General features: G+C 37.4%; 65 protein-coding genes (1 of these 65 only partly in view). 16 read left to right on the top strand and 49 right to left on the bottom strand.

What is annotated here, in order from left to right:
* The 12 genes from murD to ACIQAA_RS21950 form a co-directional block, all read right to left on the bottom strand.
* A protein-coding gene (murD, locus tag ACIQAA_RS22005) for a UDP-N-acetylmuramoyl-L-alanine--D-glutamate ligase (RefSeq protein WP_402623715.1) crosses the window boundary here: on the bottom strand, positions 1 to 599 show its start. 754 nt of this gene lie to the left of the window's left edge; 599 of the gene's 1353 nt are visible here — the first part of the coding sequence; its start codon is at positions 597 to 599; its stop codon lies off the left edge, out of view.
* The gene (gene mraY, locus ACIQAA_RS22000; RefSeq protein ID WP_402623713.1) at positions 600 to 1574 is read right to left on the bottom strand and encodes a phospho-N-acetylmuramoyl-pentapeptide-transferase; all 975 of its coding nucleotides are present in this window, start codon (positions 1572 to 1574) and stop codon (positions 600 to 602) included.
* A gap of 1 nt (position 1575) precedes the next feature.
* Complete coding sequence (locus ACIQAA_RS21995) at positions 1576 to 2031, bottom strand: hypothetical protein (RefSeq protein WP_402623710.1); 456 nt, start codon at positions 2029 to 2031, stop codon at positions 1576 to 1578.
* Positions 2032 to 2033: 2 nt separating this feature from the next.
* Entirely contained in the window at positions 2034 to 3494 is a 1461-nt protein-coding gene (locus ACIQAA_RS21990; protein WP_402623708.1) for a UDP-N-acetylmuramoyl-L-alanyl-D-glutamate--2,6-diaminopimelate ligase, read from the bottom strand.
* 503 nt (positions 3495 to 3997) lie between these two features.
* Complete coding sequence (locus ACIQAA_RS21985) at positions 3998 to 5917, bottom strand: stage V sporulation protein D (RefSeq protein ID WP_402623706.1); 1920 nt, start codon at positions 5915 to 5917, stop codon at positions 3998 to 4000.
* A gap of 89 nt (positions 5918 to 6006) precedes the next feature.
* A complete protein-coding gene (locus tag ACIQAA_RS21980) occupies positions 6007 to 8241 on the bottom strand; it encodes a penicillin-binding protein (RefSeq protein WP_402623703.1) in 2235 nt (744 codons plus the stop codon).
* A complete protein-coding gene (gene ftsL / locus ACIQAA_RS21975) occupies positions 8238 to 8597 on the bottom strand; it encodes a cell division protein FtsL (RefSeq protein WP_402623700.1) in 360 nt (119 codons plus the stop codon). The genes ACIQAA_RS21980 and ftsL overlap by 4 nt, the downstream gene beginning before the upstream one ends.
* A gap of 34 nt (positions 8598 to 8631) precedes the next feature.
* A complete protein-coding gene (rsmH, locus tag ACIQAA_RS21970; protein ID WP_402623697.1) occupies positions 8632 to 9564 on the bottom strand; it encodes a 16S rRNA (cytosine(1402)-N(4))-methyltransferase RsmH in 933 nt (310 codons plus the stop codon).
* A gap of 60 nt (positions 9565 to 9624) precedes the next feature.
* Entirely contained in the window at positions 9625 to 10056 is a 432-nt protein-coding gene (gene mraZ / locus ACIQAA_RS21965) for a division/cell wall cluster transcriptional repressor MraZ (protein WP_306072615.1), read from the bottom strand.
* A gap of 187 nt (positions 10057 to 10243) precedes the next feature.
* Positions 10244 to 11878, bottom strand: coding sequence for a bacillithiol biosynthesis cysteine-adding enzyme BshC (gene bshC / locus ACIQAA_RS21960; protein WP_402623694.1), 1635 nt, complete (start codon positions 11876 to 11878; stop codon positions 10244 to 10246).
* A gap of 79 nt (positions 11879 to 11957) precedes the next feature.
* A complete protein-coding gene (locus tag ACIQAA_RS21955) occupies positions 11958 to 12350 on the bottom strand; it encodes a DUF3397 domain-containing protein (protein WP_402623692.1) in 393 nt (130 codons plus the stop codon).
* Entirely contained in the window at positions 12351 to 13253 is a 903-nt protein-coding gene (locus ACIQAA_RS21950; RefSeq protein WP_402623690.1) for a 2-dehydropantoate 2-reductase, read from the bottom strand.
* Positions 13254 to 13472: 219 nt separating this feature from the next.
* Here ACIQAA_RS21950 and ACIQAA_RS21945 point away from each other — a divergent pair, with 219 nt between their 5' ends.
* On the top strand, positions 13473 to 13946 hold the full coding sequence (locus ACIQAA_RS21945) for an N-acetyltransferase (protein ID WP_402623687.1): 474 nt from the start codon (positions 13473 to 13475) through the stop codon (positions 13944 to 13946).
* 157 nt (positions 13947 to 14103) lie between these two features.
* On the opposite strand, the gene ACIQAA_RS32425 is transcribed toward ACIQAA_RS21945, so the two are convergent.
* The 4 genes from ACIQAA_RS32425 to ACIQAA_RS21920 all read right to left on the bottom strand — a co-directional run bounded on the left by ACIQAA_RS32425 (position 14104) and on the right by ACIQAA_RS21920 (position 16465).
* A complete protein-coding gene (locus tag ACIQAA_RS32425) occupies positions 14104 to 14727 on the bottom strand; it encodes an RsfA family transcriptional regulator (protein ID WP_483874188.1) in 624 nt (207 codons plus the stop codon).
* Between the two features lie 80 nt (positions 14728 to 14807).
* Positions 14808 to 15572, bottom strand: coding sequence for an enoyl-CoA hydratase/isomerase family protein (locus tag ACIQAA_RS21930; protein WP_402623684.1), 765 nt, complete (start codon positions 15570 to 15572; stop codon positions 14808 to 14810).
* A gap of 109 nt (positions 15573 to 15681) precedes the next feature.
* Entirely contained in the window at positions 15682 to 15855 is a 174-nt protein-coding gene (gene rpmF, locus ACIQAA_RS21925; RefSeq protein ID WP_063251584.1) for a 50S ribosomal protein L32, read from the bottom strand.
* Positions 15856 to 15937: 82 nt separating this feature from the next.
* Entirely contained in the window at positions 15938 to 16465 is a 528-nt protein-coding gene (locus tag ACIQAA_RS21920; protein ID WP_402623681.1) for a YceD family protein, read from the bottom strand.
* 260 nt (positions 16466 to 16725) lie between these two features.
* Between ACIQAA_RS21920 and ACIQAA_RS21915 the strand changes: the two genes are divergently transcribed.
* The gene (locus ACIQAA_RS21915) at positions 16726 to 17943 is read left to right on the top strand and encodes a nucleotidyltransferase (protein WP_402623678.1); all 1218 of its coding nucleotides are present in this window, start codon (positions 16726 to 16728) and stop codon (positions 17941 to 17943) included.
* A 282-nt stretch (positions 17944 to 18225) separates the two neighbouring features.
* Here the strand turns inward: ACIQAA_RS21915 and ACIQAA_RS21910 are convergent, their stop codons facing one another.
* Together ACIQAA_RS21910 and ACIQAA_RS21905 are read right to left on the bottom strand one after the other, a co-directional pair.
* On the bottom strand, positions 18226 to 19245 hold the full coding sequence (locus ACIQAA_RS21910; RefSeq protein WP_402623675.1) for a SepM family pheromone-processing serine protease: 1020 nt from the start codon (positions 19243 to 19245) through the stop codon (positions 18226 to 18228).
* Positions 19242 to 20030 (bottom strand): patatin-like phospholipase family protein, encoded by a 789-nt coding sequence (locus ACIQAA_RS21905; protein WP_402623672.1) that lies wholly within the window; start codon positions 20028 to 20030, stop codon positions 19242 to 19244. The genes ACIQAA_RS21910 and ACIQAA_RS21905 overlap by 4 nt, the downstream gene beginning before the upstream one ends.
* Before the next feature lie 212 nt (positions 20031 to 20242).
* Between ACIQAA_RS21905 and ylbJ the strand changes: the two genes are divergently transcribed.
* A complete protein-coding gene (ylbJ, locus tag ACIQAA_RS21900; RefSeq protein ID WP_402623669.1) occupies positions 20243 to 21460 on the top strand; it encodes a sporulation integral membrane protein YlbJ in 1218 nt (405 codons plus the stop codon).
* A gap of 37 nt (positions 21461 to 21497) precedes the next feature.
* Here the strand turns inward: ylbJ and coaD are convergent, their stop codons facing one another.
* Together coaD and rsmD are read right to left on the bottom strand one after the other, a co-directional pair.
* The gene (gene coaD, locus ACIQAA_RS21895; RefSeq protein WP_402623666.1) at positions 21498 to 21980 is read right to left on the bottom strand and encodes a pantetheine-phosphate adenylyltransferase; all 483 of its coding nucleotides are present in this window, start codon (positions 21978 to 21980) and stop codon (positions 21498 to 21500) included.
* A 14-nt stretch (positions 21981 to 21994) separates the two neighbouring features.
* On the bottom strand, positions 21995 to 22555 hold the full coding sequence (gene rsmD, locus ACIQAA_RS21890) for a 16S rRNA (guanine(966)-N(2))-methyltransferase RsmD (protein WP_402623663.1): 561 nt from the start codon (positions 22553 to 22555) through the stop codon (positions 21995 to 21997).
* A gap of 366 nt (positions 22556 to 22921) precedes the next feature.
* Between rsmD and ACIQAA_RS21885 the strand changes: the two genes are divergently transcribed.
* Complete coding sequence (locus ACIQAA_RS21885) at positions 22922 to 23311, top strand: DUF7147 family protein (protein WP_402623660.1); 390 nt, start codon at positions 22922 to 22924, stop codon at positions 23309 to 23311.
* A gap of 38 nt (positions 23312 to 23349) precedes the next feature.
* Here the strand turns inward: ACIQAA_RS21885 and ACIQAA_RS21880 are convergent, their stop codons facing one another.
* The gene (locus ACIQAA_RS21880) at positions 23350 to 23625 is read right to left on the bottom strand and encodes a YlbG family protein (protein ID WP_045515404.1); all 276 of its coding nucleotides are present in this window, start codon (positions 23623 to 23625) and stop codon (positions 23350 to 23352) included.
* A 127-nt stretch (positions 23626 to 23752) separates the two neighbouring features.
* On the opposite strand from ACIQAA_RS21880, the gene ACIQAA_RS21875 reads away from it, so the two are divergent.
* Positions 23753 to 24073: a hypothetical protein gene (locus tag ACIQAA_RS21875; protein WP_402623657.1), complete on the top strand. Its 321-nt coding sequence runs from the start codon at positions 23753 to 23755 to the stop codon at positions 24071 to 24073.
* Between the two features lie 35 nt (positions 24074 to 24108).
* Here the strand turns inward: ACIQAA_RS21875 and ACIQAA_RS21870 are convergent, their stop codons facing one another.
* From ACIQAA_RS21870 to ylbD, 4 genes are all read right to left on the bottom strand, one after another.
* Positions 24109 to 24552 carry a YlbF/YmcA family competence regulator gene (locus ACIQAA_RS21870; RefSeq protein WP_402623654.1) on the bottom strand — a complete coding sequence of 148 codons (444 nt, stop codon included), beginning with the start codon at positions 24550 to 24552 and terminating at the stop codon, positions 24109 to 24111.
* A 60-nt stretch (positions 24553 to 24612) separates the two neighbouring features.
* Positions 24613 to 24999: a hypothetical protein gene (locus ACIQAA_RS21865; RefSeq protein ID WP_402623651.1), complete on the bottom strand. Its 387-nt coding sequence runs from the start codon at positions 24997 to 24999 to the stop codon at positions 24613 to 24615.
* Between the two features lie 101 nt (positions 25000 to 25100).
* Entirely contained in the window at positions 25101 to 25340 is a 240-nt protein-coding gene (locus tag ACIQAA_RS21860; protein WP_402623648.1) for a YlbE-like family protein, read from the bottom strand.
* Positions 25341 to 25357: 17 nt separating this feature from the next.
* Entirely contained in the window at positions 25358 to 25753 is a 396-nt protein-coding gene (gene ylbD / locus ACIQAA_RS21855; protein ID WP_402623645.1) for a YlbD family protein, read from the bottom strand.
* 139 nt (positions 25754 to 25892) lie between these two features.
* On the opposite strand from ylbD, the gene ACIQAA_RS21850 reads away from it, so the two are divergent.
* Entirely contained in the window at positions 25893 to 26381 is a 489-nt protein-coding gene (locus tag ACIQAA_RS21850) for a PaaI family thioesterase (RefSeq protein ID WP_402623643.1), read from the top strand.
* 17 nt (positions 26382 to 26398) lie between these two features.
* The gene (locus ACIQAA_RS21845; protein ID WP_402623640.1) at positions 26399 to 26767 is read left to right on the top strand and encodes a hypothetical protein; all 369 of its coding nucleotides are present in this window, start codon (positions 26399 to 26401) and stop codon (positions 26765 to 26767) included.
* A gap of 35 nt (positions 26768 to 26802) precedes the next feature.
* Here ACIQAA_RS21845 and ACIQAA_RS21840 read toward each other — a convergent pair whose 3' ends face one another.
* Positions 26803 to 27837 (bottom strand): CAP domain-containing protein, encoded by a 1035-nt coding sequence (locus tag ACIQAA_RS21840; RefSeq protein WP_402623637.1) that lies wholly within the window; start codon positions 27835 to 27837, stop codon positions 26803 to 26805.
* 389 nt (positions 27838 to 28226) lie between these two features.
* Positions 28227 to 28661, bottom strand: coding sequence for a CBS domain-containing protein (locus ACIQAA_RS21835; protein WP_402623634.1), 435 nt, complete (start codon positions 28659 to 28661; stop codon positions 28227 to 28229).
* A 188-nt stretch (positions 28662 to 28849) separates the two neighbouring features.
* On the opposite strand from ACIQAA_RS21835, the gene ACIQAA_RS21830 reads away from it, so the two are divergent.
* Positions 28850 to 29209, top strand: a complete 360-nt coding sequence (locus ACIQAA_RS21830) for a YugN family protein (RefSeq protein WP_306072575.1) — start codon at positions 28850 to 28852, stop codon at positions 29207 to 29209.
* Between the two features lie 39 nt (positions 29210 to 29248).
* On the opposite strand, the gene ACIQAA_RS21825 is transcribed toward ACIQAA_RS21830, so the two are convergent.
* The 8 genes from ACIQAA_RS21825 to cyoE form a co-directional block, all read right to left on the bottom strand.
* The gene (locus ACIQAA_RS21825; RefSeq protein WP_402623630.1) at positions 29249 to 30421 is read right to left on the bottom strand and encodes a GNAT family N-acetyltransferase; all 1173 of its coding nucleotides are present in this window, start codon (positions 30419 to 30421) and stop codon (positions 29249 to 29251) included.
* Positions 30422 to 30506: 85 nt separating this feature from the next.
* On the bottom strand, positions 30507 to 30971 hold the full coding sequence (locus tag ACIQAA_RS21820; protein WP_402623627.1) for a DUF420 domain-containing protein: 465 nt from the start codon (positions 30969 to 30971) through the stop codon (positions 30507 to 30509).
* 94 nt (positions 30972 to 31065) lie between these two features.
* A complete protein-coding gene (ctaG, locus tag ACIQAA_RS21815) occupies positions 31066 to 31971 on the bottom strand; it encodes a cytochrome c oxidase assembly factor CtaG (RefSeq protein ID WP_402623624.1) in 906 nt (301 codons plus the stop codon).
* A gap of 128 nt (positions 31972 to 32099) precedes the next feature.
* Positions 32100 to 32435, bottom strand: coding sequence for a cytochrome c oxidase subunit IVB (gene ctaF, locus ACIQAA_RS21810; RefSeq protein WP_402623621.1), 336 nt, complete (start codon positions 32433 to 32435; stop codon positions 32100 to 32102).
* Between the two features lie 4 nt (positions 32436 to 32439).
* Positions 32440 to 33069 (bottom strand): cytochrome (ubi)quinol oxidase subunit III, encoded by a 630-nt coding sequence (locus ACIQAA_RS21805; protein ID WP_402623619.1) that lies wholly within the window; start codon positions 33067 to 33069, stop codon positions 32440 to 32442.
* Positions 33069 to 34943 carry a cytochrome c oxidase subunit I gene (ctaD, locus tag ACIQAA_RS21800; protein ID WP_402623616.1) on the bottom strand — a complete coding sequence of 625 codons (1875 nt, stop codon included), beginning with the start codon at positions 34941 to 34943 and terminating at the stop codon, positions 33069 to 33071. Before ctaD ends, ACIQAA_RS21805 begins: the two co-directional genes overlap by 1 nt.
* A gap of 31 nt (positions 34944 to 34974) precedes the next feature.
* Entirely contained in the window at positions 34975 to 36033 is a 1059-nt protein-coding gene (coxB, locus tag ACIQAA_RS21795; RefSeq protein WP_402623613.1) for a cytochrome c oxidase subunit II, read from the bottom strand.
* A gap of 186 nt (positions 36034 to 36219) precedes the next feature.
* Complete coding sequence (gene cyoE / locus ACIQAA_RS21790) at positions 36220 to 37158, bottom strand: heme o synthase (RefSeq protein ID WP_402623611.1); 939 nt, start codon at positions 37156 to 37158, stop codon at positions 36220 to 36222.
* Between the two features lie 587 nt (positions 37159 to 37745).
* Here cyoE and ACIQAA_RS21785 point away from each other — a divergent pair.
* The gene (locus tag ACIQAA_RS21785) at positions 37746 to 38651 is read left to right on the top strand and encodes a COX15/CtaA family protein (RefSeq protein ID WP_402623609.1); all 906 of its coding nucleotides are present in this window, start codon (positions 37746 to 37748) and stop codon (positions 38649 to 38651) included.
* Between the two features lie 46 nt (positions 38652 to 38697).
* On the opposite strand, the gene pyc is transcribed toward ACIQAA_RS21785, so the two are convergent.
* The 3 genes from pyc to ACIQAA_RS21770 all read right to left on the bottom strand — a co-directional run bounded on the left by pyc (position 38698) and on the right by ACIQAA_RS21770 (position 43853).
* Entirely contained in the window at positions 38698 to 42138 is a 3441-nt protein-coding gene (gene pyc / locus ACIQAA_RS21780) for a pyruvate carboxylase (RefSeq protein WP_402623606.1), read from the bottom strand.
* Positions 42139 to 42199: 61 nt separating this feature from the next.
* A complete protein-coding gene (locus tag ACIQAA_RS21775) occupies positions 42200 to 43399 on the bottom strand; it encodes an FtsW/RodA/SpoVE family cell cycle protein (RefSeq protein ID WP_402623603.1) in 1200 nt (399 codons plus the stop codon).
* 172 nt (positions 43400 to 43571) lie between these two features.
* On the bottom strand, positions 43572 to 43853 hold the full coding sequence (locus ACIQAA_RS21770; protein ID WP_063251657.1) for an Fpa/YlaN family protein: 282 nt from the start codon (positions 43851 to 43853) through the stop codon (positions 43572 to 43574).
* A gap of 173 nt (positions 43854 to 44026) precedes the next feature.
* Here ACIQAA_RS21770 and ACIQAA_RS21765 point away from each other — a divergent pair, with 173 nt between their 5' ends.
* A complete protein-coding gene (locus ACIQAA_RS21765; RefSeq protein WP_402623600.1) occupies positions 44027 to 44524 on the top strand; it encodes a peptidyl-prolyl cis-trans isomerase in 498 nt (165 codons plus the stop codon).
* A 180-nt stretch (positions 44525 to 44704) separates the two neighbouring features.
* Here ACIQAA_RS21765 and ACIQAA_RS21760 read toward each other — a convergent pair whose 3' ends face one another.
* Complete coding sequence (locus ACIQAA_RS21760; protein ID WP_402623598.1) at positions 44705 to 46033, bottom strand: PhoH family protein; 1329 nt, start codon at positions 46031 to 46033, stop codon at positions 44705 to 44707.
* Between the two features lie 200 nt (positions 46034 to 46233).
* Here ACIQAA_RS21760 and ACIQAA_RS21755 point away from each other — a divergent pair, with 200 nt between their 5' ends.
* Complete coding sequence (locus ACIQAA_RS21755) at positions 46234 to 46821, top strand: YhcN/YlaJ family sporulation lipoprotein (protein ID WP_402623595.1); 588 nt, start codon at positions 46234 to 46236, stop codon at positions 46819 to 46821.
* Between the two features lie 18 nt (positions 46822 to 46839).
* Here ACIQAA_RS21755 and ACIQAA_RS21750 read toward each other — a convergent pair whose 3' ends face one another.
* A complete protein-coding gene (locus tag ACIQAA_RS21750) occupies positions 46840 to 47295 on the bottom strand; it encodes a pyridoxamine 5'-phosphate oxidase family protein (protein ID WP_402623592.1) in 456 nt (151 codons plus the stop codon).
* Positions 47296 to 47466: 171 nt separating this feature from the next.
* Between ACIQAA_RS21750 and ACIQAA_RS21745 the strand changes: the two genes are divergently transcribed.
* Positions 47467 to 47667 (top strand): YlaI family protein, encoded by a 201-nt coding sequence (locus ACIQAA_RS21745; protein WP_081954315.1) that lies wholly within the window; start codon positions 47467 to 47469, stop codon positions 47665 to 47667.
* Between the two features lie 34 nt (positions 47668 to 47701).
* On the opposite strand, the gene ACIQAA_RS21740 is transcribed toward ACIQAA_RS21745, so the two are convergent.
* The 3 genes from ACIQAA_RS21740 to typA are packed head-to-tail and all read right to left on the bottom strand — an operon-like array spanning position 47702 to position 50187.
* A complete protein-coding gene (locus tag ACIQAA_RS21740; RefSeq protein ID WP_402623588.1) occupies positions 47702 to 47995 on the bottom strand; it encodes a hypothetical protein in 294 nt (97 codons plus the stop codon).
* Between the two features lie 14 nt (positions 47996 to 48009).
* Positions 48010 to 48324 (bottom strand): YlaH-like family protein, encoded by a 315-nt coding sequence (locus ACIQAA_RS21735; RefSeq protein WP_402623585.1) that lies wholly within the window; start codon positions 48322 to 48324, stop codon positions 48010 to 48012.
* A gap of 24 nt (positions 48325 to 48348) precedes the next feature.
* Positions 48349 to 50187, bottom strand: coding sequence for a translational GTPase TypA (typA, locus tag ACIQAA_RS21730; protein WP_402623583.1), 1839 nt, complete (start codon positions 50185 to 50187; stop codon positions 48349 to 48351).
* A gap of 175 nt (positions 50188 to 50362) precedes the next feature.
* Between typA and ACIQAA_RS21725 the strand changes: the two genes are divergently transcribed.
* Complete coding sequence (locus ACIQAA_RS21725; protein ID WP_402623580.1) at positions 50363 to 50548, top strand: YlaF family protein; 186 nt, start codon at positions 50363 to 50365, stop codon at positions 50546 to 50548.
* A 205-nt stretch (positions 50549 to 50753) separates the two neighbouring features.
* Here the strand turns inward: ACIQAA_RS21725 and ACIQAA_RS21720 are convergent, their stop codons facing one another.
* Positions 50754 to 51551 carry an inositol monophosphatase family protein gene (locus ACIQAA_RS21720; RefSeq protein WP_402623577.1) on the bottom strand — a complete coding sequence of 266 codons (798 nt, stop codon included), beginning with the start codon at positions 51549 to 51551 and terminating at the stop codon, positions 50754 to 50756.
* 204 nt (positions 51552 to 51755) lie between these two features.
* Positions 51756 to 51950 (bottom strand): hypothetical protein, encoded by a 195-nt coding sequence (locus tag ACIQAA_RS21715; RefSeq protein ID WP_306072544.1) that lies wholly within the window; start codon positions 51948 to 51950, stop codon positions 51756 to 51758.
* A 179-nt stretch (positions 51951 to 52129) separates the two neighbouring features.
* Here ACIQAA_RS21715 and ACIQAA_RS21710 point away from each other — a divergent pair, with 179 nt between their 5' ends.
* Entirely contained in the window at positions 52130 to 52762 is a 633-nt protein-coding gene (locus ACIQAA_RS21710; RefSeq protein ID WP_402623574.1) for a YktB family protein, read from the top strand.
* A 31-nt stretch (positions 52763 to 52793) separates the two neighbouring features.
* Here the strand turns inward: ACIQAA_RS21710 and ACIQAA_RS21705 are convergent, their stop codons facing one another.
* Both ACIQAA_RS21705 and ACIQAA_RS21700 read right to left on the bottom strand, forming a co-directional pair.
* Entirely contained in the window at positions 52794 to 53066 is a 273-nt protein-coding gene (locus tag ACIQAA_RS21705) for a UPF0223 family protein (RefSeq protein ID WP_402623572.1), read from the bottom strand.
* Between the two features lie 45 nt (positions 53067 to 53111).
* Positions 53112 to 54071, bottom strand: coding sequence for an NAD(P)H-dependent flavin oxidoreductase (locus tag ACIQAA_RS21700; protein ID WP_402623569.1), 960 nt, complete (start codon positions 54069 to 54071; stop codon positions 53112 to 53114).
* A 202-nt stretch (positions 54072 to 54273) separates the two neighbouring features.
* On the opposite strand from ACIQAA_RS21700, the gene ACIQAA_RS21695 reads away from it, so the two are divergent.
* Positions 54274 to 55746: an aminotransferase class I/II-fold pyridoxal phosphate-dependent enzyme gene (locus tag ACIQAA_RS21695; protein WP_402623566.1), complete on the top strand. Its 1473-nt coding sequence runs from the start codon at positions 54274 to 54276 to the stop codon at positions 55744 to 55746.
* A 50-nt stretch (positions 55747 to 55796) separates the two neighbouring features.
* Here ACIQAA_RS21695 and ACIQAA_RS21690 read toward each other — a convergent pair whose 3' ends face one another.
* Both ACIQAA_RS21690 and ACIQAA_RS21685 read right to left on the bottom strand, forming a co-directional pair.
* Positions 55797 to 55919 carry a GapA-binding peptide SR1P gene (locus ACIQAA_RS21690; RefSeq protein WP_402623563.1) on the bottom strand — a complete coding sequence of 41 codons (123 nt, stop codon included), beginning with the start codon at positions 55917 to 55919 and terminating at the stop codon, positions 55797 to 55799.
* Positions 55920 to 56086: 167 nt separating this feature from the next.
* Entirely contained in the window at positions 56087 to 56386 is a 300-nt protein-coding gene (locus ACIQAA_RS21685) for a DUF3055 domain-containing protein (RefSeq protein ID WP_402623560.1), read from the bottom strand.
* A gap of 151 nt (positions 56387 to 56537) precedes the next feature.
* Here ACIQAA_RS21685 and ACIQAA_RS21680 point away from each other — a divergent pair, with 151 nt between their 5' ends.
* Positions 56538 to 56972, top strand: a complete 435-nt coding sequence (locus ACIQAA_RS21680; RefSeq protein ID WP_402623557.1) for a DUF1885 family protein — start codon at positions 56538 to 56540, stop codon at positions 56970 to 56972.
* Positions 56973 to 57462: the final 490 nt, after the last annotated feature.

The following is a 57462-nucleotide window of genomic DNA, read 5'->3' as shown; positions in this document are numbered from 1 at the left end:
CGTGTTCCATGATAATCCAAATGTGCATCATACAGATTTGTAATAATCGCGATCTTAGGTTTAAAGGTTTCGATACCCATTAATTGAAAGGATGATAATTCAATAACGATATTATTTTCTGGTGTTGCTTCTTCTGCAACACCAGATGCTACCGTACCAATATTTCCAGCAATTAACGGCCTCTTCTTACCTTCATTCAACATTTCAAAAATCAATGTTGTTGTGGTGGTTTTCCCATTAGTTCCAGTTATTCCTATGAAAGGAGCTTCTGATATTTGGTAGGCCAGCTCCACCTCTGTTAATACCGGAATACCTTTCTCAACGGCACCCTCAATGATTGGGTTTTGATAAGGAATGCCAGGATTTTTAACTATAAGTTCAAATCCTTCATCCAGAAGTTCTACAGGATGTTCGCCACAAATTACTTTAATACCTTGTTCTAATAACCCTCGCGCTTCCGGATTTTCTGATAGTGGCTTTTTATCATTTACCGTTACAAACGCACCAAGCTTATGTAAGAGCGCTGCAGCTGTTACACCACTTTTGGCTAAACCAAGGACTAGAATTTTTTTATGGAGATACGTATTTATCTGCTTCAATTATAACCACACCTCAATATAGATACCTAGTATCGCTAATATTAATCCAACACTCCAAAAAGTAACGACAACCTTCCATTCTGACCAGCCAATCAGCTCGTAATGGTGATGCAGCGGACTCATTCGAAAGATCCTTTTGCCTGTCGTTTTAAAAGAGATAACCTGTAAAATAACCGACAACGTTTCAATAACAAATACGCCGCCGATTATCACTAACAATAACTCTAACTTGGTTAGTATTGCAATGGTCGCTATCGCACCGCCTAGTGCCAGTGAACCTGTATCACCCATAAAAACCTTAGCAGGATGAGCATTAAAAACAAGAAATCCTAAAACTGCCCCGGCTACAGCAACTGAGAAGATTGCCACTTCCATCTGTGATTGGTTCCAGGCTAAGACAGCATAGGCACCAAATGCAATAGCAGCTGTACCTGAAACTAATCCGTCCAAACCATCTGTCAAATTGACTGCATTTGAGAAACCTACCAGCCAAAATACGATGAAGAATACATAAAACCAGCCAAGTTCAATGGAATAATTACTTCCAGGAACGGTGATTTCTGTAGGAAATCCATTTTGTTTATAAACAAGATAAAAAATAACGGAAATGATGATTTGCCCCAGCAGCTTTTGTCTAGAAGTTAATCCTAGATTACGCTTTAGTGCAACTTTTATAAAGTCATCTAAAAATCCAAGTAAGCCAAAACCAAAAGTCACAAGAATAAGTAAGTAAGTTTTAACAGTTGGTTCAGAAAATTTCCCTGTCATTACTAGAGTGGTAATTATAATAGAGAATAAAATCATAATTCCGCCCATCGTTGGTGTACCAGTTTTTGCTTGATGGGATTTGGGCCCTTCCTCCCGGATGCTTTGTCCAAATTTCAACCTTCTTAAGAAGGGAATAAAAATTGGAGAAAGCAGTACTGTAATCAGAAACCCCATTAAAATTGTGAAAAATATAACTTGCTCCAGCATTTTATCCCCTCCTTTCGAAATCATCTTTTAGATTTATTTTCGATATTTTTTCCAACATTACAGCTATATCATATGTTTCTTTATTTTCTTTGAGAAGTTTTTTATTCAAAAATTCGAAATTAGTCATATTCATTTTTTCTGCCTTATCTCCGTCTATTTTTTCAATGTAAGATTGTAATAGTTCTCTAACAGCTTCAATTGGGGTTTCAGTAAAAAAGATTGGAAAGTGATTAGGTGTGTATTTGGGCAGCTGTTTCTTTTTATCCCAAATGGCGGCTATCGCTCCGTTAGCGATTGCCTCTAAAAGTTCCCCCGAATTCTCATTTAACGGTATGAATAAACCTCTCGTCTGCATTGTGTTTGCATCGTCTGTTACCGTCATATAAAAATGTTCCGCTTCTTTTATACCCCTTATATCAGAGAAAAACTTTACTAAATCATTAAAAGCTAAATACATTTCTATCTCCCCTCGATAGCCTCCCGAGCAACCAGTCGGTCATCAAAATCATAAACATTACTGCCAATAATCTGGTATGTTTCGTGACCTTTACCAGCAATTAAGATCACATCACCCTCAGCGGCATGGTTGACAGCCGTTACGATAGCCTCTTTTCTATCAGGAATGGTGATGTAACTTTTCCCAAGGACACCGTCTTCCATATCTTTTAATATCGTTAAAGGATCCTCGCTCCTTGGGTTATCTGAGGTAAATATAGGATCTGTAGCATAACGACAGGCAATCTCTGCCATCAATGGTCTCTTCGTTTTATCCCGGTCTCCACCGCATCCCACTATTACAAAAATCTTCTTATCCGCAAAACTTTGTATCGTTTTCAATACATTTTCTAAACTATCAGGTGTGTGTGCATAATCAACGATTACGGTAAAGTTTTGACCTGCATTTACTAACTCAAATCTGCCGTCTACTCCCTTAACACTTTCGATTGACTCGATAATTTTTTCCATCGGTATGCCTGATACAAACGCAGTCGCAATACTTGCCAAAACATTATAAACACTAAATTTCCCAATTAATTGTATGTGAATGGAATAACTCTTCTCTTTTATTACTATTTCAAAGGAAGTCCCCGCAGAAGTCATATGAATATTTCTTGCGTGGAAATCCGCATTATTATCAATTCCATAGGTATAAACAATCGCTGCTGTAGATTTGCGATACAACTCAGACGCGGGATCATCTGCATTTAAAATGGCAAATTTCGGTTTATTCGCATCAAAAGTGTTTCCCAGCTGGGAAAATAACAAACTCTTAGCCTGCCTATAGTCTTCCATTGTTTTATGGTAATCCAAATGATCTTGGGTGAGGTTTGTAAATACCGCGATATCGTAGTCACAGCCATGGACTCTCCCCATATGGAGAGCATGCGATGAAACCTCCATTATCGCTGTATCAACGCCTTTCTCAAGCATTTGTTTGAACCCTTTTTGGAGGACAAGACTTTCAGGAGTTGTATTTTTAGTTTCAAACTTCTGGCCGCCAATTTTTGTATACATGGTTCCAATTAAACCGGTGCACCGATTTACATCGGAAAATATTTTTTCAATTAAATGACTTGTTGTTGTCTTTCCGTTTGTCCCTGTAATTCCGATTAAATGCAGTTTTTTGGTTGGATGTTGATAAAAAGCATCAGCCAGTACTGCCATTGCCCGCGTTGTATCATTAACGACTATTACCGGTACTGATAGTGGAAGTGCCCGCTCAGCTAGTACTGCCGCTGCACCATTTTTCACTGCTGATTCCGCAAAATCATGACCGTCAACCGTATATCCTTTAATACAAATAAATAAGCTTCCCTTTTGCACCTTTCGATTGTCGTTCTCAATCGAAGTGATTTCTGGATTTGTTCCTTGATAAGGAACGAGAAGGTGCAAGTGTTGAAGTAAATCATGTAGTTTCATATTCTCAAATCCTCTCTTGCCTTTAGAAAATTACCATTTTTACATAAAAAAAATTACCTTATAAAAGATTCACCTTATTTTACAGCAAAACACAGTAGAATGCTATTTATCATTGATTTTCCTATTTCATTTTTTGTAAAGGCTGTGTTAAATTTGTCTGTTGATTTGCGCTCCACTAAGGAATGCTTCTTGGAATAATCATCGCAGGGACAGGCGGTCTCTGCCTGTCCGAGGCACTTCGCTTTCCGCGGGCGGTCCGGGAAAGCCTCCTCGGCGCTGAAGCGCCTGTGGGGTCTCCCCTGCCCCGTCTCCTGCAGGACACTGATTTACTTCCGTGAATCCGCCCACGCACGAAGAAAATGCGATAGCATTTTCGAGGAGTCTTCGTGCCTTCCGCGCAAATCAACAGGGCTAAAATCAATATTTCGCTCTAACACAGCCTTTACAAAAGAACAGGCGGCGGAAATTATTCCGGCCGCCTGACTCAAATCGTTTACCTATCATTATTCATCTTTATCAAAATAAAGTCTAATGGTTGAACCTTCTTTGACTTTTGAGCCTGCTTCTGGGGACTGCCTTACCACAATATCTCCTTCACCGCTGGCGTCAATTTTAAGATCCAACAGTTGTTCTGTAATTTCTAACTTAGTCATACCTGTTAGGTCAGGCAGGGTAATCAATGGCCTATCTGGCCATTTTATTTCCTTTTCAATTTGATCTTTTCGAGGTTCTACCCCCAATGCCATAAGACCATCCTTCATAATACTGCCAACGATTGGAGCTGCTACAGTTCCACCGAAGATAAGCCCGCCTTTCGGATTATCAACCGCAACATAAACTACGATTTGTGGATCATCTGCAGGAGCAAAGCCCATAAAGGAAACGATAAAGTTATTTTCCAAATATCTGCCGTTTTGAGCTTTTTGAGCTGTTCCTGTTTTACCCCCGATCCGATAGGAATCAACAAATGCCCTAAACCCTGAACCTTGAGCGACTACCGTTTCAAGCGCATGGCGGATTTCTTTAGACGTTTCCTCGGATATTACTCTTCTTTTTGCAACGGGTGTATTTCTCATGACTACTTCCTTGGTCACTGGATCAATTAACTCTTGTGCAATATACGGCTTGTAGAGAGTCCCGCCGTTTACCGCGGCGGCTACTGCTGCAACCTGTTGGATCGGCGTTACCGAAACCCCTTGACCAAACGCTGTGGTCGCTAATTCAACCGGACCAACTCGATTTAAATTAAATAAAATACCTGAGCCTTCACCCGCTAAATCTATCCCTGTTTTTTGTCCAAAACCAAAGTCTTTTATATATTTAAACAAAGTATCTTTACCTAATCTTTGCCCTAATTCTACAAAACCAGGGTTACAGGAATTTTGTACGACCTCCAGGAAGGATTGACTTCCATGACCGCCTCTTTTCCAGCATTTCAATCTTGCCCCAGCTACTTCTACAGAACCTGAATCATGGAAATGTTCCTTTTCTAAATCAACCTTGCCTTCCTCTAAAGCGGCGGCAAGAGTGATAATCTTGAAGGTTGAACCTGGCTCATAGCTTGACCATACAGGCAGGTTTCTGTTGTACACCTCTTGTGGAACGTTCTGAAAGTTAGCTGGATCAAAGGTAGGACGACTTGACATCCCTAAAATTTTTCCATTATTGGGATCCATTGCAATCGCTATGATTCCATCTGGATTATAGGTTGCTTCCGCAATATCCAGCTCTCTCTCCATAATGGTTTGAATTTTTGTATCAATCGTAAGCTTTAAATCAAGGCCGTCTACTGGGTGTTCATAATCGTCAGCCATGTCATTCATTCTTTCCCCTTTAGCATTTGCATAAAACTTAACAGAGCCTCTTTCACCACTCAGCTCTTTATCGTAATAAAGCTCTAATCCCATTAATCCCTGGTTGTCCACCCCGGAAAATCCCAGAACATGAGAAAGATAGCTTCCGAACGGATAATGTCTTTTAGAGTCTTCTCCTATATATACCCCTTCAAGACCCAACGCCCTAATTTCTTTTGCTTTTTCATGAGAAATTTTTCTTCCTTCTTTAACCCTGACGATGGATTCGCCCTGGGTAATCTGCCGGTAAGCATTTTCTTTTGGAATATTTAATACTGCTGCCAATTTTTCAGATGTAGCTGCTGGGTCCTTAACCTGTCTAGGTACCACATATACAGTTGGAGCACTAATATTTGTTGCTAATGGCACACCATTACGGTCTATAATCTCGCCCCGCTCTGGTTCAAAAGGAATATTTCTGCTCCATGAACCCTTTGCCTGATCAGTCAGCATATCACCTAGAACAAACTGTACATATCCAAGTCGGACATCAATGATTAAAAAGATTAGAATTCCTACGAACATTGCAATCATTAACCTTTTACGGACAGTTACATTTGAAACACGCATAAAATGAACGAGCCTCCTTTATCCTACTCGTTCATTTATATGCTTGTACTAAATTGAATAGAACGATTACAACTGTTCTTCTATCACGATTAATCCCTTGGGAGATTCTCTAAATCTTCCTCAGATCCTTCGGTTTTTTCTTCCGCTTCTTTTGCTTCCATTTCTAGCTTTTCTTCCGTCGTTTTTAAATCAACGATAAGAAAATCTCCTTTGCGTAAGGAAGCACCTTCTTTAATATTTTGCTTAACAACGTAACCACTGCCTGTAGAATTTAGCTTCATTCCCGATATCTTCGCGACCTTCATTACGTCTCTAAGCGACCATCCTGTCATATCCGGTGCAGCCAATTTTCCACTCGTTTGGATTATAATTTTTTCACCTTGAAGAACGTTTGTATCCGGTGCAGGAAGCTGACCAGTGACTTTTGATCCTTTTCCTAAAACAACTACTTCTATACCTGTTTTCTCGAGTTGTTTAACTGTTTCGGAAACCCCTTGACCATCTAAATCGGCTAGTTTCGTAGTTGAGGCTTTTTCTTGCTGTGAAGGCTGAATATTTAAATACTGTAAACTATTTTTCATTACAGGATTAAAAACCATTGAAACTGGTATCGACCCCATGGAATAGTGATCGATCTCCGGTTGTTGCACAGCAACGTAAACTATTAACTTTGGATCATCTTTAGGCGCCATTCCTAAAAATGAAAAAATATAATCCTCTTGTCCATCTAAATAACCGCCGCCCTTTGGATCAGGAATACTTGCTGTTCCTGTTTTCCCAGCAACACTATAGCCATCAATCTGATATCGAGTCCCCGTACCTGTTTCCTTATTTGTTACTACCGTTTCAAGAATATCACGGACTTCCTTCGCGGTTTCAGCGGAAATTGGTGTTGAAACAACCTCAGGAGTCACATCTCTAATTACTTCACCAGTATCGTGATTGACGATTTTATCAATTACTTGGGGCTTCATCATTTTCCCGTTGTTCGCGATCGCAGTCATCGCTTGAATTTGCTGGATGGGTGTAATCGCTGTACCTTGTCCATATGCCGTGGTTGCCTTTTCGATGGGCCAAGTATATTGAATTTTTCCTGTTGTTTCAAAAGGCAAGTCAATCCCTGTCTTGCTATCAAAACCAAATTTAGTCAAATATTCACGAAACTTATCAAATCCTAACAGTTCATTTGCTATTTTTGCAAAAGCAACATTCGAAGAGCGCTGAACTCCTTCAAGATAAGAAATAGTTCCCCAGCCAGATCTCTTATGATCATGTATCGGCTTATCTTTTGATGTTACTTTATAAGAACCAGACTGGAAATAATCATTTGGGTTAAATTTATTTTCTTCAATGGCCGCAGCAAGCGTGAAAATTTTCATCGTTGAACCAGGCTCAAAAGAAGTTTCAATTGCTTCATTATGCCAGCTATTATCTATCCCTTCCTTCGTTTTAGGGTGAAAGGAAGGCCTCTGGCCCATGGCTAAGATATCGCCTGTTTTAGGATCAGCTACAATGGCAATGATTTTTTTAGGTTTATATTCCTCTACCACTTTGTTCATGGCGTCTTCCAAAAAGGTTTGAATCTTTTGGTCGATCGTTAAATAGACATCATTTCCGTTCTGTGCAGGAGTAACCTTCTGTTCTCCGTTCGGAAGCAAATATCCCCATAAATCGCTTTCGTAATTAATTTTTCCGTCCTTACCTGTCAGTGCCTCGTTTAAGGTTTTTTCAATCCCCATCATCCCAACATAATTGTAGGTTCCATCCTTTTCTTCCACTCTGTCTGCATAGCCAATCAGGTGAGAAGCAAAGATTCCATTGGGATAAAACCTTTTCGAATCGCGTTTAAACGTAATCCCCGGCAGCTTTAAGGCTTCAATTTCTTTTTTTGTTTGGTGGGAAATGTCTCTTCCTGCTTTACCAAATTCCACTTGGAACTGATCTTTGGTTAAAATACTATAAATCTCAGACTCTTCCATATCAATAATATCAGCTAATTCCCTTGCCGTTTTTTCCGGGTCAGTCACATGATTAGGCTTTTTGGGATTGGTTGTCATCTTTTTATCCAATATCGCTATTAACGTGTAAGATGTTGTATCCTCGGAGATGACTACCTCATTGCGATCATAGATTACACCTCTTACTGCTTCCAAATTTCCCGTTCTGCTGTATTTTTGCTCAGCTTTTGCTGCAAGCGGCTGTGATCCGACCTCACCAGTAAATTGAATGGTAAAGTATCTAAAAAGTAATATAAAAAAGAGCAGGCCGAATAATCCAAACAATCCGGCTGCCCCGACATTCATATATGGTTGTTTCTTGTTCATTTCTCGTGCACAACCTTGACGTTATTTTCATTCTTTACAAGACCCATTTTTGTTGCCTTTTCCAAAATGCGTTCGTAGGTACTTAACTCACTTACTTGTACTTCCAGGTCACTATTGATCTTTTGAAGCTCATTAACGGAGGTTTGGACCTCCTGAATTTCCTTATTCACCTGGTAAATTTCCGCTTGGTTCGAGATGAGATGGACGGCACCAAAACAAACCAACCCTGTAAATACGATTCCGATTATTTTCTCCCCAGGTGTAAGCCAGTGCTTTTTTGTTTTTACAATACTTTGTTCCTGTACTGTCCGTTCTACTTGCTGTTGTTGCTGAAATTTCCTGGCAAGACTACTCATTCTTTCCCCTCCACATGGTTATTTTTTATTCTCTTTATAGTTTTTCCGCAATCCGCAATTTTGCAGATCGTGCACGGTTATTATGTTCTAATTCTTCTTCAGAAGGAAGAATAGGCTTTCGGGTAATCAGCTTTAAAATTGGCTTAAATTCTTCAGGAATTATCGGTAATCCATGCGGCAGATCCGGTGTTTCACTTGCCTTTTTGAAAGACGCCTTACAAATCCGGTCTTCTAAAGAGTGGAAAGTAATAACACTGATTCTTCCTTCTGGATTAAGGATATCAATTGCTTTTTGTAAAGATTTTTCGAAAACCGCTAGTTCATCATTAACAGCAATCCTTACGGCTTGAAATATCCTCTTAGCCGGATGTCCGCCCTTTCTTCTTGCTGGGGCAGGAATCCCTTCCTTAATAAGTTCAACCAGCTCAAATGTAGTTTCAATTGGCTTAATTTCTCTTCTAGCCTCTATTTTTCGCGCAATTTGCTTTGAGAATTTCTCTTCTCCATAGCGAAAAAAGATCCTAACTAAATCCTCGTAAGACCAATGGTTTATAACATCATAGGCTGAAATATCCGCATCATTGTCCATTCTCATGTCGAGTGGTGCGTCATGATGGTAACTGAATCCTCTTTCTGGAGTGTCTAATTGGGGAGAGGAAACACCAAGGTCATATAGGACCCCATCAACTTTTTCAATCCCAAGCTGTTCAAGTTCTTCTTTTAGATATAAGAAATTGCTCTTGATTATTGTTAGCTGCTCACCATAAACGGACAATTTTTCTTTTGCATTTTTAATCGCCACTTCGTCTTGGTCGAAGGCAAACAATTTTCCGTTATCAGTAAGTTTTGATAGTATCAGGGAACTGTGTCCAGCCCCGCCTAACGTACAATCAACATAAATGCCGTCTGGTTTAATATTCAATCCGTTAACAGCTTCATCTAGTAACACAGTTGTATGTTCAAACATCATTATCACCTTTTCCAATCGAACGATATAAAACGGAGTTATAATAGAATAACTTGTCCATTATATATCAAAACCAATCATATTTTCTGCAATTTCAGCAAAAGATTCTTCAGACTCTGAAAAATAGTCTTCCCAAATCTGTTTGCTCCAAATTTCAATTCGATTGGATACTCCTAAAACTACACATTCTTTTTCTAGTTTTGCATACTGAAGTAATGGTGCTGGAATATTAATTCTTCCTTGTTTATCTAGTTCACTCTCTGTCGCACCAGAAAAGAAGAATCGGGTAAATGCACGGGCGTCTTTTTTTGTCAGGGGCAGGCCTTTAAGTTTGTCTTCGATAAGTGCCCATTCTTTTAACGGGTAACCAAACAGACATTGATCCAAACCGCGTGTGATGATAAACATTTCTCCAAGCTCTTCGCGGAATTTGGAAGGCACAATCATCCGGCCCTTATTATCAATGCTATGATGGTATTCACCCATAAACATACCCGGTACCCCCACTTTCTATTTAAAATGTACCACATTCCCCCACTTTCCTCCACCTATTTTTTAATTATTCTTTTCTTGCTTTGCTAAATCCTTTTTTTGCAGTAAATTTCTTCAAAAAAAAGGAACTTCACCCGAAGTGAAGTTCCTCAAAAAAAAAGAAAACTTCACCACCGGTGAAGTTTCTTTAAAGCTTTATTACCTTATGGGAGCCGTCAAATTCAAATTCAAGCTCCATTAACTCTGTAATAAGATTCGTTCCATACTGATTTATATAATAGAAAATGTTCCAAACCCGCTCTTGTGGAAAGCCATACGGCCGTAATGATAATTCAATACGGTTAAACTTACTTAGAATCACATTGAACTTGGATTTAACGGATTCCTCCAGCTTTCCTTCCATAAAACCAATCTGCTTTAATAAATAGGTTTCATTTTTCTTTAATAACGGTAACAAGCTGCTGTCAAGCTGATTAGTCTTTACCTCAATTCGTTCATACTGCTCTAATAACTGTGATTTTAGGGCTGAAAACAGCTCAGAAACTTCTCTATCTTTAATTGACTCTAGGTATTGGTCTCTTTCCTGCGCACTTCCCCTGCTCAAAACCTGGGATAGTTCTAAATTCAACTCATCAATATCACTTTCAATCGCTCGTTCCAGCAAGGTTATGTTTAATCTTGGAACGATTGGAGGCATTTTTATCTGAAAATGCTCAAAAACAAGCTTCAATTCGGCCCAATAAGAAATTTCACCAGGTCCAGCAATAAATGCCAGTGTAGGGAAAAGCCACTCTTGCATTAATGGCCGCGTCACCACATTATTACTAAGTTTCGCCGGGTCATGATAGGCGATTTCGATTAGTTCTTCTTTTGTAAACGAAACAACTCCACTTTTCCCCACAAAAGTATTACTTTCTGAATCAAATTCAAGCAAAATCCGTTCATTTGATTTTGGATTGTAATAAAACAAGTTGGCTGCTTTGTCATGTGTATCAATTGTGATCGGATATCCCTTTTTACCTATAATACTTTGCTGTTCAAGTAAGTAATTGGTAATTTCTCTATGCTGATCAATTTGCTGCGAAAATTGCTCAGTTTGCAAGAGACGGAAATTGCGATCACCAGAATCGACAATTAATAAGCCATAATCCTTAAAGAGCTCCATCACGATGTTAGCAAAAAAATCAACAAACGTTGAAGAATTGTTTAATGTTTTTTCTGCAAAATTGATTAGCTGCTTTGTATGATTGGTCTCACCGAAGTTTTCAATTAAATTAATGACCCACTTCCGGCAAACGTCTTTGTTTAGGGTGATATCTGAGACCATCTTCTTTTGTTTTATCTTTTCAGGGTATGACCATTTATCCACTTTATGCTCTACAGGCATAAATACATGATTTACCTCATGAAAATCATGGTCTTCCCCAGCTATCCAAAATACAGGAATGACTGGTACACCAAGCTGCCTCTCCTTTTCCTCTGCTAATTTAATAATGGAGATAATCTTATGTATTGAATAAAGAGGTCCTGTAAGGATACCTGCTTGTTGACCGCCAATAACAACTACACTATTCGTATGTTTTAGTTTTGCAAGTGAATTTTTCACCGCTTCCGATGATGGAAAACGTTCCATAAATTTCTCTATGTGACCAGCTACTTTTTCCCGAGGAAAGTGTCGATTGCTTAATTCATCTAACCTCTTCTGATCTTCGGCAAAATCATTAAACCGATAATGGAAAAAAGGCAGAATATCAGGAGATTGTTCTAAATAATTAGAAGCAAATCGATTCGTAGCTGACAATGAGAGATTTAAAATCTCCATTTAAGTACTTCCTTTCTAATCAACCATATTCATTCCATATGAGTATAGCATCATCCGACATAATAAAAAAAATCTTTGCTTAAGAAAAAGTAAAAGTCAATGCACTCCGCAGTATCCCAAATACAGTTAGGGATATATAGGCTAAAAAGAAGATTAGAAAATTAAAACGCCAAAACCCTTTAAAAACCTTAGTAAATATAATTTCACCTTTTATCTTCCAATGTATAACCACAAAAAACATTGCAATGACCAGTAAGACTAGCAGGATTAGACCAAAAAAAGATTTACCCCAAATGGTTATTAACAAAAAATGAACCGCCACTATAAAGAGAATCGTCGAGTAGTCCAATGCTTTATGAAAAGATTTTCGAGCGTTTTTTGTTATCAACTTATTTAATACATAAATGATGAAAAACCCTAGAAGAGGTACAGTTAAGAAAATGGTAATGATTGATGAAATAAATGAATTCAATTAACTCCCCCTCCGATCCTTTTCTTTGCCTTTAATTATATAATAATAGCTTTCAATGTTTGAAGCCGTTTTTTGTTGAATACCAGCTTCCTCTATTAAAAAGCCGAGTATCGCGTCAATTTCAGTCCTTCTCCCTGCTTCAAGGTCTTTAAGCATAGAGGACCGGTTATTTCCTGTTTTTTTACAAATTCTCAACACATTTCTAAACTGTTTAATAGGATCTTCCAGGTTTAGGATAAAAGTGATTTCAAGATATAGTTTTTTTACAGCAGCAAAATAGAACGTGTTTGTAATTAATTCACCATTTTTGACTTGAAGGATTGCCGTTAAAGGATTAATAACAGCATTTGCAATTAATTTATTTATCAGCATCCTATAATAATCATCTTTCAGGGTAATGGGGAAGTGAATAGCAGCGCAAACCTCAGCGAATTCCTTTATTCTTTCAACTGCTCCTCTAAATAGAGCAACATTAATAGCCCCTTTACCATTGTGAGAGACCGTATATGTATTAACTTTACTGGCCCCATGTTCAACGGAACCAACAAAAATATTCGCCGCAGGAATGTTTTTAAGTAATTTTAAATGACTCATTCCGTTTTGTAAAAATAATAGGTTTTGAGGATTAAACTCCAAACTAGCTATCTGGTGAAGAATAGAGTGAAGTTGATATTGTTTGACGGCAATAATGGTTAATTCTTCTATACCCGCCCATTTGGATATAGGAAGGGCACGGACACTAAATCTGCTTTGTGCATTTCCTTCTTGCAGGTATATCCCGTTTTGATTAATGATTGCTGCCTGTTCACTTGTTTTGGTATACAGCGTAACAGGAAAAGCCTTGCTTAAGTATGATGCAAATAATAATCCAATAGAACCAGCACCAATAATGCCAATCTTCATGATACCCACCCATTTATTGTCTTTTTTATTATATATTTTATCAGATGCTGTACCTAGTGTGTACGGTTGTCGTTAAAAAGAAATAAAACGCTTTCCAGGGGATATATAAAGAATTTTTTGTATCTTTGTTATATAATGATATTAATTCATTTTGAATCATTTATTAATAAATGAATATATACAGTTGATATGGAAATCATTTCTTAGGGGGGCTTATATATGGTGATGAAAGTTGAAAAATTGAAAATTAATTTTAAAACACTAGAGGAATTTAAAAAATTTAAAGAATACGGAATTCAAGAACTCTCCATGATCGAGGACTTAGAAGCAAATATGATTGATAATGATAGCGATTCTCCTTTTTACGGAATCTATTTCGGAGACAAACTAGTAGCTCGAATGAGTCTATATCAAATTGACGCGAAGTTTGACCGTTATTTCTATCCGCCACAGAATTATTTAGAATTATGGAAACTTGAGGTATTGCCAGACTATCAGGGCAAGGGCTATGGAAAAAAACTTGTAGAATTCGCTAAAAGTTTTGGTCTTCCGATTAAAACAAATCCAAGAGTACAATCGAGAAACTTCTGGGAGCATATGGAATTTACAAATGTTGAATACGATATGGAGCGTGACCGTGGGGAAAACCCACTTGTATGGTATCCTGAAGGTGTAGAAGCACAGCATAATTAAGAAAAGCGGAACCGCCTTGTCCAGGGGCGACAGGCATAAGACGAGCCGGCGAGAAGGTTGCTCTTTACCTTCTTGTCGGATTGGCTTATGACCCCGAGCCCCTAGGCGCTGGAGCTAGACAATAAACGTAAAAAGCGGACATCATGTCCGCTTTTTACTATTTTTCCACTCTTTCAAGATTTCCGTTTTTATCCATTTGAAATTTTACTTTTTGCTGTCGATCTTCTTCTTGTAAGACGACCATTTTTCGTGCTCTTTCCATAATTTCAATTAAAGAGCGATAGTCCTCTTCAATGGCTTTTAAATTTTTGGCTAATCTCTCATTTTCAGCTGCAAGCGAATGAGATTTCTTTTCAAGTTCTTTTATTTTTTGAATGGACTTCACTTTCGCTTCTTCGATGCTTGAAGCAGCGGCTGCTTGCTTTTGGAGATTTTCCAGGAAGTGAACAACTGCTTGGAATGTTATACCTTCACTCTTAGCTGTACTAGATGATGGCGTTTCTTCAGCGGCAAACTCTTTTGTTATCTCTTTATCCGTCGTAATACTTTGTTTTTTTAATTCTTTCCTCTGTTTTTTAGCCAATTCAATTCCTGATTTATATTGCTTCCTTACAAATGAGTTCCACCGGAATCCGCATGCCGCAGAAGTTCGAGAAAGCTGTTTTCCAACTTCCTCAAATGCTTGAAGCTGTGTCCCACCTTCTCGAATATGTCTTAACACAACTTCAGCAAGCAATAAATCTTCATCCTGGGACCATGCATCTTGGCGAGTTGGTGACATCAGTAAATCCCTCCTAGTGTTTTTATTCATACATATGCATCTACTAGAAAAGATAGACTGATAACAGATTGTCTTTATTCTTATTTCTGCATTTTTTTACTAATAAAGTTTTGGACATACTTAAGATGTGACTCACTTTCCCATAGGACACTGCAATTCCTTACTTCTTTATCTATTCTTTCTCTAAGCATGTTTTCTTCCCACTTTAAAATCCACATCATTTTATATGATTCTAATACCTTTAAGTCAATTGCTAAAAGCTTCTCCATAAAGGTCTCGCACGCAGTAATGTAATTATTTGAATAAATATGATCTACGAAGCCTACTTCTCTTAAATACTCAGCAGTCTGTATTTCAGCTTCCATTAAAAGCTTCATACTGCGTGCACTTGGTAGTTTTTCTGCTAAGATCGTTCCCCCGCCCCAGCCAGTCGTAATCGCTTGTTTACCTTGTACGAATCCAGCTTTTATCCCTTCTCTCGCTAAACGGAAATCACAAGCAGAAGCCAGTTCACACCCGCCGCCGACGGCTGTACCATTTAAAAGAGCAATCGTTGGCTTTGTTAATGTCATCAGCGAATAAAGAATGTCAGACATTTTTGAAAGCATTTCATAAGCTTCTTCCTTTGTCTGAAGTTGGTGAAAAACGGATAAATCTCCTCCTGAACAAAAAGCCTGATCCCCTTCCCCCGTAATGACAAGCGCCTTAATAGTTGGATCATTTGCCAAAGAGACAGCCTCTGTTAATCCCTGCATGACTTCATAATTAATGGCATTTCTTTTTTCGTTTCTGGTGATCGTAAATAATAAATAACCCTTATCACGTTTTTCAATGGAAAATGACAAACAGGTATCCCCCTTTTTATCCTGAATGGATATATGTATGTAAAATTTCTTTGAAAACGACAAAAGCACAAGGGCATACTGCTCCTTGTGCTTTTTATCCTAATGGAAATTAGTCGTTAACAACGTCTTTTCCTTTGTATGTTCCGCAAGCTTTACATACGCGGTGTGAAAGTTTCATTTCACCACAGTTTGGGCAGCTTACCATACCAGGTACGTTTAATTTAAAATGTGTACGACGTTTTCTTTTTACAGTTTTAGAAGTCCTTCTAAAAGGTACAGCCATTCTTCCCACCTCCTTAAAGAGTACTAAGAAAGTAATGAAGGCCAGGAATGCTGGTTCTTCACTTTGCTTCTTGTTTTGCTGATTATGATTCGGAAGAAGAATTGTTTTTGTCAAAAAACTTTGCAAGACCTGCTAGTCTTGGATCAATCTTCTTGGATTGATCTTGATCATGAACAACTTCCCAGTCCTTACCGGATTGCGGTGCCGCATCTTCATGATTAACATCATCACAGAACACCTGCATTGGTACTTCTAGTAAAAGGATTTCTCTAATGACAGGCATTAAATCAATTACTTCCCCTTTTACTTGATATACTTCCTCTTCAGTATCATATTCTGATGTTTGTAAGAGAAAAGTTTCAGTTGTTTCGACATTAATCGGAAGTTTGACATCCACTAAAGTACGAGAACAAGGCAGGATTAAATGACCCTCAATTTTCAAATGAAATGTCACTTTCGTTGAATCAATATCCCCCCGACCAGTAATATGCATCGGAGATACTTCACGAATCGATGGATCCGTTTCTTTTATTTCATCAGCTCGAATAGTTTCATCAATCAGAAAATCCTTGTTTCGATATTTTTGTAATTGGCTTAATGTCCATTTCAATTGAATCACCCCAAGGCAACAAAGGTAATTATAGCCTTCGATTATATTTTTGTCAATGTTTTTTCTTTACACCTAAAAATGTGATTTTTCATTTTACTATTCTTCTAAAAACAACCTCTTCATATTAGTTTACCCAGTAAATTCAGATTACAATCCCAGCCGCTCATTTTCGCAAACGATTATCTTATTATGGTAATTTTTGCTATAATACGATTACTATAAAAATTACGATGATTTTCAAAGATATAAGGAGAACTTTAATGATGAAAGCTGTTGGTGTAATTGTTGAATATAACCCTTTTCATAATGGTCATGCCTATCATCTGCAAGCATCAAAGGAAACAGCCCGAGCTGATACAGCTATTGCCGTTATGAGCGGGAATTTCCTTCAACGTGGTGAACCTGCCCTGGTTTCAAAATGGTATCGGACAAAGATGGCTCTGCTAAATGGAGTTGATATTGTCCTTGAACTGCCGTATCGATTTGCAACACAAAAGGCAGAGACATTCGCAAATGGCGCTGTCTCGATTCTAGACGCAATTGGCTGCGATTCACTCTGCTTTGGCAGTGAAAGCGGGGATATATCATCCTTCTTGCAGACGGTTGACTATTTGGATACACATAAAGAACGTTTTGATCAGAGTATTAAAATGAATATAAAATCAGGTGTTAGTTACCCTAAAGCATTATCGTTGTCTTTTCAATCCTTGTCAAGCCCTGAAAATATATTGAGTCTAGATAAACCAAATAATATCCTTGGTTTTCATTACGTAAAATCTATCATTCAGCAAAAAAGTTCGATCATTCCTCTCACGGTAAAAAGAAAGAATGCTGATTACCATGACGAACATTTTGCCACAGAGACCATCGCTAGTGCCACAAGCATAAGGAAAGCATTGTTTGCCAATAAAGAAGAAAAAAGCTCGATTGATCAATATGTACCGGATGCAGCAAGCACACTTTTGAAAGAATATTTAGCTGTATATGGACAATTTCACCGATGGGAAAATTACTGGGGTTATTTACGCTTTCGCTTGCTGCAAATGAGTCCAGAAGAGCTAAGAGATATTTATGAAGTGGAAGAAGGAATTGAGCACCGTTTAATAGCAGCGGCACTAGATTCCAATCATTTCAAGGAATTTATGGAAAAAGTAAAAACGAAACGATATACATGGACAAGGCTGCAAAGAATATGTGTTCATATCCTAACCAATACAAAAAAGGCTGATATAAAAAGCATTCCAGAGACCGCTTCATATTTACGGCTGTTAGGAATGACAAAGAATGGTAAAGAGTACCTGAATAAGTATAAAACCCAATTTGCTCTTCCACTCGTTTCTAAACTATCGTCCTATAAGGAAAAAGATATCTTTTTAGATATTAGGGCTTCACGGGTATATTCCTTTGGGATAGGGAACCAAACTAGTGATAGCTTATTACATCAGGAATATAAACAACCACCGATTTATTTAGGTTAAGGCTGTGTTAAACTAGGCTGTTGATTTACGCTCCAGGCACTTCGCTTTCCGCAGGCGTTGCGCTGAGCCTCCTCGGCGCTAGCGCCTGTGGGGTCTCACCTGCTCCGTACTCCTGCAGGACATTGATTTTACTTCCTTGAATCCGCCCACGCACGAAGAAAATGCGATAGCATTTTCGAGGAGTCTTCGTGCCTTCCGCACAAATCAACAGGTTCCAAAATCATCAGTCTCCTTTAACACAGCCATGATAAAGAAGATGGTGCCAAAATGGCACCATCTTCTTTATTTCACAGATAATTTCTGTAGATAATTAATAGCATCGTCTATTACATCAACCGGAACGATTTTCATTTTGGAATCAATGTCACGGGCTGTTTTCACTGCTAGGTTGTAGTTTGAATCCTTGCTGCCTTTTTCATTCGGGGCAAAGAAGATTTCTGCTCCCGCCTTGTCTGCAGCAACGATTTTTTGATCAATTCCCCCAATTGGTCCAACCGTCCCTTTTGAGTCGATTGTCCCTGTTCCTGCGATTTTGTACCCTTTCGTAAAGTCCTCTTCCATTAATTGATCATAGATCTCTAGCGAAAACATCAAACCGGCAGAAGGTCCACCGATTTCATCCGTCTTGACCGTAACTTTAGGATCAACAATAATTTCCTTATCGTCAACCAAAGAAATCCCGATGCCGATTTTCTTTGGGTCATCCTTGAAGGGCTCGACACTTACGTTGACTGTTTTTGTTTTATCTTCTCTGTTAATCGTTAATTCTACTTGGTCTCCAGCCTTTTTCTTACCCACGTACTCGATAAATCTTTCAGAGGAGGGAAATTCTTGTCCATCTACCTTAGTAATTCGATCACCAGCGCGTAATTTTCCTTCTGCAGGCATGTCAGGGACTACCTGAACAACGTAAACCCCTTTGTATACATATTCAACAGGGTAACCTGCCTTTTTATACGCCACTTCAATGGCATTCAACTTAGAACCAGCCATCATATGCAGTTGTCTGGCGTTATATTCATCTTGTGTTTCTGTTTCGTGTAAAATGGCTTCCACTGGGTAGAGTTCAACATAATCAAAAAATTTAGCCTCAACATAAGAATAAATATTCGCCCTTCCCATCCTCACTGTTGTCAGCATATAGCTTCCCTTTCCCTCCGTACCGCCTGCAACTTGTATGATAGGTGCTAATTCTTTTGCAATACCTGGTTTCGAAACATAATAAGGTAATGAAAAAAATATCCCTGCTATCATCATCAGTGCAATAACAATGGAAGACCCTATAAATATTTTGCTTTTCAAAAGCCCTGCCCCTTCCATTCCTTTATAACCTTTTTTATTAAAACTAAATGTTTCTTCGCTTCTTCTTCTCCTAGTGCAATAATTTCTTCAATGTTCGTGAATGCACGGGAGCTATATACCTCAACAGGCGGACGAATCATAATATCTGAAGCAATCTCACGATAATTAATTATTTCAGTTTGCATGATATCGATACTTTGCATAATAACATCGTATATAGAAGTGATTTCGGCGTTCCGCTTTACTCTAGATACGTCCACCGCTATTACAATATCAGCTCCCATTTCCTTCGCCACTGATACGGGAACCCTATCTGACACACCGCCATCAACTAAGATTCTTCCATTATATTTTTCAGGTACAAAAATTCCTGGTATCGCTATACTTGCTCTGACGGCTTCGGCAACTGGGCCTTGTTTAAAAACAACCTTTTCACCTGTTAGTAAATCGGTTGCAACAATTCCGATGGGGATGGATAGTTCTTCGATATTTTTACCATGGGTAAACACTCTAATGAATTCCTTTACTCGTTTCCCGGCAATAAACCCCATTTTCGGAACGGTAAAGTCTAAAAAATATTTCCGTTTAAATGCTGTTGATAATTTATATAAACGGTCCATTTCAATACCTGCCCCATAAAAACTGCCGACTAGTGCTCCCATACTGCTTCCTGCGATCAAATCAATGGGAATTCCTGCTTCCTTTAATACTTTAATGACCCCTAAATGGGCAAACCCCCGTGCTCCGCCGGAACCTAGCGCTAATCCTATTTTAGGACCCTCCATACGGTTCCCTCCTTTTCATAAGCTTTAAAAGCATTATGACGCTAAACAATCTGTTAGGAGAAATCTCGTTCAATCTTATGGTCTAAATTAGCGTTCTATGAGTATATTTGTGTTATATGGGGACAGGTCGAATCGATAAACAGTGAGTAATCCTTATTTTAACATTTTTTATTTATACAGTATAACAAAACCCTCGGAAAGGAGGATATTCATTGTTTTATTCAAAATTAAAAACAATCTTTCTATCTATATCTGTGATTATTTTAGCTGGTTCCATGATAGCCTATCCGAAGGAGTCCTTTGAAGCATCCCTCCGTGGACTTAATATGTGGTGGGAAATAGTTTTTCCTTCCTTACTGCCGTTTTTTATCGTTTCCGAAATGTTAATTGGTTTTGGAGTAGTCAAGTTTATCGGAGTGTTATTAGAGCCGCTCATGAGACCACTTTTCAGAGTTCCTGGGGTGGGAGGGTTTGTTTGGGCAATGGGAATGGCTTCTGGATTTCCTGCAGGAGCTAAGCTATCCGCAAGACTTCGTCAGGAAGGTCAGCTGACACAAATTGAAGCAGAAAGGCTTGCTTCCTTCACTAACTCCTCTAACCCCTTATTTATCTTCGGTGCTGTAGCGGTTGGTTTTTTCCACAACCCGCAATTAGGAGTCATTTTAGCATTGGCCCATTATTTAGGGAATATTTGTGTTGGGCTAATAATGCGGTTTTATGGGAATGAAACCCCTGATAAAAAGAAGGACAAGCAAGATAAATTTATTCTAAAGTCGGCCTTTTCTGCATTGCATCAAACAAGAATAAAAGACAAGCGGCCAATTGGCAAGCTTCTTGGCGATGCGGTAAATTCTTCTATTCAAACCTTGCTAATGGTTGGCGGATTCATTATTTTATTTTCAGTAATCAACAAGCTGCTGTTTCATCTACATATTACTGCTGCACTTGCAAGAGGCTTGGATATTCTCTTTTCCGCCCTTTCACTCCCTGACATGCTCAGCATTCCATTTATTTCCGGTTTATTCGAAATTACGCTTGGGAGCGATTTAACAAGCCGGGTTGGAGACGCTACATTGCTTCAGCAAGCGATTGTTACGAGCTTTATCCTAGGATTTAGCGGGTTTAGTGTTCAAGCGCAGGTTGCAAGTATTTTGGCTCAGACTGACATCCGATTTAAACCGTTCTTTTTCGCAAGAATTGCCCAGGGGATATTTGCCAGCTTCTTTGCTTTGCTCTTATGGAAACCAATTTATGTCCGGTTTTATCAAACAGAACAGCCATCTAATGCAATCCCCGTTAACCTTTTTGGTGAGGGTACATGGCCGCAAATCTATTTTCAGAAATTAACAGAAGCAGGTCCACTAATAACGATTATTTCACTAATGATATATGTATTCATACTGTATAGTCGATTACGGAAAAGTTATTAACATAAAAAAAAGCCTTGGCAGCAAGGCTTTTTTACTTTTAGCGATTAAATTTCTTGTTTAATGCTGCTTCGACAATTGGCGGCACAAGCTCTGAAATATTGCCATTGTACTTTGATACTTCTTTAACAATACTAGAACTTAAGAATGAATATTGACTGTTTGTCATGATAAAGAAGGTTTCAATTTCGTCATTCAGTACTCTGTTCATTGATGTTATCTGCATTTCATATTCAAAGTCTGAAACCGCACGTAAGCCTCGAATAATGGCATTCGCCTTAACAGACTTAGCATAATCAACAAGGAGTCCAGAATGTTCATCCACCGTAACAGTGGGAAGATCCTTTGTCACTTCTTTTATAAGATTTATCCGCTCCTCAACACTAAATAGCGGATTTTTTGATGAATTATTCATAACGCTTACATAAACCTTATCAAATACTTTTGCGCCTCTTCTGATGATATCTAAATGTCCATACGTGATTGGATCGAAACTCCCAGGACAAACCGCAATACTAGCCACTAAAGACTCCCCCCTTAATCCTCACTAAATCGCGAATAAATGGTTATCGCAATGATTCCATATTTTTCATGCTTATATTGTGAAAATCCCCCTGCACTTTCTGGCAATTCTACATCATGACTGTGTTCGCAGATAATGTACCCCCCGTTTGTTACCAACTTATGGTCTGATATTTTTTCCATTAAACTGAGCAGCTGCTGCTTTTTATACGGCGGGTCTAAAAATATGTAATTAAACTGAATTTCCCTTTTAATGAGGGCTTTTAATGCTCTGTCTGCATCATTTCGATAAACTTCTGCCTTTTCCTCCATCTTACATGCTTGGATATTCTCATGAATCGTTTGAATTGCCTTCGCATCCCGATCCACAAAAATCACTTTATCTAAACCTCTGCTTAACGCTTCCAGCCCTAACCCGCCGCTACCGGCAAAGAGATCCAATCCTGCTCCGCCGTCAAAATAGGGTCCAATCATATTAAATAAGGCTTCCTTTACTTTATCCGTTGTCGGTCTCGTTGTATTTCCTGGCACAGCTTTTAATGGTCTTCCTTTACAAACGCCTGAAACAACTCTCAATAGTTATCACCACAATTTTTCCAGTATTCTATTTTTAAGAATATCCTATCACAATTGAATAGACTAGCCAACTTGTTGGATTATTTCTGAAAAATTATTTTAAAATACGTATAAGCTTGTAAGTTGTGGAGATAATGTTACTAACAACATCAATTCGAGGATGTTGTTGCCAACCGCGGAGAAGACTTACGTTTCCCCATAAGTTCTTCCTCCGGTTTCTCCTCTCCCTTTGCCTTCTATCCTTTATGAGGATGTAGAAGGACCCTGCAGATTTGATTCTGCAGGGTTTTTTTCTTTTAGTTGAGCATTATGACCAAAACTATGTTAAAGTATGGGAATGAATTCTTAAACAAAGGAGAGTTTTCTTTGATACAACGCTTTATTGAACTAGGTGAGGGTTATTCAGATTTATATGAGCTGCTTGAACTAGCAAAGGCTAATCAGCACCGGCTGCTCCATATGATGGCATTCCACACTGTAAAGAATGAAAAGCAGGTGACCTCTTTAGCAGTCGTAATGCAGCTCACAGATCCTGGTAAATTCCAAGCGCTTTATATCTGCCGTGAAGGGATCCCGAATCCGAACTTCACACCAAATAAAAGATATGATTTGTTCCAACAGACTGCAGAGGAACTTGGCAAGCAGATTATTCAACTATCTGTTAAACCTTCTTCCATCTTCCATGAAAAAGAACTATACTATCAGCACCTAATCGCAATTTTAAGATTAAATCATTATATTAAGCCTCTCCATTGAGAAAAGCGGAAGCGCCTATCGGCACTTCCGCTTTTTTATTAAATACCCATCTTATAATCATATTCTTTCGCTTTATCTGGTGCTGCATTTTCAAATTCCATCTTTAAGAAAGGTTTATATGACGGTTCTACTTTCTTAACAAATGAAAAGGAATTTATTTTTTCCATAATCACTTCTAGTTCATCTTGATTACAATAAAGTACAACATACTTTAATTTCTTCGAAACGTAATGAACATTCCCAAAACGTCTTAACATCTTAGCCTGCTTTAAGGAATAGAGCCAAATAACCAATCCTTGTCTTTGTACGAACATACTTATTTTCCCCTTCAATAAACCATCATTTTAATAAGTCTAGCATAGTAAAACACTCTTTTTCAATTCAAACTTTACTGATGATGTCTTAAGAAAACGAAAACACCAATGGAAAATGGTGATTCATATGGATTTAGAGCCCATTTGGCAGCAGTTTATTAAGAAACTTAACGTAAATAAGGGTATTACGAGTGCTTATTGGAGAAAAATAGCAGGAATTCCATTTTTATATATTAGCACTGCCCCTGAATTATCTCAGCTGACTCTTGAGGCAATCATTCAAAAATGCTCTGCTGCAGCAATAAAAGGCAGCCGATTGCACAGCGAAACAATATTTGTACGACAGGAGGACTTACTATATGTGTATCGTCACCGGTTTTATGTACCACAAGAAAAAATGTTCTGCTGCGGGAACTTATGTGTAAATTGTACACGGTTAAAACGATAAGAAAATCGGCTTAATATAACATTAAGCCGATTACTTTAGGCGGAGCAGCTGCAGCTCCCGCCGCCGCCACAGCCTGAACCATGAGAACCTGTATCAAAAAATGGATTTCCTGAAGGCACTTTTATGTGTTTGGAAACAGCGCCGCCGACGAACATACTAATTTCATCGAGTAGACTTTGCAGGTCATTTTCTGCTAATTTGAACTCAGCAACAAGTGGATCTAAATCCATTTCCCGTTTGTATTCGCGAATTTGGCTCATTACCATTTTGTAGTCTGGATGGTATTTACCAAAGCGCTGCACCTCTTCATAAAGCTCTTTAAGGTTTACAAAACGGTTAATCTTTTCTTGGGTTTCCTTGCTGTTTTGCATTTTATATAGACAAATTTGATATTGTTCCACAATATCCGATTCTATTACCATTTGTGCTAATTGCTCAGCATGTTCTAAAAGTTCTATTCTTTCTGATGTAGCAAGCATGTACGCCCACACCTCCATTCACATTTTAACATGAATGTATGCTGAAAGTGAAATAAACTGTCACTTAGGGATATTTACCAAGAATTCCTTTGAAACTCCGTACGGTACGTTTTTTAAGTCAACAACTTCAAGCTTAACATTATGCTCTCCAGGGGGCAGACCTTTAATAATAAAAGCGGCTGTGTTTACTTCCTTCGTTCTTTTACCATCCAGCCAAATTACCAGTTTCCCTACCTTTCGATCATTTTCTTCGGATTGCCGAAAACTGATTCCAGATAAAATACACTCTACAAACACATTATTACCTTTGGTTCTGGATTGAACATATAACGACGGAGCCTTTTCTGAATACTCACTAACCATCGGTGTAACAGTTACCTGTTGGAACCCTGAAAGGATACCTGTTAAAAATATAGATAGAATCGTTAATTCTATGTACTTTTTCAAAATGATCACTCCTTTTAACTGTATTGTTCGCCTCCTTTATTTTTTTTACTCCATACTCTGTTATTGAAGTAAAAAAGACCACATCGCATTGTGGTCTAACTTCAACTCTGGTCTTTCATGGACTGCAGCATATAAAACATCATCGACGCCATTTGTACGTTATTGGTGAATTTTTCTACCTGGTGAGGGATTGTTTTTTTATAATAGTGAAGTGAGGCAATTTCTAATGTCTGCAAATCATAGGGATTCCTTGAAAGCTTTCGGTACCAAAGCGGCTGTTCGCGAATGAATTTTTTTAGGTCTTTTTGACGATTTATATATTCAAGCACATCTCTTCTCATGAAAAATTTCCCTTCTATTAGTCTTTACGAAATGAAAACGGATGTTTATGTTCTATTTTTGGGGTTGCCTGCCTAGGCTGACTGCCTTGAAATTGGGATATTACCCCCTGAATGGCCCCTATCGCTTGACTTAAGCTATTGATATAATACTGAATTTGATCAGGATCCATTTTCTGTACGGTCCCTAGAATCGTTGAAATCCAGTCACCCTTTTGTTCATCTTCCTTTTCGACACTAGGACTTGCTTTAACCCCTATTGTTTCCCAGCGATTATCTTCTTCACCAAGCAGATACCAATCTTCATATAACTCCTGCCATGTCGTATTTCCATTTCGTACTTCCTTTATTAAATCGGGGTGATTTTTCACAAATTCTTTAAACTTTATCACGGAAGGATGTAAATTTTTTTGCATAGTTCTTCACTCCTGCCCAAATCAATGCCTAATATACGATATGTTTTAAATCCAAAATGGTGAAAATCCTACATACTGTAAAAATTGTTTTTTTAGTGATAAGATGTCTTCAGAACTAGAAACGAGAGAGGGATAACGGATGAAAGACAGGTTAGAGCAATTATTAGGCAAATGTATTGAAAAAGGGTCAGAAGAGGATTTAGGTGCCCTTGCACATTTATTAGAGGGTTTTGAAAAAACGATCGATAAAAAGTACATGCAGTATATTGATGGACTGCTTCAGTTTGAGAGAAAAATAGACAGAGATAAGAAAACGTGTGAAATTATCGTACCATTAAATAGTCTTTGGAATAATTCATTAGGTATTGTACACGGCGGAATCACTGCAACGATTCTTGATACAGCCATGGGGACAGCAATAAATGCCATCCTTCCGGAAGGGTATGGAGCTGTGACGAATCAATTAAATATTCATTACATTGCTCCGGGGATAGGAGATATCCTCCGCTGTAAAGCAGAAATCATCCATCATGGAACCAAGACAGTTGTGATTTCAGGGGAGGCTTTCCGTACAGATGGTAAGAAAATAGCTCATGCAACAGGAACATTTTTTATCATTCAAAAATAGGCGGGAGAAGGTACAAAATGGTTACCGCGGTTGTAATCCCAATAATTTGTCTTTACTTCTATTGGATAACTAGAAAAGAGATGAAATTAAATGATAGTAAATGGCTGGCATCAGCTGATGTAAGAAAAGAAGCCGTCCTAACTGGTGAAATTAGAAGTATTAACCGAGAGAAACAACGCTTTTATTATCATCGATATATACTGGTATATGAATTAACACTTCAAACGGAAACGAAATTAATAAAAGCGAAAAAAATAATCCCGCTTAAAAACAATATTGAGCTAGATACCTTTTCGATTGGCGAGGTAATACGAATATATGGCTCCTGGGAAGGCAATCATTTCCACTTTAACGAATACCAAATTGTACATAGAGATAAGAAATAAAAAGGTGACAAATTGTCACCTTTTACCTTTATTAGCTATTGATCATCATTTTTTTGGATAAAGTTTTGTGTATAATATTTTTGATATACTCCAACACCTAGATGGGTGAATTCCTCGTTTAATAAGGACTCCCGGTGCCCTTTACTATTTAACCAGCCTTCTGCTACTGCAGGTCCATCCGGGTAATTAGCGGCAATATTCTCACCAGCAGATTTATACGCAACGTTAGCTGCCTCTAATCTATCCGAAAGACTGCCAAATTTCTTAGAAGTATGGGAAAAGTCGTTGCTATCCGACATATCCTTACTGTGGCTATAAGCAACTTCTGAGGTTTCTTGATCCCATAACAGCGTCTTAACATTATGCCTTAGCCGCATAACATTGGTTATATCAAGTATTTCCTTCTCTGTCCCTTCTTCAATCAATCTCCAAACGTCTTCCGTTGGTTCTTCTGCCTCAAGTAATTCCCCGGTATATCCTAATTCGTAAGGACGTTGTTTAATTAAAGTTTCATCATTTAAAAATCGTACACTGGAAAGACTTCCAGTAAATTTATCAATATATAATTGGACAAAAACATCACCTAATTTAATTAAAGGACGAATATTTAAGTCGGTATCATTCAATTCAAATCGATAAGAGTTCCCCTTATATTCAATATCAATATTTGTATCAATAAACTGAGTATTAAAGATTTCCTCAATTGGCTGTCCGATTTTAAATGGAGATACATCCACATTCTCCCCTATTGCATATACTGTCACTACTTTATTATTTTCTACCCCAACCTGTACATATCGTGAGTAGTCTATATTATATATATACCATTGATAGCCATATAAAGATTCATCGATTCTTTGAGGTTCACCTAATATACTTTTTAAATAAGAAAGATCTTGACCAATTAGCAGCCCCATGCCGCTTGTTGGGCGTTCAGCCGTTGTTTTTTCTTGAGACCCGTTTTCCTGATTTTGATATAATGATTCATTTATTTCTAACGTATGTTCATCAGTTATTAAAACTTCATTGTCGTCATTTTCATTTATACTCGCATAAAAACCAATGGTCACAAAAATAGACGCTAGGATGAGGATTCTGAAGAGAGTACGCAGATGTATTCACCCTCTCTATTACTTTTCTTGATTATATGTATTGCTTTTTTTAATTATATCACCATTATCTTTGTTAGTAATAGAGAATATTAAACTTATCAGAAAAATAATATTTATGTAAAGCTGTGTTAAATAGGCCTGTTGATTTCCACTCCAGGCACTTCGCTTTCCGCGGGCGTGACGGGGAGCCTCCTCGGCGCTTAAGCGCCTGCGGGGTCTCCCCAGCCCCGTACTCCCGCAGGAGTCTTCGTGCCTTCCGCTCCAATCAACAGGGTGCAAATCAATATTTAGCTTTAACTCAGCTTATGAAAAAAACAGATACACCAATTGATGTATCTGTTTTTTACTTAATGCTGTACTCCATTATAATTTTGTTCTGAGATTTCACTAAGAGCCTCTTTTGCTTGATCATCCGTCATTTTTCTTATCGCAAAATCACCTAGGGAAACGATTCCAATTAACTTATCCCCTTCTACTACTGGAAGTCGTCTGATTTGATGTTCTGCCATTAAGTTTGCTGCTTCTTTCGTTGTGGCATCAGCAGAGATTGTAATAAGTTTGTCACTCATAATGTCCTCTACTTTTGTTGAACCCGGATGTTTTTCCGCAACCCCTCTTACAACAATATCACGGTCGGTAATCATTCCCACAAGTTTATCCTTATCAACAATAGGAATGGCTCCAACATTTAATTCTTTCATTTTTACTGCAACTTCAAATACATTATCCAACAAAGTACAACACTCAACTTGGTCTGTCATAATATCACGAATCTTTTCCAATTCTTCGCCCCCAATTGCAGATAAATTATTCTTACCATTTACTTATGTTTACCAAAAAGGAGTGATTTATTCGATGATGTATTCATTGCAACTTTAAACATTTTCAACTATTATTAAATTGAATTAATTTGCTATCCTGCTATGTAAATAACAAAGGGGTTAGGCATGTTTCTAGGAGGGACTACGATATGAAATTCGAGAATACTGGCTTAGACAAGCTAAAAGCTGATTTAAACCGTTTAGATGATGTAATGCTTGATTACGGTTTAGTCCGTGAAGGTCAGTGGGATTACGAGCGTGTTACATATGACCGTAAATTTGAATTAAAAGAAGGCGTATTTTACTTACGTGTTCGCGGTTATGCGGTTGAAGGGGATGTTGATACCAATAAGGCAGTTATTCAGTTATTAACGCCATTGTTAGGAAAACATTATTATCCTCATGGAGTAGAATATGGTGAAGGGGAAAACTTCCCAACATCACTTGTTAACCAATGCAAGAAAATTCTTGATGATGTAAAAAACGAAGTAGAAAAATTTGCTTTGTAAGCAAACAGGCGCATGAATAACATTCATGCGCTCTTTCTTTTAAAAGAAATCATAAAAAAATGGCTTGCAAAGTGGGAAAACTTTTTCTAATGCAGTAATCTCTGATTCTAGACCTTTTAATAGTCCTAATTCAAATAGTTCAGCAGGCCTCTTATAACCGAATACTAATGCGGTTAAGGAGTTAATATCCATCCTTACACCTCTTTGCGGAGGCTGCACACAATTACTTCCCTGCTTATCTTTAAATACCTTTAATTCACCATTTGCAATTAAATAACTTCCATTGTTCCAAGGTGCATATTCATCTTCCAGGTGAATGAATACCTTGCTGTTTCCATCATTAAACTGATATTTTTGCAAACATTGCTCTGCATCGACAATTCGTGCCATAAAGTATGGAGTAACCTCAGTCTTTATTTTTGGCTGCTGCAGGATAAAAGGTAATAACTCATGATTAGAAGCTAGAATGCTGACATTATCCACCATAGAGTCGTGCTGGCAAATAAAATTCCACAATCCTATTCTCGCTTCTTTGTTTAACGCTACAAACTCTTGAACGTCCATTTTTCGATCTTTTACTTCAAATAGGATATAACCCTTTGCATCATCACTTTTATCGTAGTAAACAGCAATCTGACCATCACCATATATGCTGTTCTTCCACCACGTTAAATCACGTACAAGCATACCCATGTAATTTTTACTGGACTGAGCATAAACAGTTTCAATATCAGGGTGATGACTATCTTTTTGATACCTTTTAATAGATCCAGGCTGTCCTTCTAGAAACTTAAGATCCTTCTTCTCAATAAGAAGCTTCTTGTTCTCCGTAAATACTTCCCACCCAAATTTTCGATAAAACCCAATATCAAAGGGATGGAGCAGTGAAACAATTTGCTCTTCTTTGCGCATTCTTTCTAATGCTTCCATGATTAACCTTTTCACATACCCGTTTCTTCTAAATTCTGGATATGTTGCCACACCCGCAACTCCGCCCATTTTCCACACTTGATCATTCATATAAATATGGAATGGAATAATATGAAGCTTGGCTGCAAGATTATCATCCTCCCAAACTCCTATTACTCTATGGTGTTTTAACATTTCTATTCTTGAAGCAATACTATCTTCAGGTATTTTATATTGAAATGCATACATTGAAAGCTTCATTGATTCAAAATAATCTTTTTCATTAAGTTCTTTTATTTCCATATCCCATCACTCCCCTTTTACATTATTTCTATTAATGAGTAAAAATTCCTTTATAAAAATAAAAAAAGTGCCTAATAAAGACACTTTAAAATCCAAGAATTGCTTTAATAACAGAGGTTGTTTCTCCACCGCGAAAAAAGACATATAACAATAAGTATACTGCAACCCCTGTGATGGCTGTAAAAAACCATATAACACTTGTAACCGGACCTAACTTCCTATGTTTCGTTAAGTTATTTTTATAACCAGTATAGAGTGTCACAACACCAAAAACAGCACCAGTGGTTGCTAAAAAGATGTGGAAAATTAAAAAGATAGTGTAGTAAATTTTCAGATTATCGGGACCGCCAAAGGCAGTATTTCCAATAAAAATTGTCCTTGAAGCATAAATGATAAAGAAGATTAGTGCAAATATGGCCGCTGTAAACATAGTCTTCTTGTGCGCTTCTATTTTCCTTTGTTTAATTTGCCACCAGCCAATTGCAACTGTTATGGCACTTAATACGATAAAGGTAGTACTGATCGTTGGTAAAATTGGTAGGGAATTCATGGCATTAGCCTCACTTTATATATATTCTACAATAATTTTAGTTTAGTTACCCCTTTTTTTCAATAAAAAGAAAATCTCCCAGTGATATGGGAGATTATTCGATCAGAGAGGGCTTTAAAGTCTGCTTTAATTCTTTTTCGCTGTCTGCTTGATCCTTGCGGTACCATTCAAAGAAAACATGTCCTAAGATAATGCCATAGACGATTTCCTGAATGATTTTCATAAGGACACCGCCAAGCTGTTGATCATGTAGTAATGACATCGAACTAAATAATTCTGGGCCGCTAATGTTTAAACCTGCAAATGTTGCCGGACCAACACATAGACTCATCACCTGAGCCCATACTTCTGGATCAGAATAGGTTGCATAGATAGAACCAGGAGCAAAAATAATTAAGGCACAAGCAGGAGTAATTAAAATACCGTCTGCAAAGATGTAACCCACTTTCTTAAGACCGCTTAATCTTTGATGTTCTGGTACAGGGTTAATGAGCGGCCACCACATGAATATCGCGACGATAAACAAAAGAAGCGAATAACCAGCATGTAACCAGAAACTTTGCATAACCCGGTCAAAAATCATTGGAATATGGTAAAAAGAAAATAAGCCGTTAAAAATAATTAACGCAATAAGCGGTTTTGTAGAAAACTTAAATAATGTATGAACCCAGCTAATCTTGAAAATCTTTCTCCATATCCATACAGGAATACCAAATATAAAGATTGGTGGTACCACAAGAACTAATAACGCCATTGAAATCATGTGGACGTAGAACATTAAATGAGCCATTAAATCCAGCGGGGAACCCTTAATTGCATAAATAAGTGAAATAGAGAGCAAAAACAACCCAGCCTGTTTTTTTGTCAGTGGTTCACTATCAACAAATTTGCTTCGAAACGTAACTGTAATCAAAAAATATACAGCTATAAGTGCTAGTAAACCTAATAGGAAGTACGGGCTCCAAAGTGCTTTAAAGCCAAAAATATCTAATGTAAGCACCGCATATCACCTCTAAATAGTAGTTATATCATAGTTCTATTATATACGTAAGCAAAATCAAGAAGCAAAGAAATGAATTATTTCCCTATAAAAAGAAAATCGGCATAAAGCCGATTTTCTTAAAAATATTACCACCAAATAATGGTTGTGAAAGCCAAAATGGTTACAGCACCAACAAGGACTCCTGAATAGAGAAACATGGATGGAGCTTCGTGGCCTTTATGGCTCATATGCATGAAATAGTATAGCTGAAAAATCACTTGAACGACAGCCAAGAGAAGTATAAACGGCACGATAAACCAAGCCGAAAATCCTTTCATGGCAACTGCTGCAAAAGCAATTAATGTTAAAAAGATCATCAAGGCGAATGAAACGACTTGATGTCTCATTTCTTCAGCACTTTTTTTGCGGCGATATTCAATGTCAACTCTTGGGTTACCTGAATTTAATTGTGGATTTGCCATCAGTTTATCCCACCATCCCCATTAAATATACTACTGTAAAGATGAACACCCAAACTACGTCAATGAAGTGCCAATAAAGACTTGCAACGTAAAATTTAGGAGCATTGTATAGGTCCAAGCCACGTTTTGCATTGCGTACAATTAATGTAGTGATCCATAACAGACCAAATGCAACGTGACCTCCATGGAAACCAACTAGTGTGTAGAACGCAGAACCAAACGCACTACTAGTAAAAGTATGATGATACTCATGAACATAATGATTAAACTCATATATCTCTAATACAAGGAAAGCCGCACCCAAAAGCAAAGTAATGACTAACCAAAGATTCATTTTTTTAGCATTAAAGTTTTTCATATGATACATCGCATAAACACTTGTTAATGAGCTTGTTAATAGTAGCATAGTAGCTACAAATGTAAGCGGCAGTTCGAATATATCCTTGGCTAAATGATGCGTTGTATCAGGTACTTTATCCTTTAAAGCAAGATAGGTAGCAAAGAGAGAGGCGAATAGTACAGTCTCTCCACCTAAGAAGAACCAAAAGCCTAAAAACTTATTTTTTGCTTCAAGGGTTGATTTTTCAGGCTCAGCAGGCCATGTTTCATATGTTAATTTTTCTTCTGCTTGCATTATGCCTTAACCCCCTTATCATTATCATCTTCCATTAATTCTTCTTTATGAATATGGAAACCATGGTCATCCTTCACAGAACGTAAGAACATAGCTCCAAAGGTAATCAATAGACCAATAATAATTACTGGTACAGACCATGCTTTATCATCCATGTTAAACAATGCACCAAATGCGGCTACGAATAATCCGAAAGCCATCACAAATGGCAAGAATGATGCGTTAGGCATGTGAATGTCACCTAGCGGCTCAGCTGGAGTCATTCCTTTTTTACCTTCAATCTTTTCTAACCAGTAAGCATCTAAACCACGTACTAGTGGAAGCTGTTTAAAGTTATAAAATGGCGGCGGTGAAGGAAGTGACCACTCTAGTGTTCTTCCATCTCCCCATGGGTCATTACCTACACGTTCGTTTTTCACTGATGTCATTATGATATTGTATAAAAGGACCAAAACACCTAATGACATAAAGACTGCACCTAATGAACTAATTAGGTTAGAGGCTTCAAACCCCTGGCCTGGCAGGTAAGTGAATACACGACGCGGCATACCCCAAAGACCAAGAAAATGTTGAATAAAGAATGTCATATGGAAACCGATGAAAAACAACCAGAAAGTAATCTTACCTAGTGTTTCATTAAGCATCGTTCCAAACATTTTTGGCCAATAAAGGTGGGTACCGGCAAAGATTGCAAAGACAACACCGCCAACAATTACGTAGTGGAAGTGTGCTACAACGAAATAAGTATCATGGTACTGATAGTCCGCTGCTGCTGCTGCAAGCATTACTCCTGTTACCCCACCGGCAAGAAACGTAGGAATAAATGCCATGGCCCAATACATTGGAGTTGTAAATTTAACACTGCCTCCCCAAACGGTTAAAAGCCAGTTGAAAATTTTTATACCAGTTGGTACACCAATTGCCATTGTAGCAACAGCGAAAATCGCATTGGCAATAGGTCCTAAACCTGTTGTAAACATATGGTGTGCCCAAACCATGAATCCTAAGAAACCAATTAATACCGTCGCAAAAACCATTGAAGAATATCCAAATAAACGTTTTCTTGAAAAAATCGGGAATATTTCCGAGAAAATTCCGAAAGCCGGAAGTACCAAAATGTATACTTCTGGGTGACCAAAAATCCAGAATAAATGTTCCCAAATAACTGTGTTACCACCCATAGTTGTAACAAAGAAATTAGATCCAAACATACGGTCAAACATCATTAAGACAAGACCAACTGTCAATGGAGGAAAAGCAAATAAAATTAGTGCTGACGTGACAAATGTTGTCCAAGTGAATAATGGCATTCTCATATAAGTCATTCCAGGTGCACGCATATTAATAATCGTAACAAGGAAGTTGATACCACCAATTAGTGTTCCTATACCTGAAATCTGTAATCCTAAAACATAGAAATCTATACCGTGACCCTTTGAGGCCATTGCAAGAGATGCATATGACGTCCAACCAGCATCAGGCGCACCGTCAAAAAACCATGAAAGATTTAGGAATACTCCTCCGAAGAAGAATAACCAAAATCCTAATGCGTTAACAAATGGAAACGCCACGTCACGTGCGCCGATTTGTAATGGCATAACGGCATTCATAAAAGCAAAAATAAGCGGCATTGCTGCAAGGAATATCATCGTTGTTCCATGCATGGTAATAATTTCATTAAACAATCCGGCACTTACAAAATCATTATTTGGTACTGCAAGCTGGATGCGGATAAATACTGCCTCAAGTCCGCCTACTACAAAGAATAATCCACCTGCAATAAGATATAGGATGGCGATCTTTTTATGGTCAACAGTCGTTAGAAAGTCCCATATAGTCGCACCAAATCCCTTTTTTTGTGCGTAGGTACTCACAATTTTACCTCCCTTTCTACCAATTCCCCTATTATTCCTGAACTTTTAATCCCATTAAATATGCTGTTAAAGCATCGAGCTGTTCTTCACTTAATTGTGGATATTTATCTGTCATTAAATTACCTGGCTTGTATTTTTCAGGTGTGCGCAGCCAATTCTTTAATTCTTCTTCATTATGGTCTAATACACCTGCAATACGAGAGCGTTCTCCGAAGTTTGTTAAGTTAGGAGCTAACCGTGCTTCAGGAGGTGTTGTATTTCCTGGTGTTACAGCATGACAGCTAATACAGCTTTGATTGAAGATTTCTTGACCTTGCTGAGCCAATGCTGTATCAGCTTTTGCAGGTTCTTTAACTTCCTTCATATCAGCAACCCAGTTGTCAAAGTCATCCCGGCTTAATGTTTTTACTTTAAAATCCATTAAAGCATGTGAAGGTCCGCAAAGCTCAGCACATTTACCGTAAAATAAATCGCCAGCCTCTTCTGCCTTCGCGCTATCGAACTCTAACCAGAATTTATTAACATTCTCGGTATTCGTATCAAGCTTACCGCCTACTGCTGGAACCCAGAAAGAGTGTTTAACATCAGAAGATATCAAATTAAAATATACCTTTTCATCTGTTGGAACTACTAAATCTTGACCAGTAACAATTCCTTGGCCAGGATATTCAAATTCCCACCAGTATAAATTCGAACGTACATTGATAACCAATGCATCAGAATCTTTCTTGTCCATTGGTGATACATCTGCTAATTTAAATGTAGCAGAAACCGTTGGAACCGCTAAAAGCAATAGTAATAAAATAGGTATAACTGTCCAAATAATTTCTAGTTTGTGACTTCCTTCTACTTGTTTTGGTATCTTCTCATCTTTACGTCTGAACTTAATCAAAACGATAACGAAGATTACCATAACAACTGCGATAACCCCTACCATAATTAATGTACTTAGTTTCATCAGATCATATTGAATGTCTGCAACTTCACCAGCAGGCCTTAACGTCGATAGGAACGGTTCGCCACATCCTGAAAGGATAAGCGAAAGAATCGCAAATATCGAGATTAAACGCCATTTTGCAAGCCTTTTCATAGCTAAATCATACCCCTCTTTCGCTAAATGATTTCTTTAAATTATCTGTGATCAAAAAAGTATGTAGTATAATTCCTTCTTAAACGTTAAAAGAAACACGGAGGCAAAAGGATTTATAATGCCTCCAATATTTTTATAACACCTAGGAATACTTATATTTCCCTTAATTAAGAAAGAACATCCCAGCTAAACCAATGTTACAATGACCATTGCGACAAAAATAATCGTTAGATATTGCAATGAGTACACAAACATTAGTTTTGCCCACTTAATATCATCTTTGATCTTATATCCATAAATCCCTAATACAAGCCAACCGATATTTAATACAGTTGCCAAAATTAGAAATGGGATTCCTAATGAAGTAAGTAATAAGGGTGTTGGCAGAAGTGCTGCTACCCATACTAGAATGTGTTTCTTCGTTGTTTTGAAACCTTTCACCACTGGAAGCATTGGGATGCCTGCAGCGCGATATTCCTCTACCCTTCTCATTGCAAGAGCATAAAAATGGGGAGGCTGCCAAATAAACATAATAATAAACAATGCCCATGCTACAATATCAAGATTTCCGTCGACTGCAGCCCAGCCGATTAAAGGTGGTACTGCCCCAGAAATACTGCCTATGATGGTATTTGAAACCAATTGCCGTTTAGACCACATGGAGTACAAGACAACATAGGTAAAAACCCCAAGCAGTCCAATCACTGTTGCAGTTACAGTAGTAAACAATAGAAAAATTGTACCTATAGCAATTAAGAGAATGCCCAATCCAAGTACCTTCGAAGGAACTATTTTCCCGGTGACGGTAGGTCTTGATTTTGTTCTTTCCATTAACGGGTCAATATCACGATCAATATAATTATTTATACTGCATGAACCCGCAATGATAAGGGAGGAACCAATAACGGTAAATAAAACTATATCTAAGTTGTTTAGGAAACTTTGACCGCTAAAATGCAGTGCAAGCCAAATCCCAGTAAAAGTAGTAATAAGATTTGAATTTACAATCCCAATCTTAATAAGTGCCATAAGATCTTTCCACATTGTGGTTTTGACCAAATGTGAATTTAGACCAGTAGAGCCATTTTCAATCGTCGCTTCACCGTATGCCTTTGAATTTGGCATCTTTCCCCCTCCTAAAATGTTCTAATTATTATTATAAACTCGATAGATAACTTTACCAAATTATAATAGTTATTTATAAGCTATTATTATTTTATAATATTGTTATTTAAGGAACACTTTCTCTGTATATTAAATCACACTTTGGTGTATTTTTGTGAATTTTTTTTGAATAATTTTTGTCTAAATTGTGTCCGCCTATATTTTATACCCATTATACTATATATTAGAATCTTTAGATAATAAAATACACTCTAATTTAAGCAAAATCTAAATGTTTTCTTTGTGTTATAGACAACAAATGAAAATTTATAGATTGTTATATATAAGTTCAATTTAACCTACTTTATATTACTAACAGACACTGCTTTTTTTAGCAATAGTTTTCACTATAATGATAGTGAAAATCTAAAGTTATCCATAAGGATAATTTTTTTAAAAAGTTATGCAAAAATTTCAGTTTTAAATCTGTTCTTTTTCCTATGTTTTCGTTATGATAAATAAGTACTTTTATCACTCCATATTCCAAATCATTATATTTACAAAATATTGATACCAATGATTAAACTTTTATTTAAGAAGGTGATTTTTTGCAGCGTTCTTTAAAGTGGTTAGCTGTGGCAACTACTATTGGAATGATATTGGTTCTACTTGGGGGAGCCCTAGTAACAAAAACAGAGTCCGGTATGGGGTGCGGGAGATCTTGGCCTTTATGTAACGGAGAGTTCGTTCCCACGGATATAACTCCCGAGTTAGTAATAGAACTTGCTCACAGACTGGTTTCTGGCTCAGTTGGTTTTTTGGTACTGGCTTTATCTATTTGGTCTTGGAAAGTAATTGGACACATCAGGGAAACGAAATTCCTATCTTTTCTTTCGTTTTTCTTTTTATTATTACAAGGTTTGATTGGAGCAGCTGCAGTAATTTGGGAACAGTCTGATTTTATCCTCGCCCTGCACTTTGGAATCTCACTCATTTCCTTTGCCGCTGTATTTTTGCTTACATTATTAATCTTTGAAATTGATAAAAAGTTTGAGGCTGATAAACTCATTATCGATAAAAAAATGGGGTTTCATATTATCTCCATTTCCATTTATAGCTACTTTGTTATTTATACAGGTGCATTAGTACGTCACACCGAATCGAGCTTGGTATGCCGTGATTGGCCATTATGTATCAATGACAGTCCAGCACTCCCAAGTAATCTTTATGAGTGGGTGCAGATGGGGCACCGCGCTGCGGCAGCTGGTATCTTCATTTGGATCGCATTTGTAACTTATCTTGCAATAAAAAATTATCGTGAGCAAAAAGTTATCTATTGGGGCTGGATTAGTGCATTTACATTAGTATCCCTCCAAGTATTATCAGGAGCTGTTATCATTTTTACCAGGTTAAATCTTTACATCGCATTAATGCATGCTCTATTTATTACCTGTTTATTCGGTGTATTAAGTTATTTTCTCTTATTACTCTCGAGGTCGCGAAAGATTCAATAGTATGAAAAAAAGCTGCCAGATTTTATCTTGGCAGCTTTTTATCTGATCATTTTTCAAGTTCGAGAAGTAAATCCCCGGTTTGAATAGCATCCTCATTTTTCACATAAATTTCCTTTACTACTCCTGAATATGGGGCTTGGACGGTTGTTTCCATTTTCATTGCTTCCGTAATTAAAAGATGGTCCCCTCGTTCTACTCTTTCCCCTTTTTCCACTAATACTTTTACAACGGTTCCTGGCATTGTAGCAGAAATATGGGTTTCATTTTTAGGATCTGCTTTTACTCTAGTTAATACCGAAGCTTTAATATTTTCATCTTTAATATTAACCTCACGCGGCTGACCATTTAGTTCAAAATAAACCACTCGTGTACCGTCTGCCTGAGGCTGACCAATTGAGACAAGTTTAACGATCAGTGTTTTACCTGTTTCAATTTCAACTTCAATTTCCTCCCCAAGCCTTAGACCATAAAGGAAAGTAGGGGTATCAAGGAAGGATAAATTTCCATATAGCTCCACCGTATTTAAATACTCTTTATAAACCTTTGGATAGAGTGCATAGGAAATCAAATCGAAATCCGAAATGTTCCGCCCTATATCCTTGCCTAACTCTTCCTTTAGGTCCGAAAAATTAATCTCCGGCAGTAACTCACCCGGACGGACCTCCAAAGGCTTTTTCCCTTTTAATATGACGCTTTGAAGTTTTTCCGGGAAACCTTGATGCGGCTGTCCGAGATATCCCTGGAACAATTCAACTACGGAATCTGGAAAGTCAATCGAGTCTCCTTTAGTAAGGACATCAGCTTCTGATAAATTATTTTGTACCATAAAGAGTGCCATATCCCCGACAACCTTAGAAGATGGTGTAACCTTTACGATATCCCCAAACATGTGATTGACTTTAGTATACATTTGTTTAACTTCATCCCACTGCTCGCCAAGTCCAACACCCTTCGCTTGCTGTTGGAGATTACTGTATTGTCCGCCTGGCATCTCATGCTGATAAACCTCAGAATGTGGTGCAACCATCCCACTTTCAAAATCGTGGTAATATTTTCGGACATCCTCCCAATAATAAGAAAGCTGTTCAAGTGCCTCAATATTAACATCAGGCTTCCTATCCTTACCTTCTAATGCATAATAAAGTGAGTTTACGCTCGGCTGAGAAGTAAGCCCAGCCATCGTACTTAATGCTGTATCCACAATATCAACTCCGCCGTCAATGGCACGTGCATATGTGTAGATACCATTCCCGCTGGTATCATGGGTATGAAGATGAATTGGAATATCTATCGTTTCTTTTAATTCAGAAATTAGTCGATAGGCAGCTTCCGGTTTTAGCAACCCAGCCATATCCTTTATCCCTAAAATATGTGCTCCTTGGTTCTCAAGCTCTTTTGCAAGTGTTTTATAATAGGTCAAATTATATTTCACTCTGGCTGGGTCGAGAATATCACCAGTGTAACAAATCGTGGCTTCCGCGAGCTTTCCACTGTCTCGAACCGCTTCTATTGCTACTTCCATTCCCGGTACCCAGTTTAAACTGTCAAAAACTCTGAATACATCAATACCTTCTTCAGCAGACTTTCTTACAAATTCACGGATAAGATTGTCAGGGTAATTTTTATACCCCACTGCGTTAGAACCACGAATCAACATCTGAAACAGAACATTCGGAATTTTTTCGCGAAGCATCTGTAATCTTTCCCATGGATCTTCTTTTAAGAAGCGATAGGCTACATCAAAGGTTGCCCCTCCCCACATTTCAAAAGAAAACAGGTTAGGCATAAGCTTTGCAGTCGGTTCAGCTATATGCAACATGTCAGTGGTTCTTACCCTGGTTGCTAGTAACGACTGATGTGCATCTCTGAAGGTAGTATCCGTTAATAGTACCTTCTTTTGATCCTTTATCCAATCAACAAGACCTTCAGCACCATTTTGGTCAAGTATTTGTTTCGTCCCATCTTGGTAAGGAAAATCGTATTTTAATTTAGGAATTCGAGGCTTAGAAAAAACGGGTCTTTTCTTTTTTTCAATACCTGGGAAACCATTGACCGTCACGTTTCCAATATACGACAGCATTTTGGTCCCACGGTCTTTACTAACTGGAAACACGAATAACTCCGGAGTTGAATCAATAAATGATGTATCATATTCCCCTCTTCTGAACTTCTCATGTCTAACTACATTCTCGAGAAACGGAATATTGGTTTTAATGCCGCGAATTCTAAACTCACGCAGGTTCCGGACCATTTTTGAGGCAGCTTGCTCAAAGGTTAAGGCCCATGTAGAAAGCTTCACAAGCAAAGAATCATAATAAGGTGTGATGACAGCGCCTTGAAAACCATTTCCTGCATCAAGACGTACACCAAATCCCCCTCCAGAACGATAAGCCATAATTTTTCCAGTATCAGGCATAAAGTTATTTAGTGGGTCTTCTGTTGTAACACGCGACTGAATGGCAAAACCATTAATACGAATTTCTTCTTGTGGAGGAATTCCGACAATCGGGCTGTGTAAATCTTGACCTTCAGCAACTAAGATTTGCGTATGTACAATATCAATTCCCGTTACCATTTCAGTTACAGTGTGTTCAACCTGGATCCTTGGATTTACTTCGATAAAATAAAAGTCCTCACCCGAAACAAGAAATTCAACTGTCCCAGCATTTAAGTAACCTACATTCTTCATTAACTTAACCGCGGCAGCACAAATTTTCTCTCGTAAAGAGTTTGTAATTGATACACTCGGAGCTACTTCTACTACCTTTTGATGACGTCGCTGTACAGAACAATCCCGGTCATACAAATGGACGATGTTACCATATTTATCCCCAAATATTTGAACCTCTATATGTTTTGGTTTCTCAATTAATTTTTCCAGATATACCTCGTCACTGCCAAAAGCAGCTTTTGCTTCTGATCTAGCGCGGTCAAATGCTTCTTGCATTTCCTCACGATTTCTGACAATACGCATTCCACGTCCGCCGCCGCCAAGGGCTGCTTTTATAATAATCGGAAAACCATGATTATCGGTAAAATCCAGAACTTCCTCGATATTGTCGATTGGCCCATCGCTGCCTGGAATTACGGGTATATTTGCTAATTCTGCTTGTTTTCTTGCCTTAACCTTATCACCGAACATATCGAGGTGAGTAGAGGTTGGTCCAATAAAAATGATTCCTTCTTCTTCACAGCGTCTTGCGAAATGAATGTTTTCGGATAAAAAGCCATATCCTGGATGGATGGCGTTTGCACCGCTGAATTTTGCAATTTCAATGATTCCATCAATGTCTAAGTAGGCATCAATCGGTTTCTTTCCTTCACCAACTAAATATGCCTCATCCGCTTTATATCGGTGATACGCACCTGTGTCTTCCCTAGAATAAATTGCAACGGTTTGGATATTTAATTCGGTACAAGCCCGAAAAACACGAATGGCAATTTCTCCCCTGTTAGCTACTAACACTTTGTTGATTTGTCTCGTCAATTTAAGCACCTCATTCTTTTTCTCTTTTTATATAAAAGCGCAGGGATGTATTTTCCCCACGCTATGTTCGAAATTGATATACATTTCCGTCTTGTTGGTTACTGATTTTTTCTGGGTGCTTTTGTTTATATTTATTTTCATATTTAACAAACATAGAGACATTTACGAGAATTCCAGCTGCTATTGCTAATTGTAAAAGTGAAGATCCTCCATAGCTGACAAATGGCAATGGAACGCCTGTAAGGGGCATAACTCCCGAAACCCCTGCCAGATTGATAAAAGACTGTATTCCAATCATGCTCGAAATACCAATGGCCAATAAACTGCCAAATGGATCCTTACATCGCAAGCCAAGATAGATTCCCCGTAAAACTATATAAGCTAAAGTCAGGATGACGAAGCTGACACCCCAGACTCCTAATTCTTCTGCAATAACTGCCATAATAAAATCGGTATGGGATTCTGGTAAATACCCTAACTTCTGAACACTCTTTCCTAAACCTAATCCATTTACGCCCCCTGAGCCAATTGCAATATACGAGTTTGCTAGATGGAACCCGGAATCAAGTTCATCTTCAAATGGATTACTTAATACTTGAAAACGCTCCAAACGTTTTTCAGAAAAAATTTCGTCCTGGAGTACTAAAAAGACAGGTGATATAAGAATCATACCTAGTAACACTAATTTAGTAATATTTTTGATATTCATTCCTGATGAAAGAATAATTGTTCCAGCAATTAAACCAATAATGAGTGCAGTTCCAAAGTCTGGCTGAAAGGCAATCAATCCAAGCACGATTACTAGGTAGGCTAATGGCGGCAGTACACCATGATTAAATTTATTAATATATGCCTGCTTCTTCGCATAAACGGCTGACAAATAAATAATAAGAGATATTTTTACAAACTCTGCCGGCTGAATACTAATAAAGCCAAAATCATACCAGCTTTGAGCATTTCCTCTAACTTGTCCAAATACAAATAGACCTAAGAGACCTAAAATGGATAGACCCACCATTGGGAGTAAAAACTTTGTACTTTTCATAATTTTATAGGGAAATAATGCAATAAAAATAAAGATCAATCCCGAGGCGACAAAGTACAGCTTCTGCTTTTGGTAAAAATAATCACTTGGTACGTGGTATCGTTGAACGGCTGATGCCATACTGGCACTATAAACCATCACTAAACCAAATAAAGATAAAAGAATGATCGCGATGATTAATGAATAATCATAGGACTTTAATATTTTTTTAAACATCTTATAACTTCCTCGTTTTTAAATTGTCGTTATTGCTATTATAATAGAAAATGAAACGAATGGGTTGAGGAAAAGTTACATTGCTCCGATATTTCGTATGGGAATATTCTGAAAATGGTAATAGTTAATAAAAAACTCAAACAACACATCATTATTGTTTGAGTTTTTTTAGCTATTTTCTAATGGATGCTTCATGAAGCGCAGATAATTCTCTTTCTAATTTATCTAGTATCGCTTTACCATCCTTGACTTCAATTAAGCCTAATCTAACTGCAAATTCTATCTCTCTAGATAAACCAAACATTTGCGTATCCAATACCTCTTCATAAAGCGGGCATTGAGGCATCGTGAGATTTTCCATTTGCACTTTAATAAGCTTTAATATTTTTTCAGCGTCTGCCTGTAACAAGGCATAGGCTTTTTCCTGATGATTCACAATCATTTCAGACGCCAACATTGATCCCCCCATTCAGAGCGATAACCCAACTTATCTATAAATTTTACCTTTTACCACAGAAAAATGCAAGAACAATAACTGCCTTTGTCCTTTGATGCATCATATTACTTATATGACATTCACTCTATTTCACGGTATACTTTACTAGAAATGAACTGGAGGAATGAAAGATGGAAAACATAATTATACTGTCCGGCAAGGTTAAATATACTATTACTCTCGATCCCAGTGTTTGGATTTTTGATGATCGAAGAGTTGATTTGACTACTTACTTCTCAACCACTACAAATCTCTCTAACGACCTTGAGGAATATACTAAATCAGTTTCTAAACATTGGGACCGTGAAATTATGGAAGGTGCCGTCTATCCGCCAACCTTAAAAACAGAGAAGAAATATGAGAAAGAAAAAGTATTAACGGGAAGCTTCGGAATCCCATTTGAACCTTTTTTAAAAAATGCAGAGCCAGATGAGAATGCAGCTTCCCTAGTGATAAAAACAGAATCATCAGAACACGAAATATCTCTTGATAAGGCGATGAACCTAATCGTAGGTTTTTCCAATGTTGGGAAACCACTTTCAGAAGATGGACCTGTCCACGTTTATTTCGGGGATGGATCTAACCAGCATAACCCAATTAAAAATGTCCGGGAGTTTATTATAAAATAGTAAGGCTCTTTTCTTAAGAAAAGAGCTTGCAAACTTAATTTTATGAAAAAAAAGGTGTTCCACGTTAAAATCGGCTTTTGGATTTTAACAACAATCGTTACGAAAACAGCCAATAATAAACAACGGGTGCCAATTTGGTACCCGTTTAGACATTTGTAACCTTATTTTTCCTCATGCTGTTTACAGCAAATCTGCTGCCAGCCTTGCTAATCCTGACCGCTCTCCTTTTAGTAATTTAACATGTCCGGAAATAACTTGGTCTTTAAAACGTTCAACAACATAAGTTAAGCCATTATTGTAGGCGTCAAGATAGGGGTGGTCGATTTGTTCTGGGTCGCCCATTAAGACAATTTTACTGCCCTCACCTACACGTGTTAAGATTGTTTTTACTTCATGTTTGGTCAAATTTTGTGCTTCATCAATGATAATAAATTGTTTTGGCAGACTTCTTCCCCTTATATAGGTTAAAGCTTCTACCTCTATCGAACCCATCCCAGCAAGGATGGCGTCCAATTCGCCAGGTTTTTTAGTATTAAATAGGTATTCTAGATTATCAAATATCGGCTGCATCCACGGTCTAAGTTTTTCTTGTTTTTCTCCAGGTAAATACCCTATATCCTTACCAACCGGTACAATAGGTCTAGCTACTAATAGCTTTTTAAACTCTCTAAAATCTTCAGTTTGCATCAATCCTGATGCTAGAGCCAAAAGCGTTTTACCAGTACCTGCTTTGCCTATTAATGTTACTAACGGTATGTCTTTTCGAAGCAGTAACTCAATTGCCATCGTTTGCTGCACATTTCTTGGATGAATTCCCCATACATGTTCCTGATTAATCGCAAGTTTCTTTATCTTTTGCTTTGTTTTATCGACCATTCCTAACGCTGAAGCCGATCCCCCTAGAGCATCTTTCATGATTAAGAATTGGTTAGGATAAAACGAATATTTACCTATCTCTGATAAAGGTAACTCCCCTTTTTCGTAAAAAGTTCCCATTAATTCTCCAGATAAATAAACCTCTAAAAATCCTGTGTAAATATGGTCGATTTCGACCACCCTGTCACTTAAAAAATCCTCTGCTGTTAACCCAATTGCGTCAGCCTTAACCCTGACTAATGCATCCTTACTTACGAGGATAACTGGTTTCCCATCTTCCTTCTGTTGTTCTTCTGTTGATAAATTTTTTGCTACAGCAAGAATTCGATTGTCATTTGTTTTCTCAACAAAAATTTCCTGTAATTCATGAAATGCACGATGATTAAGTTCAATTCTAATCGTTCCACCATTTTCAAGTGGGATTTTTTCATGAAGCTTACCCGCTGCTCTCAATTCATCAATTAATCTTGATACATGGCGGGCATTTCTACCAATTTCATCCATATACCTTTTCTTTGAGTCCACTTCTTCAAGAACAACTGCAGGGATGACTACTTCATTATCTTCGAATGAGAATATGGAATACGGGTCTTGTAATAAGACGTTTGTATCTAACACGTATATTTTACTCAAAGCGACGCCTCCACTTTTTCTAGTTGTGGCTTGTTCATGGTTCAAACAAACCGATTGCTAGATAGGACTTTGGTAAAATATATGTTTGTTCGAATAAAGATAGAAGGATTTCCGCACAATAAATGTAAGTTGAGTATAACAAAACTCGAGTTTTCATGATGTATCATTTATACAACTCTATGTGGAGGTGGATATTTTAAATGAAAAAGGTTTTGATGTTTACTTGTTTATTATTAATCTTAGCTGCTTGTAACAATAACACCAACAATGCTCAAAATACTGAGAAGCAATCATTAGTTAATGTCAAGAACAGCGATATCGAAAATGTAGACAGGAAAACTGGTCAGGAGATTTCCAAACGATTAGTCGAACTTGCTACTAGTATTCCTAATGTTCATGATGCAACTGCCGTAGTCATTGGCAGATATGCCATTGTTGGAATCGATGTAAATTCGAAAATTGAACGTTCTCAAGTGGGGTTAATAAAATATTCAGTGGCTGAAAGCCTGCAAGAAGACCCTTATGGTGCTCGTGCCATCGTTGTGGCTGATGCAGATACCAATCAACGTCTGAAAGAAATTGCAGCAGATATTGAAAAAGGAAGACCCATTCAAGGTATAATGGAAGAACTAGCTGACGTCGCGGGCAGGTTAATGCCTGAAGTCCCGGGTGATATGATAGATCCTAATCCTAAAAACGCTCCTGAGGAACCGAAGAAAAAGCTGCAGGAAAACGAAAAGAAAAGTTTAGAGGATAAACAGCAAGAAGAATCAAAGTACCATAAATGAAAAAGCTTAGTCGCGAGACTAAGCTTTTTTCATCGCTTCCATTACCTGCTTATCCAGCCTCGCAGCTGCATTTTTGTCATACGTTTTGTCATACTGTGGCTCTGTGACAATTTTCGAACCATAGAACATTACGTCTCTAACCTCTTGAATCTTTATTTCAATCAACGCAAGCTTTAAAGGAACTTCCTGAAGACGCTCTTCTTTCAATGAAGCTTCACCTTGTATGGAATATGTAGATTCATTCGCAATTAAATTGATCACCACTTTATTATTGTGTGTGATATTCTGAATAATTCTTGATTTAATATCTATAGCAAAATAGATTGTTTCTTCATCTTTTGCTAAAATCCAAGATATCGCACTAACATTTGGACCACCTGTTTCATAATCCACCGTTGCTAATGTTACATACCTTTCTTTTTGCAGCTCATCATATAAAGGCTTAATGAGTCTTGGTTCTACTTGATTTGGCATTTTTACAACCCCTTCATTCTTATCCTTGCTCTATGTTAAAAAAAACAGACATTCTCATAGTACTATTATCTGTTTTTTTCAGCAACTTAATCAGATTGATTTACTTGTCATCATACTTGCATGATATACTATAGTATAAACAAAGCAAGACTAGAGGACTTGAGGTGTATTATGAGAGTAAAGTGCGTGATTTGCGACAAAATTGAATCGATAGAAGATGAATCCTTTATAGCAAAACGTCTTCGAAATCGTCCAATCCATACATATATGTGTCAAGACTGCAGCAGTAGAATCTCGGAAAAAACAAAAGCAAGAATTGATACAGGTAACTTCAGATTTTATCGTGCACAGTCTGAGAAAGACGATTGGTAAAAAAAAATTCATGCCGAAACCGGCATGAATTTTTTTACTCTTCAAATGGAAAATTACAATATTTATCTGGCTCTTGATTGATTTGGTTAAGCATCACTTCGATAAGGTCACGAGGAAAACGAGTCTTCTTCGTTTCACCTTCATGGATAAAGGAAACATAATACATCACTTCATCCGTTGTGACTTCGATGTCAGTTAAATGATGTTCATCCTTAATAATCTCATCAAAAAGGTCTAACGTTTCTCGCGCTGCTGTATCATCAGGACGAGCATCGCATACAATTTTTATCGAGAGCCAATTATAAAGCGCATCCTGTACCGATCTCATATTAATATCCCCCGTTACTTTGCCTCAACTTGCTGTTTTTTCGACTGGTGCAAGCGAATTTTGTAAATGATTAATATTAATGCTGCAACCACAAGTCCTTCAGTTATCGGTAAAAAGATGCCTAGTACAGTAAGAATCGTACACCCTGCAGCTAAAAAGATATAAATCATGATTGATTTTCCTATTGGAAGCTTTTGAGCAAAGCCAAGTTTATATACCAAGATGGAAAGAGCTACTATTGTAAAATATAGCAGCCACATTCCCAAATTTGGATTTTCGGTTACGTTATAGAGCGCTGGAAAAAAAGAAAGACGATCCGCTACATTCACACGAAAACCTCCCCCGAAGAGATATTAGCTTAATTCTGCAACTTTTTTCTTTTTGGCCATTCTTTCACGCTCATTTTTATCAAGAATCTTCTTACGTAAACGAATGGATTCAGGTGTAACTTCACAGAATTCATCTTCGTTTAGATACTCTAAAGACTCTTCTAAAGTCATAATCCGTGGTTTCTTGATTACAGAGGTTTGATCTTTATTAGCCGAGCGAATATTTGTTGCTTGCTTTACTTTTGTGATATTTACAGTAATATCATTTTCACGTGTGTGCTCGCCAACGATCATACCTTCGTAGATTTCAGTTCCCGGTTCCACAAAGATTGTACCACGGTCTTCTATTTGCATAATACCATATGTTGAAGCTTTTCCAGACTCCATAGAAACTAGAACACCTTGACGTCTTCCTCCAACTTGCCCTTGGACCATTGGCTGATAGCTGTCAAACGTATGATTGATGATTCCATATCCACGTGTCATTGTTAAAAATTCAGTCGTATATCCAATTAAGCCTCGTGCTGGAACATTGAAGATTAAGCGTACTTGGCCGGAACCGTTATTAATCATATCGATCATTTCGCCTTTACGAGCCCCAATTGATTCCATTACGGAACCTGTATGCTCTTCAGGCACATCGATTTGAACTCTTTCAATTGGCTCACAACGAACTCCATCAATTTCTTTCACAATAACTTCAGGCTTAGAAACTTGAAGCTCATACCCTTCACGGCGCATGTTTTCGATTAAGATAGATAAATGAAGCTCACCACGACCTGATACAATCCATGCATCTGGTGAATCTGTATTTTCAACACGTAGACTTACATCCGTTTGCAATTGCGCTAAAAGTCTCTCTTCAATCTTCCTAGAAGTTAGATATTTACCTTCTCTGCCTGCAAATGGGCTGTTATTTACGACAAACGTCATTTGCAAAGTTGGTTCATCAATTCTTAGAATTGGCAATGCTTCTTGGTGCTCAACTGGACAAACGGTTTCGCCCACGTTAATATCTTCCATACCAGACACGGCAATTAGGTCTCCCGCTACTGCTTCTTGGACTTCCTGTCGTTTCAAACCGAAGAAACCAAAGATTTTCGTTACACGGAATTGTTTAACTGAACCGTCTATTTTCATTAATGAAACCTGTTGTCCAACATGCATTGTACCGCGGAAAACTCGCCCAATTCCAATTCTTCCTACATAATCATTATAATCTAGAAGAGCAACTTGGAATTGTAATGGCTCGTCACGATTGTCAATTGGTGCTGGGATATGTTCAACAATGGAATCATATAAACATTGCATGTTTTCATCCTGTTTTTCATGGTCTGTGCTGGCAGTTCCATTTATTGCAGAAGCAAAAATGACTGGGAACTCAAGCTGGTCTTCGTTAGCACCTAGTTCAATAAACAAATCAATTACTTCATCAATTACTTCTACTGGGCGGGCAAAATCACGGTCAATTTTATTAACGACAACGATTGGAGTTAAATTTTGCTCTAATGCCTTTTTTAATACAAAGCGTGTTTGAGGCATTGTTCCTTCATAAGCGTCAACAACGAGTAAAACACCATCAACCATTTTCATGATACGTTCAACCTCACCGCCAAAATCGGCGTGTCCAGGTGTATCCAAAATATTGATTCGTGTATCTTTGTATTGAATCGCTGTGTTTTTAGCAAGAATCGTTATTCCACGTTCCCTTTCCAAATCATTTGAATCCATTGCACGTTCTTCAACGTGCTCGTTTGTACGAAATGTTCCTGACTGCTTTAATAATTGGTCAACCAAAGTTGTTTTCCCGTGGTCAACGTGCGCGATGATTGCTATATTGCGAATATCTTCTCTTATTTTCAAGTAATTCACTCCTGCCTTTATTTCAAAAAATTTTAGCTATTTATAGTTTCCCATATACAACTAAAGTATTATACCACATTTATGGTGGAAAGCTAACTGCATTTTATGTAGAATAAAGCTATATCAATTATCACTACTATAATTTTATTTTTTATATGACAAGGGGACTAGCTAAATGAAGCAAATAAAATGGATTTTTGTCGTTTTTGCTGTACTGGCAGCAGCAAGTATAATGGGGATAGGTGTGGCAATTGGTGAAGAAAGTATCTTAGGGGTAATTGGCAGTATCCTTGTACTAATTGTTGTAATGGGCTTCGGATTTAAAACAAAAGCAAAATATAGAGAAAATGGAGAACTATAAGAAGAAAAGCGGAAGCGCCTTCGGAACAAGCACAGCTTGTTCCTGCGAGGAATATTCTAAGAAGCTTTCCTTAGTGAACAGGGGCGACAGGCATAAGACGAGCGCTGACAGAAGGCGTTTTTTGCCTTCCGAAGCGATTGGCTTATGACCCGAGCCCCTAGGCGCTGCAGCTAGACAAAAAAGAAGCCTTTTCAGGCTTCTTTTTTTACCATTTACCCTCTTTTAGATAATCGTTAATGATGGTTTGGTGCAGCCCTGGCTTAGCCACAAGTAATGAATCTTTTGAAAGAAAATCCAACTTTTTTCCTCTTAAATTGGTGACAACACCGCCTAATTCCTCAATAATAACTGAACCAGCAGCAACATCCCAAGGTGACAGCCTCATTGAAATATAGGCATCCACTCTCCCTGTTGCGACGAACACCATTTCAAGAGCCGCTGTTCCGTAGGATCTCGTCCCCCTTGCCTCTTTAACCAGTGGTATAAGCAAATTATGGTCAATACGATGGTTTTCCATCACCCAGGTTGCATTTAAAGCGATAATCGATTCTTTTACTGACACTTTATTTAAAGGAGGCAGTTCAGTGTCGTTCATAAATGCACCTTTTCCATTAATAGCATGATATAATTCACCGTGTGCCACATCATAAATAATCCCTATTTTCCCAACACCATTTTCATACACACCGAGAGATATAGCAAAATTTCGCTGTTGATGGATAAAATTCATCGTTCCATCAATCGGGTCAATAATCCATACAACGCCATCAAGGTTATTTACTTCATCCCCAAACCCTTCTTCACCCAAAATTCTATGGTTTGGGAAAGTTTTTCTAATTTTATTAATAAAGAATTGTTCAATTTCTTTATCTATATTGGTCACTAAATCATTAGGATTTGATTTGGTTTGGATATTTAACGTTTCAGTAAAAGAATCCCTAATTTTATCACCAGCTTCCATTACCCATTGCTTCGCCTGAAGATCAATGTACTCCCAGTCCATTTTATCCCTCCAATTTTTCAATCCTTATATGTACATATTCTAGCTTAATCAAATTTAGGTAAGCCTTCAACTTTTAACATGATTATTTTTTATGTGCAAAACAATAAACGAACTCTCCACTTCCCTACACAGAGTTCGTTTTATAAAATAAATATGAAATTCTTTATTTTCATTCTAAATGGTATCCCCTTTGAAAACAAATTATCAAAGAGCTTTAAGTTTTACTAACTCTTGGCGGATTTTTTCTAACTTCTGTTTACATTCCTTCATCTTTTTTTCATTTTTTTCTTCAATCGCTTCAAATAATGTGGCCAGCTCATAATCCATTTCTAATCTTAAATAGGCCAATCTTTCCTTCTCGCCAATTTTTTTTAGTGAAGTATTCATCAATTGTTTCATTTTAGCGTTCTCCTTTCAACTGTTATTTAATTTTTCAGACTATTTTTAGTAATATAATATGAGCCAGCATGTAAGGTTGCAACAAATATGTGCATTAACCCATATAAGCACTTTGTTTCAAGAATTTTCGCTAGTATGCTACAATGAATGACAAATGTCTTCACATGGAGGTTTAGCAAATGGACTTTAAAGGCTTTAATAATGAAGATTTCGATGTTTTTCAAATAGATGGATTAGAGGCTAGAATGGAAGCATTAAAAGAAAGGATTCGCCCAAAATTAGAATATCTAGGACATTATTTTGAACCAGCCTTAACAAGCTTGACCGGTGATGAAATGTATGTTCATGTAGCCAAGCACGCAAGACGGACAATAAATCCTCCCAAAGATACATGGGTCGCCTTTGCGGATAATCCGCGCGGTTACAAAATGCTTCCCCATTTTCAAATTGGACTGTGGAATACTCATTTATTTATTTGGTTTGCGGTAATCTATGAAGCACCTCATAAACAAGAATTTGCTGCCAGATTCACAAAAAAAATAAACAAAATTTATAAAGAGATTCCTAAAGACTTTGTTTGGTCTTTAGACCATATGAAACCTGAATCAATACAGCATGGTGACCTTTCAAAAGACGATTTACTCGGAATGTTTGAGCGGCTTGAAAATGTTAAGAAAGCTGAAATATTATGTGGATATGAAATTAAACGGGAAGATGTTATAAAATTTAGTACTGAAGAATTCCTGAAGCATGTTGAATATGTATTTAATAAGGTTGCACCATTATATAAAATCGCTCTTAATATAAAATAAAAACTCCAGAACTAAGTTCGGAGTTTTTATTTTATTTCAATAAGATTTTTTCACCAGGTAAGGCTTCTTTTGCTTTTTTAATTGCCCTATAGGAAGAATAGCCACTAATTTCTTCAAATTCACCACATAATGTTTTTTCTTCCGCTTTACTCGGTACAATCTCCTTAAAACGGCGATAATTAGCCATTAAATCGTCACGTTCTATTCCTTTTTCATAAGCTCTTTCTACAGCCTCGTAGAATTTAATAACATCAACAATTTCATCTGTTGTCCAATGATAATCAATCGGGTATTGATACTCCATGTTGTTTTCACCTGCTTAATATATTTACATATATGTATAATACCCTTATTTTGCCCATTTTTCACGAATTTGTTCTGCGTCGGTAATCATTCGATTAAATAGTTCTGCAACGGTTGGTATGTCCTTAATGAGTCCCATTACCTGTCCTGCCCATGCAAAACCTTCTTCTTCTACTCCATCATATATATATCGCTTGTTTGCCTGGCCGCTAATATAATTCTTCAACTGTTCATAATTGCCAAATTCTTTCTCGATTTCGAGAATTTTATTGGTCCAAGTATTTGAAATCGCACGTGCCGGCGACCCAAGGGTACGTTTGATCACCACGGTATTAGCTTCTGAACCTTCGATAAGTCTTTTCTTATAAAGGTCATTAGCATGTACACATTCCTTGGTCGCAATAAATCTTGTCCCCATTTCAATACCTTCTGCTCCCAGGCTAAGAGCTGCCATAAGTCCTCTGCCATCACCAATTCCACCAGATGCGATTACTGGGATAGAAACTGCATCAACGACTTGAGGGATTAATACCATCGTTCCAATATCATCCCTGCCTAGATGGCCGCCGCCTTCCTGTCCCACTACCATAACTGCATCTGCACCCAATTCTTCCGCCTTTTCTGCCTGCCTTCTAGCGGCTACGAGAACTAATTTTTTTATCGCTGTTCCTTTTAATTGTTCAAATATGGGTGCAGGATTACCACCTGTCATGGATACAACAGGGACATCTTCATCAATTGCTACTTGAAGCATTTCTTCAAAAGGTCTATTATGCTGTCCAATTGCGTAATTAACTCCGAATGGTTTATTGGTCAGTTCTTTTACTTTTCTGATTTCCTCCCGAAGTTTAGTTGGACTCTCGAGGGACATTGCTGTAATTTGCCCAAGTCCACCTGCATTAGAAACAGCTGCAGCTAGCTCAGAATAAGCTAGATAAGCCAAGCCTCCCTGTATAATAGGATATTTAATATTAAATATTTCAGTAACACGTGTATGCCAATTCATCGAAACCCCTCCTAATTATGTTATCTTCATATTTCTCCTTGAAAGGTTAATTTTCCTGTTTTATTGAGAAACTAACGTAACACATGAAAAAGTGTTTATTTAAGACACAAAATTCTATGCAAGCAATGCTATTAGTGCTATAATTCTTTTGTTTTGTATTGATATTAACAGCATTTTTTATATAAAGAGGTGTGGAAATAAATTGTCTCAAAACCAAACACCGTTATTTAGCGGTTTATTAGAACATGCAAAAAATAATCCCGTCCAATTTCATATCCCAGGTCATAAAAAAGGTGTTGGAATCGATCCTGATTTTCGAAATTTCATTGGTGATAATGCCTTATCGATCGACTTAATCAATATTGGTCCACTCGATGACCTTCATCAGCCCAAAGGAATAATTAAACAAGCACAAGACTTGGCGGCTGAAGCATTTGGTGCAGATAGAACCTTTTTTTCAGTTCAAGGAACAAGCGGCGCCATTATTGCCATGATAATGTCGGTTTGTGGACCTGAGGATAAAATCATTGTTCCAAGAAATGTTCATAAATCAATTATGTCAGCCATTGTCTTCTCCGGGGCAATTCCTGTGTTTATTCATCCGGAAATTGATGAGGATTTAGGTATATCCCATGGTATTACGACTGATTCCGTTGAAAAAGCACTAAAACAGCATCCAGATGCAAAAGCTGTCCTAGTCATTAATCCAACTTATTTTGGGATATCAGCAGATTTGAAAAAAATTGTAGAAATTGCTCATTCTCATAACGTTCCGGTTCTTGTTGATGAAGCACATGGGGTTCATATTCATTTTCATGATGAATTGCCTCTTTCAGCCATGCAGGCGGGTGCTGATATGGCTGCAACAAGCGTTCATAAACTTGGCGGTTCCATGACACAAAGCTCTATATTAAATGTAAAAGAGGGCCTTGTTTCAGCTAAACACGTGCAAGCAATTCTAAGCATGCTGACAACCACCTCAACATCGTATTTATTACTTGCATCCCTAGATGTAGCCAGAAAACAATTAGCCACTAAAGGGAAAGAGCTAATCGATAAAACGATTAGTTTAGCACAATCTATTCGAAAAAGAATTAATGAAATTGATCATTTACATTGTATAGGTGAAGAAATATTAGGTTCAAAGGCAACCTTTGATTATGACCCAACAAAATTGATTATTTCGGTTAAAGAACTAGGTTTAACAGGATATGATGTAGAAAAGTGGTTAAGAGAAAAGCATAATATCGAAGTAGAAATGTCTGACCTTTATAACATACTTTGTATTATTACAATCGGGGATACAGATGTTGAAGCTGATATTTTGGTTAGTGCTTTAAAAGAGCTTGCCGAAGAACGAGAACATCTTAAAGAAAAGTTCGACCCTATACAAGTTCTTCTTCCTGATATTCCTATTCTTGCATTAACTCCAAGAGACGCTTTTTATGCAGATACGGAAGTAATTCCATTTGAACAATCAGAAGGAAGAATCATTGCCGAATTTATTATGGTCTATCCACCCGGAATTCCAATTTTCATTCCCGGTGAAATCATTACAAAAGAAAACCTGCACTATGTTCGTCAAAACCTCGAAGCAGGTTTGCCAGTTCAAGGGCCAGAGGATGACGAGATTAAAACAATTCGGGTAATTAAAGAATATAAGGCTATAAAATAAAAATACAGGATTCCGTTGAGGAATCCTGTTTCTATTTTTAAGAGATAATTTTATCGTTCTTCTTCGGTATGGTGATCATCGCAACAATTACATCTAGAATAGAGAACTGTTACTTTTTCATCCTCAAAATGATCAATTGTTGAGTTGCAAGCTTGGCAAACGATTGTACCCATCTTTTCAATCCCCTTTTCATTATGAAATGTGCGTTACTTTGGAAACGTTTTATTGTTCTTAATCTAATAATAATATAACACATTAGATTTATCAAGCCTAAATTGTATGTCACATTTAATTATTTTTCATACAAAAAGGCCCTTTAATAGGCCTTTTTTGTATCCAATTATTCATATTGGGTAATAAATGGGATTTGCGGGAGGGTTTCTCTGAAGAACTCAGCTAAATCTGCTGCCTGCTGTTTATCTGGAATCCGGAATGCATTTTGAAGGTATTCTATATCTTCAATTTCTTTCGGATCGAGGAGAGTGGATCGGCCGGTTTGCATGCAGACAACTAGGGGTTTACCAAAAAACATATTGGTGTAAATAATGCCAAAATCATAGCGGGTATGTTCTGTTGTAAATCCAATAAACCTTACTTTTACATTTTCGTGCTCATCATAGAGCTTATCAAATAACTCCATATGATTCCTCCTTTTTAAAATAATATTTAGAATATTATTATAATTTATTTTTTAATCATTAACAAATGACATTTATGTGACTAAATGTTGTCATCATGGTTTTTACAATGCTAGAATAAAAGAGATATCAATGGGACTAGGGGGGATGATGATGGCTGAAAATGCATTTATTAAACTAGTGCCTTCATCTGCACAACAAACAATTACGGTAGAAGAAGTAAAAGAACTCTTAAATTATTATAAAGATATTACGAGTAAAACAGGGAATCAAGTCGATTGGGAATATGGTGACTCTGCATTTCCTTACGAAATGAAAGAAAAAAGCGAAGGCAAAGGAAAATGGTTTTATTTGCAGTCAGCAAATGAACGTTATTATGCTATTTTATTTGGTATCGACCAAGAAATGGTTCGTAATGAAGATGGTACAGAAAGAATTCAAACATACATACAAGTCACTCTTCCAGAACAGTCTACTTTCGGTGATAAAGGCAAAGCAAATGAATTTTGTAAATTCCTAGCAAAGAAATTAAAAGGAGAATTACACCTTTTTAACGAACGAATCATGTATTATTACCCAAGAAAGTAAGCCGCTCAACTCAACTCCCATTTGTGGGAGTTTTTTTAATGTGTTAGTAGTGCAAGTGTATAATGAATGGAAGAATAAATCATAAGACTTAGAGATGTTATAAAAAGGGTTTTAGCATTTGATCGTGTCACTCTATTACAAAGTGCAAAAGCCAGGTAAAAGAATACAAAAAACATAATAACCTTGTATAGCAGTTGATCGTGCTTCGATAACCATTCAATGAGCGTAAAAGCACTCCAAATCATTAATTGTAATATCATAATAACGTAAATCCTCATCATTTATCACCACTCAAAATCTTTTTATAAAAAGGTAAGATAGTAGTGTTTTAAATATATGAATAAAACTTGTAGATAATTTATATTTAATAAAAAAAGAAAGTCCTTTCGATAAAAATGAACTATAACCCGATTAATGGACACTAAATAAAAAGTGCCCCTTAATCGGGTTTTTCTATGTCCCCTGAATTAAAACCCGTTTATAATAAAAG

This window comes from Neobacillus sp. NPDC093182 (genome assembly GCF_044754045.1).
The sequence above is the reverse complement of the archived record's forward strand: the minus strand, read 5'-3'. Positions and strand labels throughout refer to the sequence as shown.

Bases quoted from the DNA above. Each gene is read 5' to 3' on its own strand.
- mraY (WP_402623713.1), bottom strand. From the start codon at position 1,574: ATGCTGGAGCAAGTTATATTTTTCACAATTTTAATGGGGTTTCTGATT.
- ACIQAA_RS21995 (WP_402623710.1), bottom strand. From the start codon at position 2,031: ATGTATTTAGCTTTTAATGATTTAGTAAAGTTTTTCTCTGATATAAGG.
- ACIQAA_RS21990 (WP_402623708.1), bottom strand. From the start codon at position 3,494: ATGAAACTACATGATTTACTTCAACACTTGCACCTTCTCGTTCCTTAT.
- ACIQAA_RS21985 (WP_402623706.1), bottom strand. From the start codon at position 5,917: ATGCGTGTTTCAAATGTAACTGTCCGTAAAAGGTTAATGATTGCAATG.
- ACIQAA_RS21980 (WP_402623703.1), bottom strand. From the start codon at position 8,241: ATGAACAAGAAACAACCATATATGAATGTCGGGGCAGCCGGATTGTTT.
- ftsL (WP_402623700.1), bottom strand. From the start codon at position 8,597: ATGAGTAGTCTTGCCAGGAAATTTCAGCAACAACAGCAAGTAGAACGG.
- rsmH (WP_402623697.1), bottom strand. From the start codon at position 9,564: ATGTTTGAACATACAACTGTGTTACTAGATGAAGCTGTTAACGGATTG.
- mraZ (WP_306072615.1), bottom strand. From the start codon at position 10,056: ATGTTTATGGGTGAATACCATCATAGCATTGATAATAAGGGCCGGATG.
- bshC (WP_402623694.1), bottom strand. From the start codon at position 11,878: ATGGAGATTTTAAATCTCTCATTGTCAGCTACGAATCGATTTGCTTCT.
- ACIQAA_RS21950 (WP_402623690.1), bottom strand. From the start codon at position 13,253: ATGAAGATTGGCATTATTGGTGCTGGTTCTATTGGATTATTATTTGCA.
- ACIQAA_RS21945 (WP_402623687.1), top strand. From the start codon at position 13,473: ATGGTGATGAAAGTTGAAAAATTGAAAATTAATTTTAAAACACTAGAG.
- ACIQAA_RS32425 (WP_483874188.1), bottom strand. From the start codon at position 14,727: ATGTCACCAACTCGCCAAGATGCATGGTCCCAGGATGAAGATTTATTG.
- rpmF (WP_063251584.1), bottom strand. From the start codon at position 15,855: ATGGCTGTACCTTTTAGAAGGACTTCTAAAACTGTAAAAAGAAAACGT.
- ACIQAA_RS21915 (WP_402623678.1), top strand. From the start codon at position 16,726: ATGATGAAAGCTGTTGGTGTAATTGTTGAATATAACCCTTTTCATAAT.
- ACIQAA_RS21905 (WP_402623672.1), bottom strand. From the start codon at position 20,030: ATGGAGGGTCCTAAAATAGGATTAGCGCTAGGTTCCGGCGGAGCACGG.
- ACIQAA_RS21880 (WP_045515404.1), bottom strand. From the start codon at position 23,625: ATGTTCGTACAAAGACAAGGATTGGTTATTTGGCTCTATTCCTTAAAG.
- ACIQAA_RS21875 (WP_402623657.1), top strand. From the start codon at position 23,753: ATGGATTTAGAGCCCATTTGGCAGCAGTTTATTAAGAAACTTAACGTA.
- ACIQAA_RS21870 (WP_402623654.1), bottom strand. From the start codon at position 24,552: ATGCTTGCTACATCAGAAAGAATAGAACTTTTAGAACATGCTGAGCAA.
- ACIQAA_RS21860 (WP_402623648.1), bottom strand. From the start codon at position 25,340: ATGAGAAGAGATGTGCTTGAATATATAAATCGTCAAAAAGACCTAAAA.
- ylbD (WP_402623645.1), bottom strand. From the start codon at position 25,753: ATGCAAAAAAATTTACATCCTTCCGTGATAAAGTTTAAAGAATTTGTG.
- ACIQAA_RS21850 (WP_402623643.1), top strand. From the start codon at position 25,893: ATGAAAGACAGGTTAGAGCAATTATTAGGCAAATGTATTGAAAAAGGG.
- ACIQAA_RS21845 (WP_402623640.1), top strand. From the start codon at position 26,399: ATGGTTACCGCGGTTGTAATCCCAATAATTTGTCTTTACTTCTATTGG.
- ACIQAA_RS21830 (WP_306072575.1), top strand. From the start codon at position 28,850: ATGAAATTCGAGAATACTGGCTTAGACAAGCTAAAAGCTGATTTAAAC.
- ACIQAA_RS21825 (WP_402623630.1), bottom strand. From the start codon at position 30,421: ATGGAAATAAAAGAACTTAATGAAAAAGATTATTTTGAATCAATGAAG.
- ACIQAA_RS21820 (WP_402623627.1), bottom strand. From the start codon at position 30,971: ATGAATTCCCTACCAATTTTACCAACGATCAGTACTACCTTTATCGTA.
- ctaF (WP_402623621.1), bottom strand. From the start codon at position 32,435: ATGGCAAATCCACAATTAAATTCAGGTAACCCAAGAGTTGACATTGAA.
- ACIQAA_RS21805 (WP_402623619.1), bottom strand. From the start codon at position 33,069: ATGCAAGCAGAAGAAAAATTAACATATGAAACATGGCCTGCTGAGCCT.
- coxB (WP_402623613.1), bottom strand. From the start codon at position 36,033: ATGAAAAGGCTTGCAAAATGGCGTTTAATCTCGATATTTGCGATTCTT.
- cyoE (WP_402623611.1), bottom strand. From the start codon at position 37,158: ATGCCAAATTCAAAGGCATACGGTGAAGCGACGATTGAAAATGGCTCT.
- ACIQAA_RS21775 (WP_402623603.1), bottom strand. From the start codon at position 43,399: ATGTTTAAAAAAATATTAAAGTCCTATGATTATTCATTAATCATCGCG.
- ACIQAA_RS21765 (WP_402623600.1), top strand. From the start codon at position 44,027: ATGGAAAACATAATTATACTGTCCGGCAAGGTTAAATATACTATTACT.
- ACIQAA_RS21755 (WP_402623595.1), top strand. From the start codon at position 46,234: ATGAAAAAGGTTTTGATGTTTACTTGTTTATTATTAATCTTAGCTGCT.
- ACIQAA_RS21750 (WP_402623592.1), bottom strand. From the start codon at position 47,295: ATGCCAAATCAAGTAGAACCAAGACTCATTAAGCCTTTATATGATGAG.
- ACIQAA_RS21745 (WP_081954315.1), top strand. From the start codon at position 47,467: ATGAGAGTAAAGTGCGTGATTTGCGACAAAATTGAATCGATAGAAGAT.
- ACIQAA_RS21740 (WP_402623588.1), bottom strand. From the start codon at position 47,995: ATGAGATCGGTACAGGATGCGCTTTATAATTGGCTCTCGATAAAAATT.
- ACIQAA_RS21725 (WP_402623580.1), top strand. From the start codon at position 50,363: ATGAAGCAAATAAAATGGATTTTTGTCGTTTTTGCTGTACTGGCAGCA.
- ACIQAA_RS21720 (WP_402623577.1), bottom strand. From the start codon at position 51,551: ATGGACTGGGAGTACATTGATCTTCAGGCGAAGCAATGGGTAATGGAA.
- ACIQAA_RS21715 (WP_306072544.1), bottom strand. From the start codon at position 51,950: ATGAAACAATTGATGAATACTTCACTAAAAAAAATTGGCGAGAAGGAA.
- ACIQAA_RS21710 (WP_402623574.1), top strand. From the start codon at position 52,130: ATGGACTTTAAAGGCTTTAATAATGAAGATTTCGATGTTTTTCAAATA.
- ACIQAA_RS21705 (WP_402623572.1), bottom strand. From the start codon at position 53,066: ATGGAGTATCAATACCCGATTGATTATCATTGGACAACAGATGAAATT.
- ACIQAA_RS21700 (WP_402623569.1), bottom strand. From the start codon at position 54,071: ATGAATTGGCATACACGTGTTACTGAAATATTTAATATTAAATATCCT.
- ACIQAA_RS21690 (WP_402623563.1), bottom strand. From the start codon at position 55,919: ATGGGTACAATCGTTTGCCAAGCTTGCAACTCAACAATTGATCATTTT.
- ACIQAA_RS21685 (WP_402623560.1), bottom strand. From the start codon at position 56,386: ATGGAGTTATTTGATAAGCTCTATGATGAGCACGAAAATGTAAAAGTA.
- ACIQAA_RS21680 (WP_402623557.1), top strand. From the start codon at position 56,538: ATGGCTGAAAATGCATTTATTAAACTAGTGCCTTCATCTGCACAACAA.